This is a genomic window from Cryobacterium sp. M15 (assembly GCF_002929675.1).
In the GTDB taxonomy this organism is placed as follows: Bacteria; Actinomycetota; Actinomycetes; order Actinomycetales; family Microbacteriaceae; genus Cryobacterium; species Cryobacterium lyxosi.
Genome location: NZ_PJJW01000036.1, coordinates 1 through 56,590, shown reverse-complemented (window position 1 = coordinate 56,590; position 56,590 = coordinate 1). Strand labels below are relative to the sequence as shown.

The window sequence follows — 56,590 nt, the reverse complement described above, 5'->3', positions numbered from 1 at the left end:
GGGCAGTCGGTGCCCCAGGTCATCGCGACCCCGGAGCCGGAGGGATCAAGCAGTCGGACCGTCACGGTATCCGAACCATCCCGCACGAGAGCGGTGAAGGCGTGATCGATCGCCGTCCCGGCAATGGGTCGCGGCGTCCGAAAGTCGTAGGCCCCATTCGATTCAGTTTCAACGCGTCGGATGCCGGCGGGCGTGAGGCGATCTTCGGTGACGGTCATCACTTCGCCGGCGGGGAGCTGCAGGGTCCAGTCGTCGACGCGACCAGGGCCAGCGACCAGGTAGGGGTGCGGTCCGGTTCCTCAACCGGCGGATTCGCGCGGCGAATGGCGCACGACTGCACGATTGTGACTGTCACATCCGGCGGAGGTCGGGGCATAATGAGAGTGGATCACAATTGTGACCGCTCACATCTCAGCAGGGTCTTGTCGTGTCGATTGAAGTACCCAAGGCGCGCGCGCCGAGCATCCGTGATGTCGCGCGCGTCGCCGAGGTCTCCTACCAGACCGTGTCTCGGGTGCTCAACGACCACCCGAGCATTCGGGATTCCACCAGGGCTCGCGTCGTGCAGGCTATGAAGGACTTGAACTACCGCCCGAACAGGGCTGCCCGAGACCTCTCGCGGGGGCGTTCGCGCACCATCGGGGTGCTGTCAGCCTCGAGTGCCGAATACGGCCCGGCGAGCAGTATCGCGGCGATTCAGGACGCCGGCCGTGACGCCGGATACCTCGTGAATATTGCGAATATCGCCGGGGACAAACCCGAATCTATCCAGGGCGCCCTCGATCACCTGCTGAACCAGGGCGTTGAGGGCATTGTCGTGATCGCCCCGCAGGAACGCGTCTTCGCCGTTCTGCAGCGGTTGTCGATCGACGTGCCGTTTGTGACGCTGCAATCCGACGGCAACCGCGGCAACCGCGGGAACCGCACGCTTTTCGTCGACCAGATAGCCGGAGCACGGTTGGCCACCCGCCACCTCATCCAACTGGGTCACCGCCGCATCTTTCATCTGGCGGGCCCACAGAATTGGATCGAAGCCGAAGCCCGGATGCACGGGTTCCTGGTAGAAATGGGAGCCAGGGACGTTCCCACCACGGCTCCCATTCTCGGTGACTGGACCGCCAACTTCGGCTACCAGGTCGGTCGGGAACTGCTGCGAGTGCGTGACTTCACCGCGATATTCTCCTCCAACGATCAGATGGCGCTCGGGCTTATGCACGCTCTGCACGACGAGGGGTTGAGCATCCCGGGCGACGTGAGCATTGTGGGCTTCGACGACATCCCGGAAGCTGCACACTTCTGGCCGCCCCTGACGACGGTGCGGCAAGACTTCGCCGAGCTGGGACGACGGTGCATCGCCGTCTTGCTGTCCGAGATCGTGGGAGAAGGCGCAGTGCATCCCGACACGCTCGTTCCCGAGCTGATCGTTCGTTCGTCCACGGCGGCTCCGTCGTTCTGAGGCCAAGCTCGTGCCCTGGGCAGGTTTCGCGTTCACTTCCGGACGAATATCTCCGTTACGGAAACGTAACGTCGCGTACTTGACATGCGAATCCTGTCTACCGGTACTATAAAAACCTAGATGTGAACGGTCACATTTCCTGAGACAGCCTCAACCGGCACCGGCGACGAGTCGCCATCGTCGGAACATCAGAGCACACCGGGAACGGGATCGAACACTGCACGGCCATCGACAAGGGAGTCACATTCGTGAGTAGTGAGCAGGTGTCCGGCGAGCACGAATCGTACGTGATCGGCGTCGACTACGGCACCCTCTCGGGCAGGGCCGTTGTCGTTCGTGTATCGGATGGCGTCGAACTGGGCTCTGCTGTTCTTGATTACCCGCACGCCGTGATGGACACGACGCTCACAGCGACCGCGACCTCTTTGCCGCCCGAGTGGGCTCTGCAGGTACCCCAGGATTACGTCGCCGTGCTTCAGAGCGCCGTTCCCGCCGCTGTTCGTAACGCGGGAATTGACCCCACCCGCGTTATCGGCATCGGCACCGATTTCACGGCCTGCACGATGGTGCCGGTGATCAGTGATGGCACCCCTCTGTGCGAGTTGCCCGAATATACGGCCCGCCCGCACGCCTACGTGAAGCTGTGGAAGCACCACGCGGCCCAGTCGCAGGCTGACCGCATCAACGATCTCGCCTTCGAGCGCGGCGAGAAGTGGCTGCCGCGTTACGGGGGCCTCATCTCGAGCGAGTGGGAATTCGCGAAGGGTCTGCAGCTGCTGGAGGAAGACCCCGAGCTGTACGCCCGAATGGACCACTGGGTCGAAGCGGCGGACTGGATCGTCTGGCAGCTCACCGGCGAGTACGTGCGCAATGCCTGCACGGCCGGTTACAAAGGGATCCTGCAGGATGGTGCGTATCCGAGCGAAGAGTTTCTGGGCGCATTGAATCCTGCTTTTGCCCGGTTTGCCGTGGACAAGGTGGCGCACCGGATTGGCCAGCTCGGCGCATCCGCTGGCACCCTCACGGCCGTTGCCGCCGCGTGGACCGGTCTGCCGGAAGGTATTGCGGTGGCCGTGGGCAATGTGGACGCGCACGTGACTGCCCCGGCAGCGCAGGCCGTGAATCCCGGCCAGATGGTCGCCATCATGGGCACCAGTACCTGCCACGTCATGAACTCCGACCGCCTCGCCGAGGTTCCCGGCATGTGCGGCGTCGTTGACGGCGGCATTGTCAGCGGGCTCTATGGCTACGAGGCCGGCCAGAGTGGCGTGGGGGACATTTTCGCCTGGTACGTGCGTACCCAGGTTCCCGCGCGGTACCACGACGAGGCGGCAGCGGTCGGCCAGAGCGTGCACCAGTACCTGACCGACCTGGCCAAGGATCAGCCTGTCGGCGGGCACGGGCTCGTCGCACTCGACTGGCACAGCGGTAACCGCTCGGTACTGGTCGACCACGAACTGTCCGGCCTGGTCGTGGGTATGACGCTCACGACCCGCACGGAAGAGGTCTACCGTGCCCTCCTGGAGGCGACGGCCTTCGGCACCCGCACCATTGTCGAGACCTTCCAGGACTCCGGCGTGCCGGTCACCGAGTTCATCGTAGCGGGCGGACTGCTGCAGAACGCGTTCCTGATGCAGACCTACAGCGACATCCTGCGTTTGCCGATCTCGACCATCGCAAGCGACCAGGGCCCGGCTCTCGGCTCCGCAATCCACGCCGCCGTCGCGGCGGGGGCCTACCCCGACGTGCGCGCCGCTGGCGAGAAGATGGGCAAGCTCAATAAGAACGTGTACCTGCCGAACGAGGCGGCGGCATCCGCTTATGACCTGCTCTATGCGGAGTACACGCAGCTGCACGACTACTTCGGTCGCGGCGAGAACGATGTGATGCACCGGCTGAAGGCGTTGAAGCGTAACGCAGCTGCTACAGCTGCTACAGCTGCTGCAGCGGATGCCACGGCCCCCGCAAACCTGCCGGTGCTCTCATGAGCACCTTCGGGCCTCAGATCGAGGTCGCGATCGCCCGCGTGCGGGCCGACATCGCCCTGCTCCACGGCGAGCTCGTCAGGAACGCCCTCGTCGTCTGGACCGGCGGCAACGTCTCTGGTCGGGTGCCAGGAGCCGACCTGTTCGTGATCAAGCCCAGCGGTGTCGACTACGCCGACCTGGCGCCCGAGAACATGATCCTGTGCGACCTCGACGGACAGGTCATTCTCGGCACACCGGGAAGTGATCGTTCCCCCTCGAGCGACACCGCCGCCCACGCGTACGTGTACCGGCACATGCCGGACGTCGGCGGCGTCGTGCACACGCACTCCACCTACGCCACAGCGTGGGCCGCGCGAAGCGAAGCGATTCCGTGCGTGATCACGGCGATGGCCGACGAATTCGGTGGCCCGGTGCCGGTGGGCCCGTTCGCCATTATCGGTGACGACTCCATCGGGCGGGGCATCGTGGAGACCCTGACCGGGCATCGCTCCCGCGCGGTGCTGATGGCGAACCATGGCCCGTTCACGATTGGCAGCGATGCCCGCGACGCGGTGAAGGCCGCTGTCATGGTCGAAGATGTCGCTCGCACCGTGCACCTGGCCCGTACGGGTGGGCCGCTCGTCGCTATTCCGCAGTCGGTAGTTGATTCCCTGTTCGACCGGTACCAGAACGTCTACGGACAAGCGCCCCAAGGAGAACTTCAGTAATGGCTGCCCTCAACACCACCCTCGATCACGTCGAGGTCTGGTTCCTCACCGGAAGCCAGAACCTCTATGGTGAAGAAACCCTCCGCCAGGTAGCTGAGCAGAGCCAGGAAATCGCCCGGGCCCTCGGTGCGTCGAGTGATGTCCCGGTGAAGATCGTCTGGAAGCCCGTGCTGACGGGCTCCGAGTCCATCCGCCGCGCCGCCCTCGACGCGAACGCCGACGACTCCGTGATCGGCCTCATCGCCTGGATGCACACCTTCTCACCGGCGAAGATGTGGATTGCCGGCCTCGACGCGCTCACCAAGCCGCTGTTGCACCTGCACACACAGGCAAATGTGGAACTGCCCTGGGCTGAGATCGACTTCGACTTCATGAACCTCAACCAGGCAGCCCACGGTGACCGGGAGTTCGGCTATATTCAGACGCGCCTCGGTGTGACCCGTAAGACCGTTGTCGGTCACGTGTCGAACCCGGCCGTGTCGGGCAGTATCGGATGCTGGACCCGTGCAGCTGCGGGCTGGGCCGCGAGCCGCAGCATGAAACTTGCCCGGTTCGGCGACAACATGCGTTACGTGGCCGTGACCGAGGGTGATAAAACCGAGGCCGAGTTGCGCTTCGGAGTGCAGGTCAATACCTGGCCCGTCAACGAACTGGCCGAGGTCGTCGACTCCGTCTCCGACGCCGAGATCGATGCGCTCGTGGCTGAATATGCAGAGCTGTATGACGTGGCACCCGAGCTGCGCGTTGGCGGGGACCGCCATGCGTCGCTTCGCTATGGTGCCGCGCAGGAACTCGGCCTGCTGTCTTTTCTCGAAGAAGGCGGATTTGGCGCGTTCACGACGAGTTTCGAAGACCTGGGCGCGCTGCGACAACTGCCTGGGCTGGCCGTGCAGCGCCTGATGGCGCAGGGTTACGGTTTCGGAGCGGAGGGCGACTGGAAGACCGCCGTGCTGGTGCGTGTCGCCAATGTTATGGGTGCTGGCCTGCCCGGCGGTGCCAGCCTGATGGAGGACTACACCTACGACCTCACGCCGGGGGCGGAGCTCATTCTCGGGGCCCACATGCTCGAGGTGAACCCGGCACTCTCATCGGCCAGGGCGAGCCTGGAGATCCACCCGCTCGGCATCGGGGGCCGGGAAGACCCCGTGCGCCTGGTGTTCACGGCGGATGCCGGGCCTGCCGTGGTCGTAGCCATGAGCGACATGCGCGACCGCTTCCGTCTGGTCGCGAACGTCGTCCAGGTTGTCGAGCCGACTCAGGCCCTCCCGAAGCTGCCCGTGGGGCGCGCAGTCTGGCGCCCCGAACCCGACTTCGCCACCTCCGCGGCCGCCTGGCTGACCGCCGGCGCCGCCCACCACACCGTGATGTCGACATCCGTCGGTATCGAGGTGTTCCACGATTTCGCCGAGATCGCTCGCACCGAGCTGCTCGTGATCGATAAGACCACCACCCTGCGCGATTTTAGCCGCGAAGTGCGTTGGAATCAGTCCTACTACCGACTGGCGCAAGGCATGTAACCGTTTCACATTCTGCAATTCACATCAAAGACGATAAAGATCGAAAGGAAACACAGTGAAAAAGAACGTATTCTTCGCCGTCGTGGCCGCGGGTGCCCTCGTGGTATCGATGGCAGCCTGCTCCTCGGGTGGCGGCTCCGCCGGTACCGCCGGCAGCGGCGACAAGGGCCTGATCGGCGTGGCCATGCCGACAAAGAGTTCCGAACGTTGGATCGCGGACGGCAACGCCGTGAAGAGCCAGCTGGAAGAACAGGGATTCACCGTCGACCTGCAGTATGCCGAGGACGACATCCCCATGCAGGTTTCGCAAATTGAAAACATGATCACCAAGGGAGCGGAAGCCCTGATCGTGGCCTCGATCGACGGTACGACGCTCACCAGCGTGCTGCAGGATGCTGCTGATGCAGACATTCCGGTAATCGCCTACGACCGACTCATTCGCGACACCGAGAACGTCGACTACTACGCATCCTTCGACAACTTCAAGGTCGGACAGCAGCAGGCCTGGTCGGTTCTGAACGGCCTTGGCCTCGTCGAACTCGACGGCACTGCCATTGAGGGCGCGCCCGCTGGTCCGTTCAACCTGGAGCTGTTCGCCGGTTCGCTCGATGACAACAACGCTTTCTTCTTCTTCAACGGTGCCATGGATGTCTTTCAGCCGCTGATCGACGACGGCGTGCTCGTGGTCAAGAGCAACCAGACCGACATCGAGCAGGTTGCAACCCTGCGCTGGGCTGGAGAAGAAGCTCAGGCTCGGATGGAGGACCTTCTCACCGCTCAGTACTCGGACGGCACCGTGGTCAACGCCATCCTGTCCCCGTACGACGGTATCTCCCGTGGCATCATCTCGGCACTCGAGGGCTCGGGCTACACCGTGGGAGACGGCTGGCCCGTCATCTCCGGCCAGGACGCCGAGATCGACTCGGTGAAGGCGATCAACTCGGGTGAGCAGTACGGCACCATCTTCAAGGACACCCGCGAACTCGCAGCTGTGGCCGTGGACATGGCCGTCGCCCTGCTCAACGGCGAAGAACCAGAGATCAACAACACCAAGGACTACGACAACGGAGTGAAGGTCGTTCCGTCGTTCCTTCTCGAATCGGCGATCGTGGTCAAAGACAACATCCCGGCACTGCTTATCGACTCTGGCTACTGGACCGAAGCCGATATCAAGGGCTAATTTCCACCCCGTTCCACCCTGTTTCAAACTCTGCACAACGGTCGGTGGGGTAGTTCTAGCCCACCGACCGTTCTGCCAGACAGATTTTCTGCCGGCTGCCGAGATCGCGCTTTCTTGCGAGAACGCTTCCGGTATCGACCATTCACAAGAGGAATGAAGAAGGTGCTCACGTGACCACGAACATCCTTGAGATGCGCGGCATCACCAAGACGTTTCCCGGCGTAAAAGCACTCTCCGCGGTGACGCTCGACGTCGGTCGTGGCGAGGTGCACGCCATTTGCGGCGAAAACGGTGCCGGAAAATCAACCCTGATGAAGGTGCTCAGCGGCGTCTACCCACACGGTACCTACACGGGAGACATCGTCTTCGAGGACGAGATCGTTGAGTTTAAGAGCATCAGCGACTCCGAGGCCAAGGGGATCGTGATCATCCACCAGGAGCTCGCCCTCAGCCCCTACCTTTCCATTGCAGAGAATATATTTCTGAACAACGAGCAACGAGGCGCGTTGGGTCTTATCGACTGGAACGAAACCAACTCAGAGGCTGCGAAGCTTCTTGCACGCGTGGGGTTGAAAGAAAACCCGACGACCCGCATCATGGACATCGGTGTCGGCAAGCAGCAGCTCGTCGAAATCGCCAAAGCCCTCTCCAAACGGGTGAAACTGCTGATTCTGGACGAGCCAACGGCGGCGCTCAACGATGACGACTCCGACCACCTGCTCGACCTCATTCTGCACCTCAAGGGCCAGGGCATCACCTCGATCATTATTAGCCACAAGCTCAACGAGATCAAGAAAGTCTCCGACTCCGTCACGGTCATTCGAGACGGCCGGGCCATCGAGACCATCGCCAAGGACGATGTCACCGAAGAGCGCATCATCAAGGACATGGTTGGTCGGGACCTTGAACACCGCTACCCGGATCACACCCCCGACATCGGGGCAGAGATTCTCCGGGTGGAGGACTGGACCGCCTTCCACCCGCAAGACACGACCCGCATGATGGTCGATCACGTCAACCTCAACGTGCGCGCCGGGGAGATCGTGGGGATTGCCGGACTCATGGGAGCGGGCCGCACCGAATTCGCGATGAGTTTGTTTGGGCGCTCGTATGGCAGCCGGATCAGCGGCAAGGTTTTCAAGCACGGCGTGGAGATCAGGACCCGCACCGTCACCGAAGCCATCGACAACGGCCTGGCCTACGCGACCGAGGATCGCAAGACCTTCGGTCTCAACTTGATCGAGGACATCAAGCGCAACATTTCGATGGCGGCGCTCCACCGACTAGTGCGAAACGGCCTCGTGAACGACAACGAGGAGTATCAGGTCGCCAACGAATACCGCGCCAGCATGAACATCAAGGCTCCAAACGTGCTTGTGAAGACCGGCAAGCTCTCCGGTGGCAATCAGCAGAAGGTGGTGTTGTCGAAGTGGATCTATTCCAACCCCGACGTGCTGATTCTCGACGAGCCGACCCGCGGTATTGACGTCGGGGCGAAATATGAGATCTACACGATCATCAACAAACTCGCCGCGGCCGGCAAGGGCGTGATCGTCATCTCCTCGGAACTGCCGGAACTGCTCGGAATCTGCGACCGAATTTACACCCTGGCCGAGGGCGCCATCACCGGGGAATTCCCGATTGAGAGCGCCACCCCGGAGACTCTCATCAAGCACATGACCATGGAAAAGGCCCGCTAGCGCCGGCGCTAGCGGAAAAGGAGAAACCCAATGAGTGACCAAGAGACCACGCCGGCCACGGGAGGCGTGGTCAACCCGAGGGAGAACAAGACTGCTTCCTGGCTGAGCCACGTACTGGCCGACCTCGGAAAGAACGGTATTTTCATTGCCCTCGTTCTGGTGGTGGTGTTGTTCACTTTCCTGACCGATGGCATCCTCTTGCGCCCGCAGAATATCTCCAACTTGATCGTGCAGAACGGCTATATCCTCGTTCTCGCGATTGGGATGGTGATGGTGATCGTCGCGGGCCACATCGACCTGTCGGTCGGATCGGTGGCGGCCTTCGTCGGTGCGTGTTCCGGTGTCTTTGCCGTGCAGTGGGGCTTGCCGTGGTGGCTTGCCATCATCATGTCCCTCGGCATCGGCGCGCTCGTGGGCGTCTGGCAAGGCTTCTGGATCGCCTACGTGGGTATCCCGGCCTTCATCGTGACCCTGGCCGGAATGCTGATCTTCCGTGGCCTCGCACTCGTTGTGCTGGGAAACTCGAATATCGGCTCCTTCCCGGCAGAGTACCGCGCGCTCGGCAACGGCTTCCTCACTGACGTGTTCGGCGAGTTCGACCTCGACCCGCTCACCCTCGGGGTCGGCGTGATCGCCGTGATCGCCTTGATTGTGCAGCAGGTGCGTACCCGCCTCGGTCGGGCCAAGTACGGCCAGGAGGTCGAGCCCCTCGTTTGGTTCGTAGCCAAGCTCGTACTCATCACCGCGGCGCTCGGCTTCTTCGCGTACGCCCTGGCCAGCTACAAGGGCATCCCGGTGACACTGATCGTGCTCGCCGTGCTCGTGCTGATCTACGGCGTGGTCATGAACCGCACGGTATTCGGCCGTCACATCTACGCGATCGGTGGCAACCGCCACGCGGCGGAACTCTCGGGTATCAAGAACCGCAAGGTGGACTTTTACCTGTTCGTGAACATGGGAATTCTCGCCGCCCTCGCGGGCCTCATCTTCACCGCCCGCCTCAACCTGGCCGGACCGAAAGCCGGTGACGGTTTCGAACTCGAGGCCATCTCCGCTGCCTTCATTGGCGGTGCTGCCGTGCAGGGCGGTATCGGTACTGTCGGCGGCGCCATCATCGGCGGCTTGATCATCGGCGTGCTCAACAACGGCATGTCGATTCTCGGCATCGGCATCGAGTGGCAGCAGGCAGTGAAGGGCCTCGTATTGCTTCTCGCTGTGGCCTTCGACGTCTACAACAAGCGGCGCTCCGGCGGTCGCTGACCGCACTGCGCGAGCCGCGTCAGACGCAGAACAGGCCGGAACGCATGAGTGTTCCGGCCTGTTCTGGTCACAGCGGCAAGTCGCGAGAAAACGCCGCGGCTCGCTGGATCTGGTCGGGGGTCGGCCGGATACCCGTGTAGAGAACGAACTGCTCCTCTGCCTGTAGCGCCACGACTTCGGCGCCGGTGATGATGGGCTTGCCCGCCGCTCGAGCGACGCGAATGAGCTGCGTTTCCGAAGGGGAGGCGACGACATCGAAGACCACCAGCGCAGCCGCAATGGTTTCGGTGCGAAAGGACAAGCGCGCTTCATCGGGCGCCATTCCCCGCGGGGTGACGTTGACCAGGAGGTCAGCTGTCAGAGCACCGACCCGTGGTGCCCAGGCGTAGCCGTAGAGAGCGGCGAGAGCTTGCCCGGTCGCCTCGTTGCGCGCGACGATCGTGCCGTTTCGAAATCCCGCGTCGCGTAGTGCGGCTGCGACGGCCTTGGCCATGCCGCCGCTGCCGCGAACCAGAACCGAAAGCTCGGGGGAGATGTCGTGCTGGGCAAGTAACCGGCGAACAGCGGTGTAATCGGTGTTGTAGGCCCGCAGTCGACCGTTGTCGTTCACGATGGTGTTTACCGAGTCGATGGCCTGCGCCGAGGCATCCATCTCGTCGACGAGGGCAATCACGTCTTCCTTGTACGGCATCGACACCGCACAACCGCGGATACCCAGCCCGCGAACGCCCGCGATGGCATCGGCAAGATCGACAGGAGCGAACGCCTTGTAGATGTAGTTCAGACCGAGTTCCTCATAGAGATAATTGTGGAACCGAGTGCCGATATTGCTGGGCCGGGCCGAGAGCGAGATGCACAGGGTCATGTCTTTGTTGAGGATGGGCATGGCTCTAGTGTGGCGCGGTCCAATCCTTCATTTGACGTGACCGGCACTGACTTCCGGCTCTTGTTATTCAAGCGTTACTAAGAAATCTTGACAGTGGTAAGCAGCAAGGCCACCATTTAGTACGCTGTGAACGGTCACAATCTTGCGCTACCTGAGGAGCAACCAATGGCGGCTGAACACGTAATTCTCGAGATGCGCTCCATCACCAAGGAATTTCCCGGCGTCAAGGCGCTGTCCAACGTGTCACTGACGGTCAGGGCTGGAGAAATCCACGCGATCTGCGGTGAGAATGGCGCAGGCAAGTCCACGTTGATGAAAGTGCTCTCCGGTGTCTACCCGTACGGTTCCTACTCTGGGGACATTATCTTGCAGGGCGCCGAGATGCGGTTCAAAGACATTCGCTCAAGCGAAGCGGCTGGAGTCGCGATCATCCATCAGGAGCTCGCGCTTATTCCGGAGCTCTCGATCACCGAAAACATCTTTCTTGGCAATGAGCCCACCAAGTGGGGCGCCATCGATTGGATCGGCGCCAAGCGCACCGCCTACGAACTGCTTGCCCGGGTCGGCCTGCGTGACGATCCGGACACCCAAGTCAAGAACATCGGTGTCGGCAAGCAGCAGCTGGTTGAGATCGCCAAGGCGCTCAACAAATCGGTCAAGGTACTCATTCTCGACGAGCCGACCGCTGCACTCAACGAAGCCGACTCCCAGCACCTGCTCGACCTCATTCGCGGGCTCAAGGGCAAGGGCATCAGCTCGATCATGATCTCCCACAAGCTCAACGAGATCGAGCAGATCGCCGACACGATCACCATCATTCGTGACGGCCAGTCGATCGAGACCCTCGACATCGCCGCCGACGGCGTCAACGAGGACCGCATCATTCGTGGAATGGTCGGACGCAGCCTGGAGAGTCGGTTTCCCGATCGCACTCCAAAGATCGGCGAGGTCTTCTTCGAGGTGCGCGATTGGACCGTGCAACACCCGCAGGTGTCCGAGCGGATGGTCGCGAAAGGGTCGAACCTCACCGTGCGCACCGGCGAGATCGTCGGTATCGCCGGGCTGATGGGTGCCGGGCGCACCGAGCTGGCCATGAGCATCTTCGGCCGTTCCTACGGCAACTTCATCTCGGGCCGCATCTTCAAGGACGGCAAGGAGATTGTGCTTCGCAACGTGGGCGAGGCCATCGATCACGGCCTCGCCTACGTCAGTGAGGATCGCAAAGCGCTCGGGCTCAACCTGCTCGACGATATCAAGCGCTCCGTCGTCTCGGCCAAGCTCTCGAAGATCTCGGTTGGCTCGGTGGTTAACGACGCCAAGGAATACTCCATCGCCGAGGAGTACCGCAAAAACTTGCGCATCAAGACCCCCAACGTCGAGATGGGGGTGAGCAAGCTGTCGGGTGGCAACCAACAAAAGGTGGTGTTGGCCAAATGGATGTTCACCGACCCCGACATCCTGATTCTGGACGAACCCACCCGAGGCATCGATGTCGGCGCGAAATACGAGATCTACGGGATCATCCAGGCGCTCGCCGCCCAGGGCAAGGGCGTGATCCTGATCTCGTCCGAACTGCCGGAGCTGCTTGGCCTGGCCGACCGCATCTACACAATCTTCGAAGGCACCATCACCGACTGCATCGACGGTGCTGACGCCGACCCGGAAACCCTGATGAAAAGCATGACCTCTGCCAAAAAGAAGGTGCGCAGCATATGAGCGGCAACACAACCACGACCGAGAAACGCAAGTCGATCTTCGGCAGTAATATTCGTCAGTTCGGCATTCTCTTCAGCCTGATCGCCATCATTGCGCTGTTTCAGATTTTGACCGGCGGGCTCACGCTCTCTCCGGGCAACCTGATCAACCTGGTGAGCCAGTACTCCTACATTTTGATCCTGGCCATCGGCATGGTCATGGTGATCATCGCCGGTCACATCGACCTATCAGTTGGATCGGTCGCAGCGTTCGCCGGCATCGTGGTGGCCACGTCTATGTCGCAGTGGAACTTCCCCTGGCCGCTGGCGCTGCTCTTCGGCCTCCTGGTGGGCGCAGTGATCGGGGCCTGGCAAGGATTCTGGGTGGCCTACATCGGCGTACCAGCCTTCATCGTCACCCTGGCTGGCATGCTCATTTTCCGTGGCGGCAACCAATTCTTCGGTAACGCCAACACGGTGCCCGTCCCAGAGGCCTTCACCGTAATCGGTGCCGGATACCTTCCGGAGGTGGGTCCGACCACTGGATACAACAACCTCACTCTGCTGCTCGGATTCGCCATCGCCATCGCCATCGCCGTGCGGGAGTGGCGGGCCAGGCGGGTGCAGAAGACGATGCACTCGGATTCCTCCCCGCTCTGGGCCAGCTTGGTCAAGATCGGACTCCTCGATGCTGTTGTCATCTACGCGACATTCCTATTTGCTGGCGGCCGGGTGGGCACCAGCTTCCCGGTGTCGGGCATCATCCTCGGCGTGCTCGTGCTGTTCTACAGTTTCGTCACCCGCAACACCATCCTCGGCCGCCACATTTACGCGGTCGGCGGTAACAAACTCGCCGCGGAACTCTCCGGAGTGAACTCACGCCGAGTGGACTTCCTCGTCATGATGAACATGTCGATCCTGTCTGCCCTGGCCGGCATGATCTTCGTCGCTCGTGCCGGAGCATCCGGCCCGCAAGACGGACTCAGCTGGGAACTCGACGCGATTGCCGCGGTCTTCATCGGTGGCGCCGCAGTATCCGGCGGGATCGGCACCGTCATCGGTTCCATCGTCGGTGGTTTGGTGATGGCGGTGTTGAACAACGGGCTTCAGCTACTCGGCGTGGGCTCTGACCTGGTGCAGATCATCAAGGGCATGGTGCTGTTGGCGGCCGTCGGAGTGGACGTCTGGAACAAGAGCCAGGGGCGGCCCTCGATTATCGGGCTCCTCACCCGCAAGCGCAAGGTTACCGACCCGGCGACACCGCCGCCCGCGGTGCGCCCGAAGGCCGGCGCGTCCGAGACCTCGCGGCCAGCCGACCTGCCGTTCAACTAAGTCCCTGCGTTTCGTAACGCCACAGGTCTCATCAGCTTTTTCCTATTCCCTTCCGCCAAGTCCTGTACATCAATAAACAGAAAGTGATTGACATGCGAAAAATTCTCACGGTCACAGCGATGGCCGCAGTAGCGCTCATGGCGCTGTCCGGCTGCTCGAGCCGAGCGCCTGAGACGGCCGGCGACGGCAGTGCCGCGGTCGGGTTCCCGGCTGACTCCGTCATCGGCGTAGCCCTCCCCTCAAAGACCAGCGAGAACTGGGTTCTCGCTGGGGGGCTGTTCGAGGACGGTCTCAAAGAGGCAGGGTTCAAGGGCGACGTGCAATACGCCGGAGCGTCTACAACGGTGAAGGACCAGCAGGATCAGATGTCGGCCATGGTCACCAACGGAGCCAAGGTCATCATCGTCGGAGCCCAGGACGGCGGCCAGCTCGGCACGCAGGTCAAGGACGCCCATGACGCCGGTGCCATCGTCATCGCCTACGACCGTCTCATTCTGAACACCGACGACGTCGACTACTACGTGGCCTACGACAACTTCAAGGTAGGCGAGTTGCAGGGGCAGGCCCTGCTTGACGGTCTCGCGGCGAAAAAGCCCGAGGGTCCGTACAACATTGAACTGTTCTCCGGCAACTCCGCTGACGCCAACGCGCCGGTGTTCTTCAATGGGGCCATGAGCGTGCTGCAGCCGAAGATCGACGACGGAACGCTCGTTGTTGCCTCCGGGCAGACCGACATCAAGCAGACCGCAACCGCCGACTGGAAGCCGGAGAACGCGCAGAGCCGCATGGACTCGCTGCTGACCAGCACCTACGGCAGCCAGGAAGTCGACGGCGTGCTCTCGCCCAACGACACCCTGGCCCGCGCCATCATCACTTCGGTGAAGGCAGCTGGCAAGTCCATCCCGGTGGTCACCGGACAGGACTCCGAAGTAGAGTCGGTCAAGTCGATCATGGCCGGCGAGCAGTACTCGACCATCAACAAGGACACCCGTGTTCTCGTGAAGCAGGCCATCGACATGGTCAAGATGCTGCAGACCGGTGGAACTCCCGTGACCAACGACGACACCTACGACAACGGCAACAAGATCGTTCCAGCGTTCCTGCTGCCGCCGGTCATTGTGACCAAGGACAACGCGGCCGAGGCGTACGCCAACGACCCGAAGTTGTCGCCGCTGACCAAGTAGCGAGAAGCTTCCGCTGATCCGACGGGTCGGTCTCCACAGTCGTGGGGGCCGGCCCGTTTTGTCTGTGCCGGCATACGCGTATCTTCGTGGCTGGAGGGTGCCCGACACGCCAGATGCCATTTCACAGGCAAAATTATGCTGCGAGTGTTGCCTGTGGATAACTGCGTCGGATTCCGCGGGATTCGGGCGAATCGGAGTGGGGGGACTGTGAACAAAATGTGGAATGTCGGTGGATAACTACACAATTGTAATTACTGCATGTAGTGGCTATTGAGTGTGGCCATCACTAGATGTAGTATTGAAACTCTAGTCAGGCGCTACCGCCAGACAGTACACTTGCTCACTTTGCACGACGTTCCTTGACAGGTTTCTTGCCGGTGATCAAGGAGTTTTATCGAACATACTTGCGAAGTATGTCGAACAGAATTAGACTTTACCAGCCAAGAAGAAAGGCCATAACCATGGCAATCACCGTTTACACGAAGCCCTCCTGCGTACAGTGCGCGGCCACGTACCGTGCCCTCGACAACAAGGGCATCGAGTACGAGGTGCTCGACCTCTCGGTCGACGAAAACGCTCTGGAGGCCGTCAAGGCTTTGGGTTACCTGCAGGCTCCCGTCGTGATCACCGACGAAGAGCACTGGTCGGGCTTTCGCCCCGACAAGATCAACGCACTCGCTGCTCGCCTCGCGTAGTTCACCTCAACCAGCACGCCCCACCCACCCGAAAGTCTCGCCGATCGGAATCGCCACAACAGATGACTGACATCGTGTATTTCTCGAGCACCTCGGGTAACACGCGCCGGTTCGTCGAGAAACTCGGTCGGAAGGCAGCGCGCATACCTCTGCATACGCGTGAAGAGCCGCTCATAGCCACGGAGCCGTACGTGCTCTGCGTACCCACCTATGGAGGCGGCAGTGCGGGCGGGGCGGTGCCCAAGCAGGTCATCAAGTTTTTGAACAATAAGACCAATCGGTCGTTGATCCGCGGCGTCATCGGCGCCGGCAATATGAATTTCGGTACCGCCTATTGCCTGGCCGGCGACATCATCGCCGCGAAGTGCAAGGTGCCGTACCTCTATCGCTTTGAAGTATTTGGAACACCGGATGATGTGCGCATCGTTCATGACGGATTGGAAGAATTTTGGAAACAACAGCCGTGAAAGTCACGCCCATGGACGCACCGTCGGCCATGGACTATCACTCGCTCAACGCGATGCTCAACCTGTACGGCCCGAACGGGGAGATCCAGTTCGACAAGGACCGCGAGGCCGCCCGCGAGTTCTTCCTGCAGCACGTCAACCAGAACACGGTGTTCTTCCACTCGCTGCGCGAGCGCCTCGACTACCTGGTCGAGAAGGAATACTACGAGCAGGCCGTGCTCGACCAGTACTCCTTCGAGTTCATCACAAGCCTGAACGATTTGGCCTACTCGAAGAAGTTCCGCTTTCAGAGCTTCCTCGGCGCGTTCAAGTACTACACCTCGTACACGCTGAAGACCTTCGACGGTAAGCGGTACCTCGAGCGTTTCGAAGACCGGGTAGTCATGACCGCACTCGGTCTCGCATCCGGTGATGAGAAGCTTGCCGTCGCCCTGGTCGAAGAGATCATCGCCGGCCGCTTCCAGCCGGCAACCCCGACCTTTTTGAACTCCGGCAAGGCCCAGCGCGGCGAACTCGTCTCGTGCTTTTTGCTGCGCATCGAAGACAACATGGAATCGATCTCGCGTGGCATCAACTCCTCGCTGCAGCTCTCCAAGCGTGGCGGCGGCGTAGCCCTGCTGCTCTCCAACATTCGCGAAGCCGGCGCACCGATCAAGCAGATCGAGAACCAGTCCAGCGGCATCATTCCCGTGATGAAGCTGCTCGAAGACTCTTTCAGCTACGCCAACCAGCTCGGTGCCCGCCAGGGCGCCGGCGCTGTCTACCTGCACGCGCACCACCCCGACATCATGCGTTTTCTCGACACCAAGCGGGAGAACGCTGACGAGAAGATTCGCATCAAGACCCTCTCGCTCGGTGTCGTCATTCCCGACATCACCTTCGAGCTGGCCAAGAATGACGACTGGATGTATCTCTTCTCGCCCTACGACGTGGAACGCGTCTACGGCGTGCCCTTCGCCGATATCTCGGTGAGCGAGAAGTACCACGAGATGGTCGACAACCCCCGCATCAAGAAGTCCAAGATGAAGGCGCGCGAGTTCTTCCAGACCCTTGCCGAGATTCAGTTCGAGTCGGGCTACCCGTACATCATGTTTGAAGACACGGTGAACGCGGCGAACCCGATCGAGGGCCGCATCAACATGTCGAACCTGTGCTCCGAGATTTTGCAGGTGAACACCCCGACGACCTACAACGAGGACCTCTCCTACAACGAGATCGGTAAGGACATCTCCTGCAACCTGGGGTCGATGAACATTGCCTTGGCCATGGATTCCGGCGACCTCGGCCGCACCGTCGATGCTGCCATTCGCGGCCTCAACGCGGTATCGGAGCAGAGCCACATCAGCTCGGTTCGGTCGATTGAAGACGGAAATGACCGCTCGCACGCCATCGGCCTCGGCCAGATGAACATGCACGGCTACCTCGCCCGTGAGCGCGTCTACTACGGCAGTGAAGAGAGCATCGACTTCACCAACATCTACTTCTACACGGTGTTGTTCCACGCCCTGCGTGCCTCCAACGCCATCGCCATCGAGCGCGGCCGCGCTTTTGAGGGCTTCGAAAACTCCACCTATGCCTCCGGGGTGTTCTTCGACAAGTACACCGACCAGGTGTGGGAGCCGGCGACCGCTCGCGGCGCCGAACTCTTCTCCCAGGCCGGGGTGTCGATTCCGACGCAGGCCGACTGGGCCGAGCTGAAGGCATCCGTTGTCAAGCACGGTATCTACAACCAGAACCTGCAGGCCGTGCCGCCCACCGGGTCGATCTCGTACATCAACAACTCGACCGCGTCGATCCACCCGATCGCGGCGAAGATCGAGATTCGCAAGGAAGGCAAGTTGGGCCGCGTGTACTACCCGGCGCCGTTCATGACGAACGACAACACCGAGTACTACCAGGATGCTTACGAAATCGGCTACGAGAAGATCATCGACGTGTACGCGGCGGCGACGCAGCACGTAGACCAGGGCCTCTCGTTGACCCTGTTCTTCAAGGACACCGCGACCACCCGCGACATCAACCGCGCCCAGATCTATGCTTGGAAAAAGGGCATCAAGACGATCTACTACATCCGTCTGCGGCAGATGGCCCTCGAGGGTACGGAAATTGAGGGTTGCGTGTCCTGCGCACTCTGAGCACATCAAGCGCTCGAGTGAGCTCACTGTAAATTTCTGACTGACTGTAGTGGTACGGCTCCCGGAGGAACCCATGATTGACAAGCTCAAACTGGTGTCGCACGTTGATGCGATCAACTGGAACAAGATCGAAGACGAGAAAGACGTCGAGGTCTGGAACCGGCTGACCAACAACTTCTGGCTGCCGGAGAAGATTCCGCTCAGCAACGACATCCAGTCGTGGAACCAGCTCACGCCGGTCGAGCAGCAGCTCACCATGCGCGTGTTCGCCGGGCTGACCCTGCTCGACACGATCCAGGGCACCGTCGGCGCCGTGTCGTTGATTCCGGATGCCATCACCCCGCACGAAGAGGCTGTCTACACGAACATCGCGTTCATGGAGTCGGTGCACGCCAAGAGCTACTCGTCGATCTTCTCGACGCTCGCTTCCACCAAGGAGATCGACGAGGCGTTCCGCTGGTCGACCGAGAACGAGTACCTGCAGCGCAAGGCCTCGATCGTGATGGATTATTACCAGGGCGACGATCCGCTCAAGCGTAAGGTCGCCTCGGTTCTGCTCGAGTCGTTCCTGTTCTACTCGGGCTTCTACCTGCCGATGTACTTCTCCAGCCGGGCGCGCCTGACCAACACGGCCGACCTCATCCGTTTGATCATTCGGGATGAAGCGGTGCACGGCTACTACATCGGCTACAAGTTTCAGAAGGGTCTCGAAAACGCCACGCAGGAGCGTCGCGATGAGATCAAGGACTACGCCTTCAACCTCGTGTTCGAGCTGTACGAGAACGAGGTGCAGTACACGCAGGACCTGTACGACGAGGTCGGCCTGACCGAAGACGTCAAGAAGTTTCTGCACTACAACGCCAACAAGGCTCTGATGAACCTCGGCTACGAGGCGATCTTCCCGAAGGATGTCTGCGACGTGAACCCGGCGATTCTCTCCGCCCTCTCACCGAACGGCGACGAGAACCACGACTTCTTCTCGGGCTCGGGATCGTCGTATGTCATCGGCAAGGCTGTCGTTACGGAAGACGACGACTGGGACTTCTAGGCCTCGAATTTCGAGAAGGGCGGATGCTGTGGCATCCGCCCTTCTGTGAACAGGCCGGTTGGCACGACGCCTGGTCTTTCGTGAATCGGTGGTGGGTCAGGCAGCCTTCGCGCCGCGAGTAAGGATTGCCGCGGTTGTCACTCCAGCGGGCTCGAAGCATCCGTTGAAACTGCGGTGTTGCCAACACCGTGTGCCGCGATCAGGCGGGGTCCCAGGGCAGGGCCTGATCAGACGGAATCGGGGCGAGCGGAATCACCACCACCGGGCGATGCTGACGGTGCGCCAGTTGCGCTGCCACCGAACCGTTGATGAACTCCTGCAGGCTGGCCCGCAACGTCGCCTCCCTGGTTCCGACCACGATCATCGCCGCGTTGAGCGTGTTGGCCAGGTCGCCGAGGGCCCGGGCCGGATTGCCGGCCAAGGCCCGGGTGCTCCAGGGGAGACCGCGTCCGTCGAGGAGTACAGCCAGGCGTGCCGTGAGCTCCGGGTCGAATGTCTCCTCCGCACGTTCGGGCGAGTCGCCTGTGAGTGGCAAACTCGTCATCGTGCCGTAGCCCAGGTCGTAGACCTGGTGCTGGCCGGCGTCCACGGATGCGCACACCAGTTCCGCGTTGAAACGCGCCGCGAACGCGGCCGCCTGCTCTACGACGGTATCCGGCTGCCCTGGTACCACCCCAACAATCACGTACTGGCTCATGCTGCACTCCCTTGTCTCCGGCGCCCGGCAGACGGACGGGATCCCCTGTCGTACCTCGGGTCACGGCCAGCATGGCAGATTGCGCCCCGATTCGCCGTAAACCGAGGCGGAGATTTTCGTTCATCGGCGAAGAAATGTCGCGTTCAGGCGATCGGCAGGGCAGACGTCTTCGTTCGGTGTTCGAACAGGTCGACTAGGGCGAACACCAGGGCAACGGCGATGAGTACCAGCGCGACCAGGATTCCGTTGAGGAAGCCGTCACGAAACACCTGCACGCGGTCAGGCTGGCTCGCCTCCGCGTACAACGTTGCGTAGAAGGTCGAGATTATCGCCGCGACTCCGATGGCCGTTCCCACCCGCTGGCCTACCTGGGCCATCGACCCGGCGACGCCGCCCTGAGTGATGGGAACTTCGCTCAGGATGAGCGTCTGGTTCGGCGAAATGACGAGGCCACCACCGGCGCCGGTCATCGTCATGGCAGCGGCGATCAGCCACGGTGCGAGGCCGACCGAGGCGAATAATCCCGCCAAGAGAACGAGCACAAAGCCGATCATGACGGTGACCAGGCCGAGAGCGACGAGCTGGCGGCCCCAACGGAAGACCAGGCGACCGCCGATCCACGACGTCACAGCGGAGGTGAGGGCAAACGAGATGCTCACCATTCCGGCGAAGACGGGCTCAAGCCCAAGGCCCTGTTGCAAAAAAAGGGTGACCAGCAGAAAGTACGGCGGAATTGCCGCAAAATAGGCCGTAGTGATCAGTATCCCGTTGCGATAGGACGCCGTACGAAAGAGCCCGAAATTCACAACGGGTGACTTGCCCCTGTGCTGGTAGCGCCGTTCCCACCAGAAGAAGGCGGCGCTGGACAGACCGAACACGATCAGCCAGAACCAGCGGCGGGGGTCATCCGTTGGGGCGCCGGTCGTCAGCACGAACGGAAGCATGAGGCCGAGAGTGGCAATTCCCAGCAACAGGATGCCGACGAGGTCGAGTCCCGTGCGTTCTCGCTCATGGCTCTGGCGTTTCGGAATCACTCGCATCGCGAAGAAGAGTGCCAGAAGACCCAGCGGCACGTTCATCCAAAACGACAGGCGCCAGCCGTTATCGGGACCGCCGACGGCGATCAGAAGGCCACCGAGGGTCGGTCCGAAGGCCGTCGAAACTCCGATGACCGCTCCAAACAAGCCGAAGGCGCGTCCTCGTGCCGCGCCCTGGTACAGCTGTTGGATCAGCCCGAGTACCTGCGGCATCTGAATTCCCGCAGCAATTCCCTGCGCGATACGCGCCACTATCAAAAATTCGATCGTAGGCGCGAGCGCGCACAGGATGCTCGCGGCGGTGAAAGCGCAGAGACCGACAATGAACATGAGTCGCCGGGAATGGATGTCGCCCAGCCGACCGGACGGTACCAGCGCGAGCCCGAAGGCGAGTGCGTAACCAGCGACGATGAGCTGGAGTTCGGTGGTACCGCCGCCGAGCGACTGCTCCATGGCCGGCAAGCCGACATTGATCTTGGACAGGTCGAGGATTGTCAGCGAAGCAACTCCCACGCACACCCAGAAGGCTTGCCGCTTCGACCTGTCGGCATGCTCGGAGGCGGGAGGAGTGGTCTTCGGCATGGTCCATTGATTCTAGATCCCGGGTCACAGGCCAGTACGGTCTTCGGCACGCGGACTGCCGTGGCTGGCCCCTAGGTGCCACCGCGCAGGGCCGTGATCGGCTCGATGTTGGAGGCGCGCACGGCGGGATAGGCACCGGCGGCCAACCCCACGACGATTCCGAGCAGCGCGGCGCCGACGGCGACGAACGGGTCGAGTATGGGTGTCCAGCCCTGCAGCAGCGACACGACGACGACCGCGAGCACCCCGAGCGCCGAGCCGATCAGGCCGCCGAGCAGACCGATCACGGCCGACTCGACGATGAACTGCCGTGCGATGTCGCGCTTGGTCGCGCCGAGCGCCCGGCGCAGGCCGATCTCGCCGACCCGTTCCATCACCGAGAGCAGGGTGACGTTGGCGATGCCGAGACCGCCGGCGAGCAGGGCGAGAATGCCGAGCGTGAGAAAGACGATGTTGATGTCGGCCTGGATATTGTCTTGCAGCGACGAAGCGGCGGCGGGTGCCTGCACAGTGAAGTTCTCGGGTGAGTTCGGGTCGAGCGCAATCGGTGCCTGCCGGGCCACGAGCGTGCCGGCGCCGACATCGATCTTGACGTGCAGTTCGGTCGGGGCGGTGAGTCCGAAGTCGACGCGCGCGGTGCCGAGCGGCACAATGACGGCGTCGAGCAGGTTGGCGCGGCGCTCGACGCCGTCGATGATGCCGATGACCGTGTACGGAACCTCGCCGATGAAGATCGACGGCTGCGAGTCGACCCGGTTGATGCTGAGCGTTTCGGCGGCTCGAGCGCCGAGCACGACGACCCGGTCGGCGCGCTCGTCGTGGCCGACGTCGAAGTAGCGCCCGGTGACGACCTGCCCGCGCACTGCGGCGAGCAGGCCCGGCGAGGTGGCGATGACGGCGGGGCTCAGGGTTTGCGCGGCCGAGGGGTCGTTGACGGGAACGGATGTCACGAGCTGGCCGTCGACGTCGATCTCGGCCACGAGGCCCGCGCGTTCCACCCCGGCGAGGCGATTGACTCGCTCCGGGGCATCCCACGGTAGCCGCCCGGTGGCCTGTTCATTACCGCTCGAATTGCGGGTCGAGGCCGGTTCGATCATGACCTGGGTCGCCGAGACGGCGTCGAACTGGTTGGAAATCTGCCCGGCGGCGGTCTGCGCGAACCCAATGGTGACCACGAGTGAGGCGATGCCGAGCACGGTGCCGAGGGTCGTCATCACGAGTCGGCTTGGGCGGGCGCCCACGCCGTAGCTCGCCTCGACCATCAGGTCCTGCACCGAGAACCGGTCGGCGCGACGAACGACCGGAACGATGCTGGGCGTCAGTTCAGCGGATGCCGTCAGCTCAGCATCAGGGGCCGCTGCGGCGCGGGAACGGCGCAGCATCCGCTTGACGAAGACCTTCATGACAGCTCACTCAGGCGACCGTCGGTGATGCGCACGCGGCGTTCGGCCCGATCGCTCACGGCCTGGTCGTGGGTGATGACGATGAGGGTGAGGCCGTCGGCGTGCAGCTCTTCGAACAGGTCCATGACCTCACCGCCGGTGGCCTCGTCGAGGTTACCGGTCGGTTCGTCGGCGAGCAGCAGTTCGGGGGAAGCGACGACAGCGCGTGCTACGGCCACGCGCTGGCGTTCACCGCCGGAGAGGGTGCCAGGCAGAAAATCGAGGCGGTGATTGAGTTTCACGCGGTCGAGGGCGGCTCGGGCGCGGTCCTCGCGCTCGGCGCGCGGCACGCCGCTGTAGAGCGTGGCGAGCAGCACATTGTCGAGCACTGTGCGGTGCGGCAGCAGGTGGAACGCCTGAAAGACGAAGCCGATGGTGCCGCCGCGCACGATGGCGCGCTGCTTCTCATCGAGCAGGCTCGTCGAGGTGCCGTCGAGGTGATATTCGCCGACGCTCGGCCGGTCGAGGAGGCCGAGCAGGTTGAGCATCGTTGACTTGCCCGATCCGCTCGGGCCGACGATGGACAGGTAGTCGCCGCGTTCCACCCGCAGGTTGACCGATTTGAGCGCCTGCACCTCGGGTGGGCCGGGAAAAGACCGGGTGACGTTGACCAGTTCGACGACCGGGGCCGCGATCACCGGCCCACCACGACGAGATCTCCGACGCCCAACGAGCCGTCGACGGCGGTGATCTCCACGAAACCTTCGGCGGCAAGCCCGGTCGTGACCTCGACCAGCACCGTGTCGGCGGAGCCGCCGGGAGCGAATTCAACGCGGGATTCGCCGCCAGGCCCCGCGGTCAGTGCGGCGAGCGGAACGGCGAGTACGTCGCCCTCGGTTGAACTGACCGGCACGCGCACACGCACGTTGCTGCCCTGCACGGCCTGGATCTGCTCGTCAGTGAGAGCGTCGGGAGCGAACAATACGGTGAAGCGGCCGCTCGCGGTCTCACCAGTGGCCGGTTCGGCGGGGAGCACGGAGGTGATCGTTGCGGGCTGGTCACCATCGGGCATGGCGAGAGTGGCCGGGGCGCCGACTTCGAGCAGTGCTGCATCGCTCGCGGTCGCCGAGCCGGAGATCACGAGCGTCGCGCCGGAGACCCGCATGACGGGTCCGGTGATACTCGATCCGCGTTTGACGCTGATCTCGTCGACCCGGCGGGGGAGGCCGGGTAGGTAGAGTACTTCGCCGGCCGGCAGGTACGCGAGCGCGCCGTCACGGGCGTCGCTCAGGGTCTCGTTTGCACGGGTCAGTTCGGCCTTGGCCGCGGTGACGGCGGCTTGTTCAGCGCTCGCGTCGCGTGGCGCGAGAGCCTGGGCCCGGCGGGCGACGGCCAGGGTGACGGACTCCTCGGCATCCGCTATCTCGTTGGGGGTTCCCTCGGTCCTGGCCAGGGCAAGCGCCCGCTCTGCGCTCCGCACGAGGTTGCCCTGCTCGACCACGTCGACGTTCGACGCGGCGCCCTGCACCGTGGTGAGGGCGCCGTTGGCGCTGTCGACGGATGCCTGCGCGCTCGTGACTCCGGCTTCGGCGCCGCTCACCGCGATCGCGACGTCGCCGCCGCCGGAGGGCGCTGGGTAGCCGACCTTGGCGTAAAGCGCGGTGACCGCGTTCGCCGTTTGCGCATCGAACACGTCGGAGTCAAGCGCGCCGGCATCGATTCCGGCGGCGTTCAAGCCCTGCTTGAACTGCAGCACGTCGGGGCCGGAGACGCCGACGCGCAGGGTGCGGTAGACCGGCAGGTCGCCGGGCAATACGATCACCGGACGGCCGGTGACCTCGAGCGCGATCGAGGCGGTGTCGAAGATGGCGGCGACTTCGGGCACCTGCCCGGTGACGATGGGCGCCCCGGCGAGTTCGCCGGTTTCGATCGAGACCTCCACCGAATCGGCGTAGGTGGCGTCGCCGCGCATGGTGACGTCGTTGGCCAGTTGCCGGTTCTCGATGGGGACCGTGATGAGGCCGCCGGCGGGAGCATCGGCATCCGCTGCAGCCTGCCCGGGCGAGACGATCAGCTGGCCCAGCCCGAGGCCGACCACGAGCGCGACGATGGCGACGGTGGCCATGACCCAGATCACCCGATTGCCGGCGAACAGGCGGCGCCAGCCCTGACTGCCTGAGCGGGTGGGCGGCGCGACAGCGTCGAGGTCGATCACCTCGGTCGCATCTGGCTCTGTCGCTGCTCGTCGCCCGAACAGGCGTGACACCTACTTGCCTTGCTCGTAGTCCGCGATGAGCGCGTCGAGCTCGGACTTGTGGTCCGTGATGAATTGTTCTTCCAGCTCGAACTGCACCTTGGTTGTTGCTTCGGTGTAGTCCACATCTTCGGCGCAGGTGAAGTCGGCCATCGCCAGCGCAAGTTCCTGCTCGCGCAGATCCGCGAGGACCTTCTCGTCGGGGGTGGTGCCCGCCTCGTCTTCATAGAGCGCGTTTTGCGCGTCCATGATCGACTCCTGTGCGTCAGCCTTCTTCGCGAAGGTCCCATACCCGGTATCGGCCATGCAGGCCGCCCACTCAGCGTCGAGCTTCACGATCGCGGGGGACTTCTGCAGGTCTTGGTACAGGGTGCTCATCGCGTCGTAGACCGCAGCGTGATCTTCTGGTGACGGCTGGTCCCCGTTGATTTCCTGAAAGGCTGCGCCGTAGCAGCCCTTAGCTTCGTAGCTGTCCACGTAGGAACCGTCGGCGATCTCTTCTTCTGAGGGCTGTGGGCCGTTGAGTGCTTCGTTATATGCGGTTTGCTCGCCCGCGGAGAGTGACGCCAGGTAGTCCTGGTTCGGATCGACGTAGGCCTCGCTCTCCTCTTCCTGCGCGGCCAGCTGCTCCGGGGACTGGCTCATGCCGTATCCGTTTTCAGCCACCCACTTCTCGGTGCCGTACTCCTCGCCGCTGTCGCCCATCATGCCGCTGTACTGCGCAGCGTCGGCGGGCGTGTAGTCGAAGCCTTCGTCAGACATGCACGCAGCGACGAGTTCCTCTTGCTCGTTCTGCTGAGCGATCACCGAGTCTTCATCGAAACCCGCATAGATCCCCGACATGTACTTCGCCAGCGGGCCCTCGGCCGGATCGAGCTTCTCGGCCGCCTTCTCACCGCTGCACCCCGCGAGCGTCAGCGACAAAAGAGCGGCGGCGGCGATGGCCGTGAGCAGTGAGCGATGGCGCATGAAGTTCCCCTTTGAGCATTGTCTGGGCTGCGCCAATAACCGATCGCCGCCCCCGATCTCCCCAGACGCTAGCGCACCGCGAGAACGGCTGGGGTAGACGCCAAAATGCAGCGCCACAAAAACCATACTGCTTGGTCTGTTTTGTATGCAACTTGTCGGCTCGGGCCGGTGCTCGAGCGGAAGACGGCAGGGGAACTGTAAGGGCTGCGCGCATAACTCCTGCAATTTCTCACCCGTGATGATCAGATCCGCGTAATGACGGGAGAGTTAAATATCGTCGAGACAGATTGCAGGAGTTATGGCGTGGGACGGGGTGTGAGGTGCGGATAGGGTTCACTAAGGAGTCACCTCCCGGTTTCACGTGATTGGAAAATGCACCATGGCTCAAAACCCTAAACAGAGCAACAAGGTTGCCCGAACGGCCAGCTCGGGGATTAAAAATGCCCGGTTCAGCGCTGCAGCAGACACTGCCGGTGCCAGGGCCCGCGCCCTGGCGGCCCGCGCCCTGGAAAACAAGAAGCCCGGCAGGTAGCGTCGCGAGCTCGGTCAGCGCGCGGCGTGCAGGTAGGCCAGCTGCGCCCGAACGGATGCCTCGGCGGCGAACCGCACCGCGGCATCCGTTTGCGAGTAGACCAGATCGGTGACCTGGGCCACGGTCGCCGCCGAACCCAGGGCCTCGAGCGCGGCGCGCACCTGGTCGAGACGCTCGTGGCGGTGCGCGAGGTAGGCCGAGCAGATGGCCGCGAGGTCGGGCAGCACCGGGCCGTGCGCGGGCAGCACGATGGCCGGCCCGAGCACGCGCAGAGCCTCGAGCGAGGCTAAGTAGTCGGCGAGGGCGCCGTCTATGATCGACGTTCCGCGGCCGAGGATGGTGTCGCCGGTCAGGACGGAGCCGGTGGCGCCGTCGCCGGGCAGGTGCAGGCAGACTGAGTCGTCGGTGTGTCCCGGCATGGCCAGAATGCGGATGCTGGTGCCGGCGGCCGCAATCAGCTCCCCGTCGCCCAGCGGGTCGCCATTCACGCAGAAGGCCGGATCGAAGGCCCGCACCGGGGCACCCGTGAGCTCGGCGAATCGAACGCTTGCCGCCGTGTGATCGGCGTGCCGGTGTGTGATCAGTACGAGTTCGACCCGGCCGGAGGCGGCAAGGGTTGCGAGGTGTCCCTCATGCAGCGGCCCCGGGTCGACGACGACGATCGTGTGCGCGTCGGGCGCCTTGATGAGGTAGCTGTTGGTGCCGTCGAGCGTCATCGGACCGGCATTTGGCGCGAGCAGGCTGCGGGTGAGCGGACTCGTGCGCATGATGTCGTCGGGCATAGCTGGCAGCTTACTGCCGCAAGTGGCGGCGCCCCGAGGCTCGAGACGCCACCATTCGGCACTGGTCAGGGGTGAACGATGATCTTGACCGCGGTCTCGTTGTGATTGATGAGGGTGTCGAAGCCCTGCGTGATGAGGTCATCGAGTGCGATGCGACCGGTGATGAACGGCGCCAGCTTGACCCGGCCGTCTTGCACGAGCTTGATGGTCGCCGGGTGGTCGCGCACGTAGGCGATCGTTCCACGCAGGTCGATCTCTTTGAGCACGAGCTTCTGCATGTCGATGCTGGCCGGCTTACCCCAGATCGACACGTTGACGATGACGCCGGCGGGTCGAACAGCGTCGAACAGCTGGTCCAGGACAACGTTCACGCTCGTGCATTCGAAGCAGACGTCGGCGCCGTTGCCCCCGGTGAGTTCCCGCACCCGAGCGACGACGTCTTCCTTACTCGGATCGAGCACGTGATCGGCCACGCCGGTGCCCCGCGCCTTCTCCTTGCGTGCCTCGCTGAGTTCGGACATGATCACCGTCAGGCCCTTGGCCTTGAGTACGGCGGCGACGAGCAGGCCGATCGGGCCGGCGCCGCCGATGAGGGCAACATCGCCGGCTTTGGCCCCACTGCGCACGAAGGCGTGGTGTGCCACCGAGAGTGGTTCGATCAACGCGGCTTCGTCGAGGGGGATATCGCCGATGGCGTGTACCCAGCGGCGGTCGACGACGACCTGCTCGCTGAGTCCTCCACCTCCACCGGCCAGCCCGATGAAACCCATCTTCGTGCACAGGTGGTAGTTGCCAGCCAGGCAGGGAGCGCATTCATTGCAGACGAAGTAGGGTTCGACCACGACGTTGTCTCCGACTGCGAGGTCGGTCACTCCCTCGCCAAGCGCGCTGATGGTGCCGGAGAATTCGTGGCCGAGCGTGACTGGCTCCTCTTCGTGGGAGAGCGGGTGGGGATGTCCCTCGGCCGGAATGAAGATCGGCCCGTCGAGGTATTCGTGCAGGTCTGTTCCGCAGATTCCGCACCAGGCCACGTCGATGGTGACGGCTCCTGGTCGAAGTTCGGGTGCGGGGATGTCCTCGATGCGGATGTCTGCTGGGCCGTGAAAACGCGCTGCTTTCATGATGCCTCACTACTCCTTGCACCGAAACAGCGACAATACCCTCGTGGCACCGGCGATACTCTTCGGCGTGTTTGCAGCCTACTCGCCGGGTAGCGGTGAAGGCCCGGCGTTAGGGTGGAAAAAGCCTGCCCGACTCGACACCCGAAGGACCAGCGATGACGCGAGACACCGAGCCAGTGCCAGCACGTATCGGAGTCGCTGCCACGGTGGTCTTGCTGCGTGACAGTGCCACCGGGCCCGAGGTGCTGCTGCTCGAACGCCCCCGTCACCGAGGGTCTTTCGCCGGTGCGTGGGTGTTTCCCGGCGGCGGCGTCGACCCGGGCGACCGGCGGGCAGCGGATGAGGCGGCGCCGGCTGGCCCCGCCAGTGCGGGGGAGAAGGCGGTCGACCGCGGCTCGGTGGGGCTACCCGACGGGCTTGGCCCGGCTGCGAAGGCGGAGGCCTTCGAACAGCTCGCCGCCCGTCGGGCTGCCGTGCGTGAGGTGCGGGAAGAGACCGGGCTCGAAGTCGTGCCCGAGGCGCTGATCGCGACGGCGGTGTGGGTGCCTCCGCGCAGCGCCCCGAAGCGACTACGTACCTGGTTCTACCTCACGCCCGCGCCGCCCGGCACCATCGTGCTCGCCGAGGATGAGGTGATCGATTACACCTGGCTGCGGCCGGCCGAGGCGCTGGAGCGGCACGCATCCGCTCTAATGACCCTCGTGGCTCCGACCTGGGTCACCCTGCACGGGCTGCAAGGTGACGGGTCGGTGGCCGAGATCATGGCGCGTGCCCGAAGGCGCGCCCTGGCACACTACGAAACCCGGCTCGGTACGAGCGAGCGGGGGTCGGCGCTGTTCTGGGCGGGGGATGTCGCCTACGCCGATGACGCGCTCGCCGAGCAGGCCGGCGGTCGTCACCGCCTGGAAGTCGGCCAGGTACCGTGGGTGTACAGCGTGAGCTAGCCGGCAGCCTAGACGTCGGGCAGGAGCGACACGGGCGCACAGTCCTGGCCGCCGACGAAGTTGAGGCAGTCGTCGAACATCACCGAGAACGGTTCGAGGGTCGAATCCCCGAACCAGTCGTTATAGAACAGCCAGAAATTGAGGTTGCCGTAGGTCGAGCATCCGTCACCCTCGTCGCCGGCATTCGCGACGGCAACCGCGTTGGGCTGATAGGGCGTGTAGTTATACAGGTTGGCGGTGGCCTGGTTCTTGACGCCGACGGTGGAGGCCCCGCATTCGGCGTTGGGGTTGAAGCCCACGTCAACACTGCCGATTTTGAACGCCCGGTCGGGCTCCTGGGTGTACTGCCGAAACTGCCAGGCCGCGTTGTAGACCTGGTTGAAGAAACCGAAATATTGGGCGTCACAGTCTGCGGTATCCGGGCAGCCGTAGCCGGTGGCGCGCAGATAACCGGATGCGCTCGGTCGGGTCAGCAGGGATTGTTCCTTCTGCAGCAACACCAGCAAGACCTTGGGGCTGACCGTGCAGGCCGCCGCGATCTTCGCGATGATCCGGGCGGCCGTTTCGTTCTCGGCGCCGATGTAGGGCTGGCAGTGCCCATCGCCCTGGGCTGGCTGGCTGGTCGTCGTTTCGCGAAACTCCCAGAGGCAGGGCACGCTGTCGCTCGGCCGGCAGGAACGCTGTTCGAGAAAATCCTGGATGCCGCTCTGGGTGAGGGCGTCCGGGTTGAAGAAGTTGAAGTCGCTGATGATGAGACCGGGGTCGAACACAGCGGGGTCGGTGGTTACCGGGTCCGTCGGGTCAGCCGGGTCCGTCGGGTCAGCCGGGTCAGCCGGGTCCGTCGAGTCCGTCGGGTCAGCCGTGGCGGGCGACAGCGGTGCGGCGGCGACCGATGCCGGCGGCAGTGCGATGAGCGTCGCTGCAAGCCCGATGAGGGCCATGCCGGTCGCCAGAATGCGCAGGTGACGACGGGGCAGCGCGAAAGTGCTCATACCGAAACCCTAACCGGCCTCGGCCGGTTCGCAGCAGGCCTGCGAGATGTGAACGCTCGTTCGTCGCGGCACTCCGCCGAGAAGCGGGCACTTGTTGCTAGGGGTGCCACCGTCTTCAACGAGTGCCGCGAGCTCGCCCAGCGGCTTCGGTGGCCTCCGCCACCCGACCTGCGCGGGGCGCCTCCCAATCAGATGCGCGGAGCGGGAATGACCACCATGGGCGACTGGATGTTCAGCACAATCGAGTGGCTCACCGAACCGAGCAGTAGTTTCGAGATGCCCTTCTGCCCATGGTCGCCCACGACGAGCAGCGCGGCTCCACGGGAAGCGTCGAGCAGCGCCGATTGCGGGGCGCCGCGCACGAGTGAGGCCCGAATCGAGAGCGCCGGATAACGGCGGGCGACGGTGACCAGTGCTTCGTCGAGAATGCGCCGATGGGACTTCTCCAGCGTCTGTAGAAACCGAGCGTCGGGTTCGGTCGTGTCGCGCCAGACAAGCGGCTCCTGCCACGCGTGGATCGCGTGCAGTTCCTGGCCGGTGCGGTCGGCCTCCTTCGCGGCGAAGCCCACGGCGGCGTTCGAGGCCGCCGATCCGTCGACGCCGACCACGACGCCGGCATGGTGTGTGCTGTCGCCCTCCGGAATAATCGCGATCGGTCCCCGGGCCGAACCGGCCAGTCGGGCCCCCATCGACCACTCGTAACGCAGGGTCGATCCGCGACGACGGTGCGTTCCCACCACAACGATGGTGTCGGTTTCGCTCAACGCGCGCAGTTCGGTGACCGGGTCCCCGGAGCGTAGATCGGCGTGCACGGTGAGATCCGGGTATTTTGCGCTCACCCGGTCGGCGGCATCCTTGAGTACTTCGCGGGCGTGCACGGTGGTGGACTCCTCGGCGAAGTAATCCGCCGACGATACCGTTCGGTCGAGGATGCGCACCAGGGTGAGCTCGCCATCGTTGCAGCGGGCGAGTGACCAATCCAGGGCCGCCCGAGCGGGGTCCGACCCATCCCACGCGACCACCGTCTGGTTCCGTGTGAGCGTGTGCGTCATGAGCTCAATCCCTTCTACGGTGGCGGGCCACGAGCGGGAATGTCGTGTGAACGTCACCAACGAGTGATCTTCACGTTAGCTATCGCCGGTGCCCGCGAGTAGGGCCTTAAGTCACGTCTGGTGATGATTCACGCGGCAAACCTCGCCCGGCGCCAGGGCGATACTCCTGGTCACCAGAAAACTCACACGAGCGGCCCCCGCCTCGAGGCGGGGGCCGCCGGACATCGGTTCGCAGACGAGCAGAGTGCGCAGGAAGACCTCCCAGGAAAACCTCCGGGAATACCTGGTCAGCGAGAGATGACGACCTTGAGTGCCTTCGTTTCGGCCGCGCGGCTGAAGGTGTCGTAGGCCTCGAGGAACTGGTCGAAGTTGAAGTGATGCGTGGCCAGTTTCTCAGCCGGCAGCTTCTTGCTCGCGACGAGCTTGAGCAACATCTTGGTGGTGTTGGCGTTGACCAGCCCCATGCTGATGTTGATGTTTTGAATCCAGAGGGTTTCGAGGTGGAGGTCGACGGGTTGGCCGTGCACGCCGACGTTGGCGATGTTGCCGCCCGGGCGCACGATCTCGGTGGCCATGGTGAAGGTCGCCGGAATGCCGACGGCCTCGATCGCGACGTCGACGCCGGCGCCGTCGGTCAGTGCGAGCACCCGGTCTTTCCAATCGGCGGCGCCGGAGACGACGGTGTCGGTCGCGCCGAAGTCGCGGGCGCGCTCGAGCCGGTTCTCGTCCAGGTCGATCGCGATGATGCTCGCTGCGCCGTAGAGGCCGGCGGTGGCAATGGCGGCCAGGCCGACCGGGCCGGCGCCGATGACGGCGACGACATCGCCGGGCTTGACCCGGCCGTACTGCACGCCGATTTCAAAACCGGTCGGCAGAATGTCGCTGAGCATGACGCCCTGGTCGTCGCTGACGCCCTCCGGCAGCTTGTGGAGGGAGTTGTCGGCGTAGGGCACGCGCACGAACTCGGCCTGGGTGCCGTCGATCAGGTGGCCGAAGACCCAGCCGATGCCCGAGGCGCCCTCGTCGCCGAGGCAGTGGGAGTAGAGGCCGTTGCTGCAATTACTGCAGTGTCCGCAGCTCTTGATGCAGGAGATGATGACGCGGTCACCGACTTTCAGGTTGCTGACCGCTGAACCGACCTCGGTGATGGTTCCAACGCCCTCATGGCCGAGGATGCGCCCGACGGTGACAGCGGGAACGTCGCCCTTGAGAATGTGCAGGTCGGTGCCGCAGATCGTGGTCGTGTCCACGCGCACGATGGCATCGGTCGGGCTGTGCAGCGTCGGGTCGGGAACGTCGGTCCAGCTTTTTTGGCCGGGGCCACCATAAACGAGTGCCTTCACGAGCTTCTCCTCGATTCTTAAGAATATGAGCGGGCAAAAACCCCTCGAAGCCACGGTATGACCGAACGGTCACCGGCGACTAGGGCCGAAAGTCCTACCCCGACGGGGCTGCAGATTGGGCACCCAATCGGGACTTCCGGCCCTACGTGTTGGCCCGGGCGGCTGACAGAATAAAGACGAGGCGATGGGGCATCAGCTCCTCCTTCGTGGCGGGAGACTCCACTGCTGCGACCTGCGATCAAGAACGAGGTAGAGCAATGAACCGGATGATTGTGGTCGGCATCGATGATTCGGCTGCCGGCGAGACCGCCCTCGCGTGGGCTATGGCCCGAGCCGCCAACGTTAAAAGTCCGGTGATGCTCATGCACACCGTGTACGAAACCTGGCTGGCCGACGGTTACGGCTACTACGACAGCATTCTCGACGCCGAGAAGAAACTGCTCGCCGAGGCCGCTGCCCGCGCCGAGATCTTCGCGCCCGCGGTCACCACCCACACCGAACTGCGCACGGGCAGTGCGCCGCGCGTTCTCAGCGAGTTGTCGAAAGACGCCGCCCTCGTCGTCGTCGGCACCGATCAGAAGGGCCGGGTCGAAGGCGAATTGTTTGGCAGTGTGAGCCTGCAGATCGCGGCACTGTCAACCTGTCCGGTCGCCGTCATCCCCTCGCTGCCCGAAACCGAACGCTCCGGCGTCTACGTCGGCGTCGACGGCTCCGCTGATTCGATCGCCGCCGTGGCGTTCGCCGCCGCCGAGGCCGATCGTACCGGTCAGGAACTATATGCCCTCTACGCGGTGCACCTGCCGAATCGCCGCGTGCTGCGCAGCATTCCCGCCGACGCTGTGACCGAGCGCATGGAAGAGGAACGTGTGGTGCTCGCTGAGTCCGTGGCGGGTCTGACAACTCACTACCCCGACTTGGTGGTGCACCAGGTTCTCGAGACCGACGAATCGCCAGCCAGGGCGCTCGTTGCGGCCGCCCGCACGGCCCAGCTGCTCGTCGTGGGCAGCCGGGGCCGGGGCTCACTGCAGCGCTTGCTGATGGGGTCGGTCAGCCACGAGGTGCTGTTGCACATCACCTGCCCGACAATTGTCACCAGAACCACCCATAAATAGCTTCACCGCCCTGAAGTCGTGCCACAGTTAGACGACCAAGCGGCACAAGGGTGGGGGCGACTATGACGGATCAGACCGCCGCCGAGCTCGCCCTCACCCAGGACCGTATGCGCGGTCTGCTCGACGCCGTCGTTTCGGTGGCCGAAGACCTCAGTCTGGAGGCCGTGCTGGAACGTGTCACCGTCGCGGCCTGCGAGCTCGTGCAGGCGCGGTACGGTGCCCTGGGCGTAATCGGCACGGGTCAGGCCCTGAGTCATTTCATCACCGTGGGCTTCGACGAGGAGACCGTTCGGCAGATCGGAGCGCTTCCGGTCGGCCATGGCGTGCTCGGGTTGCTCATTCGGGAACCGCACCCCCTTCGTCTGCATGACCTGCACGACCACCCGGATTCTTTCGGTTTTCCCGCCCATCATCCGCCGATGAAATCGTTCCTCGGCGTTCCGGTGCGGGTGCGCGACACCGTCTTCGGCAACCTGTATCTCACTGAGAAGGAGGGCGGTGGCGACTTCACCGACGAAGACCAGACCCTGGCCGTCGCGCTCGCCGCGGCCGCCGGTGTCACGATCGAGAACGCGCGTCTCTACGATGAGTCCCGCGCCCGCTCACGTTGGCTCGAGGCGGTCGCTGCGATGGGCCGCGACCTGCTGCGACCCGTTGACGGCGAAGACAACGGCCTCGACCTTGTCGTTCAGCGGGCACTCGCGGCGTCCGGTGCCGACCTGGCCGTGATCGGGTTTCCTACCGACGACAGCCTGTACTGCGCAGCCGCAGCTGGCACGACGCAAACCGGTGCTGTCGCGTCAGCACTGGTCGGTACGACCGTGCTGCTGCAGGCCGGCGTGCTGCGCGAACTGCAGGCCACCGGCCGGTCTGCCACGCTCGTCACGCCGCCCCTGCAGGATGCGGATGCCGCGCCCGGCTCGGTTACAGCGTGGTCGCATCTGGGGTCAACGCTCATTGCAGCCCTGGGGCCAGCCGGGGAAGGACAGGGCGTGATTCTGCTGTCGCGGGCACCGGCATCCGCTGCATACAGTCTTACCGATGTCGAGATGAGCGCGGTTTTTGGCACCCAGCTGTCGCTCGCCCTCGAACTGGCCTCGGTGCATCGCATGCGTGAAGAGCAGGCCGTGCTGGGGGACCGTGACCGTATTGCCCGCGACCTGCACGACCTGGTCATCCAGCGGCTTTTCGCCGCCGGGCTGAGCATGCAGAGTCTGCGGCGGTTCACCAACGATCCGATCGCGCTGGATCGCATCAACGCGGTTACGACGGAGCTCGATGACACCATTCGGGAGCTGCGCGACACGATCTATTCACTGCGCGGAATGGCGCAGGACGCCGACACGCTGAGCAGTCGCATTCTGGCTGTGATCAAAGAGGGGGCGGCGAGCCTGCCGTTCGCGCCGCGCATCCGCTTATCGGGGCCGATCGATGCGCCGGTGTCCGATGACCTCAGCAGCAGCCTGCTTGCCGTGATCTCGGAGGGGCTCAGCAACGCGGCGCGGCATTCCCAGGCGAGCACGATCGACATTTCGGTTGATGCTCAGGGCGATCGTTTCAAGCTGGTCATCGCCGATAACGGCTGTGGTTTCAGTAAGCTCACCCGCCGCAGCGGCCTGGACAACCTCAAGGAGCGCGCGACGCTGCTCGGCGGAAAGTTCTCTGTGCGCAGCATTTTAGGCGAGGGGACGCGGCTGCGTTGGTCGGCACCGGTTCCGGAAGTTACCGTTGGTGTTCGTCTCCACGTTTCGCAACGTACACGGCAGCCTGGGTTCGGCGCTGAAAATCCAGTTTCGCCAGCATCGAAGACACGTAGTTCTTGACGGTCTTTTCGGCCAGAAACATGGTTTGACCGATCTCACGGTTGGTCAAACCCTCGCCGATCAGGTCGAGCACCTTGCGCTCCTGCGCGGTGAGCGACGCAAGGCGGACGTCTTGTGGATCGGCCAGCCCGGCGATGATGCCCGCCTTGACCGCGGGATCGAACAGGGATTCACCGTCGGCAGCGCGGCGGATCTTGCCGAGCAGGTCGGTGCTGCGAATCTCTTTCAGTACGTAGCCGGCCGCGCCTGCCAGCACCGCACCGCGCAAGGCCTGCTCGTCGTCGTAGCTCGTGAGAATGAGGCACTGCAATGCCGGATCGACCGAGCGCACGTCGCGACAGACCTCGATACCGGTGCCGTCGGGCAGGCGGGCGTCGAGAATGGCCACGTCGGGGCGCAGCTTCGGGATCAGGACGGTGGCTTCCGCTGCCAGGCCGGTGTCGGCGACGACGTCGAAACCCTCACCCTCGAGCAATTCACGCAGGCCACGACGCACCAGCTCGTGGTCGTCGAGGATGAAAACGCGGATGGGAACGGCGGGCGTTGCCCCGGCCGTCGTCTGGGGCGCGCTGTGCGGCAGGTTCATAATGGTCCTTCCCGAATGAGCACGCTGGCTCCATGCGTATCATCAGTGTCGCGCGCCGCTCGGCCCGGCGACTAGGGCCAAAGGTCCGGTCCTCTAAGAACGCACCAACCGCGCGATGGCCGCCGAGGCCTCCTGCAGCTTGGCCTCCGCTTCGGCGCCACCGGCCATGGCCGCGTGCAACACGCAGTGGGTGAGGTGATCATCGAGGAGGCCCAGAGCGACTGATTCGAGGGCGCTCGTCATGGCGGAAATCTGGGTGAGAATGTCGATGCAGTATTTGTCGTCGGTAACCATGCCCTGCAAGCCGCGGGCCTGGCCCTCGATGCGGCGCAGGCGCTTGAGGTAAGCATCCTTGTTCGAGATGTAGCCGTGCGGACCGTCGTGGGTCTCGGAATCGCTCATGGCCCTATCCTCTGCGTTGCTCGTGAACCCCAGCCTCAACTGTACCCCCTCGGGGTATAGTTGGAGTAACGGTACCCCCAAGGGGTATGCTCGAATGAATACCCATTCGAGGTACAAGACAGTGAGGAATCACCATGAGCATCACGACCGCGTACGGCGTTGACGGAATGACCTGCGGCCACTGCGTCGCGAGCGTGACCGAGGAGATCGGGCTTGTTGCGGGCGCCGAAAACGTCACCGTAGAACTCGTCAAGGGCGGCACTTCACAGGTCACCGTTACGAGCACGTCGGAACTCGACCGAACCCTGGTCGCCGCGGCCGTTGAGGAGGCGGGCTACCAGCTGGTAGCCGCTGCCTGATGGCCGCTGGCCAACAGGTTGACCTGCTCGTTGGGGGCATGACCTGCACCTCGTGCGCTGCCCGCATTGAGAAGAAGCTCAACCGCATGCCCGGGGTCGCCGCCACGGTGAACTACGCCACGGAGAAAGCGAGCGTTTTCGTGCCCGCTGGTACGAGCGTCGACGATGCCATCAAGACCATTGAAGCCACCGGTTACACGGCCGCGTTGCCGGCCGTTGTCATCGAAAAAGACGCCGCCTCCCTCGAGGTCGCTTCCCTGCGCCAGCGCCTGCTGATCTCAGCCGCACTGACCCTGCCGGTCATCATCCTGTCGATGATTCCCGCGCTGCAATTCACGAACTGGCAGTGGCTGGCCCTGACCCTGGCGGCTCCCGTCGCCACCTGGGGTGCCTGGCCATTCCACCGCGCCGCCTGGGTGAACGCCCGCCACGGCGCCGCAACCATGGACACCCTAGTCAGCGTCGGCGTGCTGGCCGCCCTCGGTTGGTCGCTCTACGCCCTGTTTTTCGGCATGGCCGGGATGGCCGGAATGACCATGAGCTTCACGTTCTCGGCCACCCCGGGTAGTGGCGCCGACGAGATCTATCTCGAGGTGGCATCCGCTGTCACCGTGTTTATTCTGGCCGGTCGCTACGCGGAGGCACGGGCCAAGCGCAACTCCGGCGCGGCCCTGCGGGCATTGCTGGAGCTCGGCGCGAAGGAGACCACCCTGCTGCGCGACGGCGTCGAGAGCCGCATCAGTACCGCCCTGCTCGTGGTGGGTGACCAGTTTGTCGTGCGGCCGGGCGAGAAGATCGCGACCGACGGGGTGATCGTCGACGGCTCGAGCGCTATCGATGCGAGCCTGCTCACCGGCGAATCGGTGCCGCTCGAGGTGGGGCCCGGCGACAGCGTTGTGGGTGCCACGCTGAACTCCGGCGGACGGCTCGTGGTGCGGGCGACGCAGGTCGGCGCCAATACCGAGCTAGCCCAGATCGGTCGACTGGTCGAGCAGGCGCAAACCGGCAAGGCCGAGGTGCAGCGCCTGGCCGACCGGGTTTCCGGCATCTTCGTGCCGATCGTGATCGGGCTCGCCCTGGCCACGCTGGCCGGCTGGCTGCTGGTCGGCGCCGGGCCGGCGATGGCATTCACCGCGGCCGTGGCGACGCTCATCATCGCCTGCCCGTGCGCGCTCGGGCTCGCCACGCCGACCGCTCTGCTGGTGGGCACCGGGCGCGGCGCGCAGCTGGGCATTCTGATCAAGGGGCCGCAGGTACTCGAGTCCACGCGCCGTGTCGACACGATCGTTCTCGACAAGACCGGAACGATCACCACCGGGCGCATGACGCTCGCGACCGTGAACGCGTACGAATGTGGTTCTGAAGACGAGTTGCTGCGTTTGGCGGGAGCTGCGGAAAGTGGGTCGGAGCATCCGATTGCGCGGGCTATCACGGCGGGTGCGCTGTCGCGGCTTGGGTCATTGCCAGCTTCGTCGGCGTTTGCGTCGGAACAAGGGCTCGGGGTGCAGGCCACGGTTGACGGCCGGCAGATTCTGGTCGGGCGTCCGGTGTGGCTGCTGAACCGGTGGGGGTTGAACGTGCCGATCGAGATGCAGGCCGTGATGGGTACGGCCGAAGGGGACGGCAAGACGGCCGTCCTGGTGGCCTGGGAGGGACGGGTGCGCGGCGTGCTCACCGTCTCCGACACGGTGAAGCCCACGAGCGTCGCTGCCGTCGCGCGCTTTCGCGCTCTCGGGCTGACGCCCCTGCTCGTGACCGGTGACAATCTCGCAGTCGCGCAGAGTGTTGCGGCTGAGGTTGGCATCATCGACGTGACCGCCGGGGTGCTGCCCGCCGACAAGGCGCGGGTGATCCGTGAGTTGCAGGCGAAGGGGCACGTGGTCGCCATGGTGGGGGATGGGGTGAATGATGCCGTCGCCCTGGCTACAGCTGACCTCGGCATTGCGATGGGGTCTGGCACCGACGTTGCCATTGAGGCGAGCGACCTCACCCTCATGCGCAGCGACCTGCTGGCCGCAGCCGACGCCATCCGCTTGTCTCGGCGTACCCTCGCGACGATCAAAGCCAACCTGTTCTGGGCCTTCGCCTACAACGTTGCGGCGATTCCGCTCGCGATGGCCGGTTTGCTCAACCCCCTGATCGCCGGCGCTGCGATGGCCCTGTCGTCGGTCTTCGTGGTGACCAACAGCCTGCGCCTGCGCGGGTTTCGGGCGCTGCCGACCGCCTGAACCGTGCCCGGGGAGTGTGTGTGGGTTCTTTTGGGACGGGGCCCGGGCCCGGAACGTGGGCCCAGTTTATAGACCGGGCCCACGTTCATAAGGTGGGCCCGTCGCGAGCGGATGCCGCGCCCGTGGCTCCTTCGTCACCTTGTGCCTGGATACCCTATGGGGTATATTTGCACTGGAGGCACACATATGAAAATCATCATCGTAGGCGGAGTTGCGGGCGGAATGTCGGCAGCTACCAGGTTGCGCCGGCTCGACGAGAGCGCCGAGATCATCGTATTCGAGCGTGGACACTACGTCTCGTTCGCTAACTGCGGCCTGCCGTATTTCGTGGGGGGAGTCATCCGTAATCGCGATGAACTGCTGCTGCAGACCCCGGAATCCCTCGAGGCTCGCTTCGCGCTCGACGTGCGTATCGATACCGAGGTCGTTCAGATCGACCGAGCAGCCCAGACCGTCTCTGTGCGCAACCTGGTCACCGGTGAACACAGCGTCGAGGGCTACGACCGCCTCGTGCTCGCCGCCGGTGCCTCGGCCCGCTCCGCCGCGATTGACGACACGGCCATCCCCACCCACACCCTCCGCACCGTCGACGACGTCGACCACATCACCGCGGTGCTCGCCGAAACGAGCGGGGCATGCGCTGTGGTGGTCGGCGGCGGCTTCATTGGTCTCGAAGCCGTTGAAAACCTCGTGCACCGTGGCGTGCACGTGACCCTCGTGCAGCGCGGGCCGCAGATCTTCACCCCGCTCGACCCCGAAATGGCCGCGCCCGTGCTTGATCGCCTGCGTGAACGAGGCGTCGACGTGCGACTCGGAACCACCGTGGTCGGTTCCGCCGCGCCAGGCACTGTCGCCCTGAGCGACGGCACGACCGTACCGGCCGACCTCGTGATCGACGCGAGCGGCGTGCGGCCCGACGTCACCCTCGCCGAGCAGGCGGGCCTTAGAATCGGCCGGAGCGGCGGTGTCTGGGTCGACGGCACCCAGGCCACCAGCGACCCGCACATCTTCGCCGTCGGCGACGGTGTCGAGAAAGCGGATGCCGTCAACGGCTCCGGCACGCTCGTCACCATGGCCGGACTCGCGAACCGCCACGGCCGTTCCGTCGCCGACAGCATCGCCGGCACCGCCGAGCAGGCAGCCCCGGCCGTCGGCGCCGGAATCCTCGGGATTTTCGGCCTCACCGTAGCCCTGGTCGGCTGGAGTGAGAAGCGCCTGGTCGAGGCGGGACGCGCCCACCGTATCGTGCACACCCATCCGGCCAACCACGCCGGCTACTACCCCGGGGCCGAGGGCATGTCGATCAAACTTCTGATCGACGCCGAGTCCGATGCAATTCTGGGAGCGCAGATCGTGGGCGGCGTGGGGGTGGACAAGCGCATCGACGTGATTGCGGTCGCGATGGCGGCCGGGCTGAGCGCATCCGCTTTGACCCGACTCGAACTCGCCTACGCACCGCAGTATGCCTCGGCGAAAGACCCGATCAACCAGCTCGGCTATGTCGCCGACAACCTCGCGCGGGGCACGAGCATGAACCTCCAGTGGCATGAGCTGGCGGCGGCGCGCGCGGCGGGCGCCGTGCTCGTTGACGTTCGCTCCGCCGGCGAATTTGCCACGGGCAGCATTCCGGGCGCGATCAACCTCTCGCTCGAGGACCTGCGCGAGCGACTCGTCGAGTTGCCACGGGTGCCGCTGATCGTGCACTGTCAGGTCGGCCAGCGCGGCCACACCGCCGCGCGCATTCTCACCCAGCACGGATTCGACGTGCAGAACCTCGACGGCGGCTACCGCACCTGGCTTGCCGGAACGTCTAATCTTGTTGTTTCCCCCACTGTTGAAAGGGTCCCCGTATGAAAGAGATCACCGTCACCGAACTCTCGGTGCTCGACGCGCCAGTCGTCATCGACGTGCGCGAACCGGGGGAGTACGAAGCCGCCCACGTACCCGGCGTGATGCACATTCCGATGGCTGAGATCGTCGAGCGCATGGGTGAGATTCCAGCGGATGTTCCGGTGCACGTCATCTGCGCCGTCGGCGGTCGCAGCGCGCAGGTGGTCGAGTACCTCGCGGCCCACGGTCACGACGCTGTGAACATTGCCGGGGGCACGAAGGCCTGGCAGCAGGCCGGGCTCCCGACCGAGCAGGGAGCCTGAGATGACGATCTCACACGATGCCCGGGCCACCGAGCAGAAAAAGATCCTGAACCGGCTACGCCGGGCGCAGGGGCAGCTGACCGCCGTCATTGCCGCGGTCGAGGGCGGTGGCAATTGCCGCGACGTCGTCACCCAGCTCGCTGCCGTGTCCAGTGCGCTCGACAAAGCGGGTTTCGTCATCGTATCGACCGCGATGCGCGACTGCATCGCGAACCCCGATGACGAGAACTCTCTCACGGTCGCCGAGCTCGAGAAGTTGTTCCTGACGCTCGCCTAGGGAGCGGGGTGCGGGGTGCGGGGTGCGGGGTATCCGCTCGCCGGGCCCACCTTGTAGCCCCGGGCCCAGTTTATAAACTGGGCCCGGGGACGGGGCCCGGGCCCCGTCCGCAGAAGTGACCCGCGCTCCCCGGGGCTGGAACAGGCGGGACTCAGACCGCGGGGGATACTCCGAGACCGGCAAGCATCTCGATGACATTGGCCTTGACCTGGTCACGGATGCGCCGTACCTCGTCGATCGGCTGGCCCGCCGGGTCGACGAGTTCCCAGTCCACGTAGCGTTTGCCGGGATAGATCGGGCAGGCGTCGCCGCAGCCCATGGTGATCACGACGTCGGCCGCCTGCACGACGTCGTCGGTGAGGGGCTTCGGGAACGACTCGTCGAGCGACAAGCCGAGCTCGGTCATGACCGCGACCATCGTGGGGTCCAGCTCCGACGACGGCATCGATCCCGCCGAGCGCACGTGCACGGCCCCACCGGACAGCACGTTGGTGAACACCGCGGCCATCTGCGACCGGCCGGCATTCTGCTCGCAGACGAACAGTACCTCGGGCACCGCACGCTCGATGGCGCCCTTGGCCTGGGCGAGTGCGGTGAGGCGCTCACGCGAAAACCGCGCCGTGCGGGTGGTGAGGTGTGCCTTCACGCTCGAGGTGCGCAGCAGCCCGGTGTAGGACTCGAGTACGTACCGTTCGACGGTTTCGGTAGCGAAAACGCCGTGAAAGCGCTCGGCCAGGTCACCGGCGAGTCGTTTGAGGGACTCTTCGGGATAGCTGAGGCCGGGAAGCATGGTTAAGCCTTGACCGGCAGAATCTCGGCGAGGAGCGCCTCGACGCGCGCCTTAATCTCATCGCGAATGGTGCGCACGCTCTCGATGCCCTGGCCGGCCGGGTCATCCAGCAGCCAGTCCTCGTAGCGCTTGCCGGGAAAGATCGGGCAGGCGTCGCCGCAGCCCATGGTGATGACCACGTCGGACTGCCTGACGGCTTCGGTCGTGAGAATCTTCGGCACGTTACCGGCGATATCGATGCCCTCTTCGGCCATCGCGGCGATCGCTACCGGGTTGATCTGATCCTTCGGTTCGGAGCCAGCCGAAAACACGTCGACTCGCCCCTGCGCCAGAGCGGTCAGATAGCCGGCGGCCATCTGCGAGCGGCCGGCGTTGTGCACGCAGACGAACAGTACGGAGGGTTTCATAGAACGCTTCTTCCTTGAGTGTGGTCTAAACGAGAGAGGATGCCGCGGGCGTCGTCGGCGCGTCGGCCGCGGGCATCCGCTCGGGAAACAGGCGAGGCTTGAGCCAGAGCGCGACGTAGACGAGGGCGACGAGGGCTGGGACCTCGATGAGCGGACCGACGATGCCGGCGAGGGCCTGGCCGCTGAGGGCGCCGAAGGTTCCGATCGCAACGGCGATGGCGAGCTCGAAGTTGTTGCCGGCGGCCGTGAAGGCGAGGGTCGTGGTGCGCTCGTAGGTCATGCGCAGCAGGCGACCGGTGAAAAACCCGACCAAGAACATCACCGCGAAGTAGACCAGCATCGGCAGGGCGATGCGTGCCACGTCACCCGGATGATCGATGACCTGCTGGCCCTGCAGTGCGAAGAGCATCACGATCGTGAACAGCAAGCCCCAGAGGGCGAACGGGCCGACCCGGGGGAGGAACGTGGCCTCGTACCAGTCGCGGCCACGCCGAGCCTCGCCAATGCGACGGGACAGATAACCGGCCAGGAGCGGTATGCCCAGGAATACCAGAACGCTCGCGGTGATAGCCCAGATCGAGAACTCGGCGCTCGTGGTGGGCAGACCGAGCCAGCCCGGCAGTATTTGCAGGTAGAACCAGCCGAGGACGCCGAACGCGACGACCTGGAAGACCGAGTTCACGGCGACGAGGAAGGCTGCGGCTTCGCGGTCACCGCAGGCAAGGTCGTTCCAGATCAGCACCATGGCGATGCAGCGGGCGAGGCCGACGATGATGAGCCCGGTGCGGTATTCCGGCAGGTCGGGCAGAAAAATCCAGGCCAGGGCGAACATGAGGGCTGGGCCGACCAGCCAGTTCAGCAGCAGGGAGGAGACCAGGAGGCGTTTGTCGGCGGCGACGGCACGGGCATCCGTGTAGCGCACCTTGGCGAGCACCGGGTACATCATGATGAGCAGTCCGATGGCGATCGGCACGCTGATCGACCCGATGGTGAAGGCGTGGAGCACGTCACCGACGGCTGGAACGAACACGGCGAGCAGCAGGCCGAGGCCCATGGCAGCGAGGATCCAGACCGGCAGCAGCCGGTCCATTGCGCCGAGCCGGGTGGGTGCTATTGCTGTGTTGCTCACGAATCTCCAAGTATTGACGACAGCGATTCGCGCTAACATTGATCGTTGTCGATCCTTACGCTAGAGCAATACATCGACCAATGTCAATCTAAGGAGAGTGTGTTCACGTGACGTTTACCCAGATCCTGCCCCTGACTGACATTTCGCGAGCGGATGCCTGCTCCACTCCGCAGGCGCGCGCGGCCACCTCCCCTGAGCACGCCGAGACCCTCGCCCATTCGCTCAAAGCCCTCGCCGATCCGGCCCGGCTGCGCATCATCTCGATCGTCTCAGCCCATGCCAACCAGGAAGCCTGCGTCTGCGACCTGACCGACCAGCTCACCCTGAGCCAGCCCACCATCTCGCACCACCTCAAGGTGCTCGTGGAGGCAGGGTTTCTCAGCCGCGCCAAACGTGGAACCTGGTCGTACTACAGCCTGGTGCCCGGCTCGCTGGGCGCTGTCGCCCGGGTGCTCTCCGCTATCTGACTCGCGGCTGTCCAACCTGCGGCCTCCGTTCGACCGAACCGCTGCCGTGCTGCCGTGCCGCGCTGCCGTGCCGCGCTGCCGTGCCGCGCTGCCGTGCCGCGCTGCCGTGCCGCGCTGCCGTGCCGCCGTGAAAACGTGCCGAAAAGGGCATGTATTCTGGCCACGGCGCCCGATCTCGTCGGAGCATCCGCTCGACTCGGCCGGGGCCAATGGTTCCCGCTGATTGTGACGGAACCAGCAACGATGAGACAGGTGAACCATCGACACGATCACGCCGGGCGCCATGCACCGGCGTTGGGGTTACGTCGGCCTCGTCTTTCTCGGCGGAACTGTGGGCACCGCCCTCCGCGAGGCACTCACACTCGCGCTGCCCCCGGTTGATCTCGCCGCCGGGGCTCGACTGCCGCTGACCACCCTCGGCATCAACCTGCTCGGTGCCCTACTGCTCGGGCTACTCCTCGAGGCCCTCGCGCGTCGCGGAACCGACGCTGGCCGCCGCCGCACCGCGCGCCTGCTGCTCGGCACCGGACTGCTCGGCGGATTCACGACCTACAGCGCCCTCGCAACCGACAGCGTTTTTTTGCTGCAGGATGGTGCGACCGGAGTGGCCATTGCCTATGGTCTTGGTTCGGTTCTGTTCGGTGGCGTCGCCACCTGGCTCGGCATCCTGATCGGTGCGGCGCTGCACCGGCGCACGCACGACGGGCCCGCAGTCGCTGGGGAGGAGACGGCATGACCCCCCTCCTGTTCCTGGCCATCGCCGCGGCCGGCGGCGCGGGCGCGGCCGCCCGGTTCCTTCTCGACGGCCTCGTGCGCTCCCGGCTGGGTGACGCGTTCCCGTTCGGAACGATGATCATCAACGTGGGCGGCTCGCTGCTGCTCGGGCTCGTTACCGGCCTGGCAATGAACCACCTGCTCGCTCCTGAGTGGAGCCTCGTGCTCGGTGCCGGTCTGCTGGGCGGCTACACGACGTTCAGCACGGCCAGCTTCGAAACCGTGCGGCTGATCCAGGCGCGCCGTTACCGGGCGGCGTTACTGCATGGAATCGGCATGCTCGGGGTGTCCGTGGCCGCTGCCGCGCTCGGCCTCTGGCTTGGGCTCGGGCTCGCGCCGGGCTAACCCGGCGGGGCCAACGCTCAGGCCCTGGAACGTGAAGCGACGGTGAGTGCTCATTGGGGCTCGTCGAAGTATAGGTGGGCGTGCAGCCGGCAGCCGGGATTGAATTCGGCGCTGCAGTGCGGGCAGCGATCGACTCGGTGATACTCGACGATGCTGAGCTGGCGCTGGCATGCACCGCACAAGATTGCGAGCTCTGACCACTGGACGTGCGGCCACCGCCGGGTCGTGTGCGGCGTGGGTTCGCGCCGCACGGCCTCGTCGTGGCACTGGAAGCACGGGTAATACCGTCGGCAGCAGGCAAATTTGATCGCCACGATGTCGCGCTCCGAGTGAAAGTGGATGCACCGGGTCGCCGCATCGAGAACCGCCCCGTACACGGTCGGCACGCCCAGTCCCGGCACGCCCAGTCCCGGCACGCCCAGTCCCGTTGGGGCCGTCTCGTCAGAATCGCTCATCATAACGCGCGGCTACTTACCGGGCGCAGCGGTCAGCTGTGCGGTGACGAATGCTTCGAAGGCGGCGGGGTCGGCAAACGAGCCGGTGTAGCTCACGCCGTTCACCAGCACTGTGGGCGTTCCTTTGACATTTTCAATGTCGGAGTTGGGGATCGGCCCCGCGAGCGCACGCTGCGTCGACGCTTCGACCCAGCCGGCATAGGTTTGGTCGGTGATGCAGCTGGCGACACCGCTGGACGTCACCCCGGCTCCCCGGGCGAGACTGGCAAGTTCGGCATTCGTCCGGCCGCTGGAATTCTCGGAGGGCTGATCGGCGAACATTGCCGTATTGAACGCCAGGAAGTTGTCGGGGTCATCGTCGGCCACGCAGGCGGCCGCATTCGCGGCCCGCGTGGCGTACTTGGTGCCCGACGAGAGATGGTCGAGAATCGAGATCGGGTGGATTTCGACCGTGGCATTGCCGGCGGTCACCCAGTCGGTGATCTGCTTGCCGTTGGTGGCCTCGAAGTTGCCGCAGATCGGGCACAGGTAGTCGAGGTACAGCACGATGTTGGCCGTGTCGGTCAGGGCGGTCTGGTCGGTCGCGATGGGATCGGCGTCGGCGGCGAGGGCGACCGTCGTGGCGGCGGAGACCGTGGCGCCGTCGCTGCCGAGCAGGATGCCATCGCTGGCCATGTTGGCCGGGCCCGATGCTGCAGGGGCATTCACGTTGTTCACGATGACGAGGGTCACGATGGTGACGACGGCGAGCAGGCCGATACCGATGCCGCCGCGCAGGACGAGGCGACGGCGCTGAGTCCGTTTGGCCTGCTCGACGCGCAGCAGTCGAGCATGTTCGCGGGCTTCGTCGCGGCGGTCTTTCTTCGGTGGACGGGCCTGACCGGAAGTGCTCATGCGGGAGTTCACCATTCGTTCGATGCAATGCCGCCGGAGCAGCCGTTGCCTACGACGTTAGCGGCCCCGACTAACGGTCCGGTTCAGACTGGCTGAAAGCTGGCTGGGGGCTGTGCTCTGCCCGTTCGGATGCGGGCAGAGAACAGCAGAAGGTAGGCCAGCGCGCAGCAACGGATTCGGCTGTTCAGCGGCGCGTGCTGAACGCCGCATCGAAGGCATCCGTCGGCGCGTCGAAAGCGAACGCCCGCACGAAGGCGAGCGCTTCGGGTGCGCCGACCAGCCGATCCATGCCGGCGTCCTCCCACTCCACTGAGAGCGGACCGTCGTAGCCGATGGTGTTGAGCATGCGGAAGCTGTCTTCCCACGGCACGTCGCCGTGGCCGGTCGAGATGAAATCCCAGCCGCGGCGAGGGTCGGCCCAGGCCAGCAGCGAGCCGAGGCGGCCGTTTCGACCATTGTTCAGGCGCTTCTTCGTGTCTTTGCAGTCGACGTGGTAGATGCGGTCTTGAAAATCCCAGAGAAAGCTGACCGGGTCGAGGTCTTGCCAGACGAAGTGGCTCGGGTCCCAGTTCAGGCCGAATGCGGGTCGGTGCCCGATGGCTTCGAGGGTGCGCACCGTCGTCCAATAGTCGAAGGCGATCTCACTCGGGTGTACCTCATGGGCGAAGCGCACGCCGACCTCGTCGAACACGTCGAGGATCGGGTTCCACCGGTCGGCGAAGTCCTGGTAGCCGGCATCGATGAGCTCTTGCGACACCGGCGGGAACATGGCCACATACTTCCAGATCGACGAGCCGGTGAACCCGATGACCGTCTTCACGCCGAGCTTCGCGGCGAGCCGGGCGGTGTTCTTCATCTCCTCGGCGGCGCGCTGGCGCACGCCCTCCGCGTCGCCGTCGCCCCAGATCGAGTCGGGCAGGATATCGCGGTGCCGCTGGTCGATCGGGTCGTCGCAGACGGCCTGGCCTTTGAGGTGGTTGGAGATGGCCCACACCTTCAGGTCGTACTTCTCGAGCACGGCCAGCTTGCCGGCGACATAGTCGGCGTCGTTCCACCGATCCGGGTCGAGATGGTCGCCCCAACACGCGATCTCCAGCCCGTCGTAGCCCCAGCCGGCAGCGAGCCGCGCTACTTCTTCGAAGGGAAGGTCGGCCCACTGGCCGGTGAACAGGGTGATGGGGCGGGGCATGAGTTCTCCTATTTCTGTGAGGCGAGTACGCGGGCGAGGGTGGGCGTCCAGGCGCTTCCATTGTCGGAGCTGGCCTCCACGGCAGCGAGCACCTGCTGTACCTGCAGGCCGTCAGCGAACGACGGGGTCGGCTGCACGCCGGCCGCGACGGCCTCGACGAAGTCCCTGGCCTGATGGGTGAAACCGTGCTCGTAGCCGAGCGTGTGCCCGGGGGGCCACCAGGCGGCCAGATACGGATGCTGCGGCTCGGTGACCAGAATTTTGGTGAACCCCTGCTGGCCGTTCGCGGTGGTGCCGTCGAAGAAGCTCAGGGCGTTGAGGTCTTCCAGGTCGAACGAGATCGCGCCCAAGGAGCCGGCCACCTCGATGCGGAAGGAATTCTTGCGGCCGGTACTGAAACGCGTGGCCTCGAAGCTGCCCAGCGCGCCGCCCTCGAACCGACCCGTGAACAGGGCCAGATCGTCGACCGTCACGGGGCCATGCTCGGTGGTGCCCGTACCCGAGAGTCCCTGCCGGGAGCCAAGAAGTGGGCGTTCGGCCACGATCGTCTCGATGATGCCCGAAACGCTCACGAGTCGTTGCCCGGTGATGAACTGGGCGAGGTCGATGGCGTGGGCGCCGATATCGCCGAGCGCCCCGGAGCCGGCGAGCTCCTTCTGCAGGCGCCAGGTGAGCGGGGACTGCGGGTCGACGAGCCAATCCTGCAGGTAGTTCACCCGCACCTGGCGAATATCGCCGATCTTGCCGGCCGCGACAAAATCGCGGGCGAGTGTGGCTGCCGGGATTCGCCGATAGGTGAACCCGACCATGGCATACACGCCCAGGTCGAAGGCGCGAGCGGCGGCATCCGTCATCGCCTCGGCCTCGGCAACCGTGTTCGCGAGTGGTTTTTCGCACAACACATGTTTGCCGGCGTCGAGGGCGGCGATCGCGATCTCGGCGTGCGAGGTGCCCGGGGTGACGATGTCGATCACGTCGATATCCGGCCGGTCGATCACGGCCCGCCAGTCGGTGGAGGATTCGGCCCAGCCCCAGCGTTGGGCGGCCTCGTTGGCGCGAGCGGCGTCGCGCCCCACGAGAACACTCATCTCGGGCTGCGCTGCCAGGTCGAAGAAGCGGGGGGCGACGCGCCAGCCTTGGGAGTGCGCGGCGCCCATGAACCCGTGGCCGATCAGTGCGACGCGAAGCGGTGCGCTCATGTGAACTCTCTTCCTGTTGATGGTCACGGGGAGCACGACTCGCGTGCTCCCCGTGAGACGCGCCTGTGGTGCTTAGGACTCGAAGGCGGTCGGCAGGTACTTCTCCACGTTCTCACTGGTCACCACGGGGGCGTTCAGCACGATCCGGTTGGGAATCTCCACCTCGACGAGGTCACTCATGGCTTTCTCCTGCACGAGCAGGCGGGCCAGGCGGATGCCGTCGGCCGCCTGGGTGGACGGATACACCACGGTGGCCTTCATCACGCTGTCGCCGGCCTGGATCAGGCGCATGGCGTTAGCGGATCCGGCGCCGCCGACCATGATGAACTCGTCGCGCCCGGCGGCGTCGATGGCCGCGAGCACCCCGATCCCCTGGTCATCGTCGTGGTTCCAGAGCGCGTCGATCTGCGGGGCGGCGGCGAGCAACTGCGAGGTGGTGGCCTCGCCGCCCGCTACGGTGAAGTCGGCGGAGACGCGGTTGGTGACGGACAGTCCGCAGTCGGAGAGCGCCTTGGCGAAGCCGGCGCTGCGCTCCTGGGTGAGGGGGAGGGAATCGATGCCGGCGATCTCGGCGACCACGGCGTCGGGGTTATCGCCGAGTTCCTCGCAGATGTAGGTGCCGGCGCTGACGCCCATTCCGTAGTTGTCACCGAGGATGGTGGCGCGGGCGGCGAAGGTGCTCGAGAACTCGCGGTCCACATTGATCACCGGGATGCCGGCCTCCATGGCGCGGATGGCCACCTGCGTCAGGGCGGCGCCGTCGGTGGGCAGCAGCACGATGGCATCGACTTTATCGTTGATGAAGGTTTCGACCTGGCTGATCTGCAGGTTGGCATCGTTGGTACCCTCGGCAATCCTCAGGTCAACGTCGTCGTACTTGTCAGCCTCAGCGATGGCGGCGTTGTTGATGGCGCCAAGCCAGCCGTGGTCGGCCGCGGGACCGGAGTAGCCGATGGTGATGGTGTCGCCCTGGGCTTCGTTGCCCTCGACGCTCGCGTTCGTGGGCTGGGTGTTCGTGGTTGCACCGCCCGCGGTGCAACCGGTGATGAGGCCGACGACGGCCAGCGAGGTGCCGGCGGCGAAAAGAATTCTGCGACGGACAGTGCGTGGTGCAAGCATGTGTTTCCCTCTGGCTCGGTCATTGCTGCGGGTAATAGGAATGGCGCTGTGATGGCGGCCAGCGACGGATGCGGGGCAATTGTCGATCAGTTGAGATGTCGTCGACGCTGACGAGTTGAACGATAGCAGATGATGACGGTTTGCATGCAACTTATTGCTGTTCATCGACGTAAGTGCCATCGTTGTGTTAGATTTTCCGCATGATCACTGCCGACCATTCCGCACCATTACTCGAAGTGCGCGGGCTGAGAAAGAGTTTCGCCGGCGTTAAGGCCCTCCAGGGCGTCGATCTCGTCGTGCGACCCGGCGAGGTGCACTGCGTGCTCGGCCAGAACGGCGCGGGAAAATCCACCCTCATCAAGACGCTGTCCGGTGCCTACCAGCCCGACTCCGGTGAGATCTTCTGGCAGGGTGAGCCGATCACCATCGGTGGCCCGGTCGCCGCCCTCGAACTCGGCATCGCCACCATGTACCAGGAACTCGACGTGGTCGACGGCCTCACGATCGCGGAGAACGTCTTTCTCGGCCACGAGCAGGCCACGGGCGGGCTGCTTCACGTGGCTTCGGCCAATGCCCGAACCGAGCAAATCCTCTCCCGCCTCGGTCACGGCGAAATCTCGCCGCGCATGGAGGTCGGCCAGCTCTCGGCCGCGAACAAGCAGATCGTGAGCATGGCCCGGGCCTTGAGCCGGGACACACGGCTGATCATCATGGATGAACCCAGTGCGGTGCTCGATTCCCAGGAAGTGGAGAATCTGTTCCGTGTCGTCGCCGAGCTCACTGCCCAGGGCATCGCCGTGGTCTACATCTCCCATCGACTGGCCGAAATTCGTCGCATCGGCGACCGCATCACCGTGATCAAGGACGGTAAGAGCATGGCCAACGGCTTGAGCGTGTCCGACACGTCCACTCCCGAACTCATCCGTCTGATGACGGGCCGCGACGTGGCCAACGTTTTTCCTGCCGCCACGCCGATCGCAGCGGATGCGCCGGTGGTGCTGGCCTGCCACCGGCTCGGAGTGCGCGGCGTGTTCAGCAATGTCTCCCTCGAGGTGCGGGCTGGGGAGGTCGTGGGGCTGGCCGGCCTCGTGGGATCGGGCCGCTCCGAAATTCTGGAAGCGATTTACGGCGCTCGCCGGAGCACGAGCGGTACCGTGACCGTGAACGGCACCGTACTGCGCGCCGGCTCGGTTGAGGCCGCGGTGAGTGCGGGCATCGGGCTGTCTCCCGAGGAACGCAAGAGCCAGGGACTGATCCTCGACGAACCTATCTTCAAGAACGTCACGCTGTCGTCGTTCGGGCGCTTCGCCCGCGGCGGGTTTCTGAACGAGCGGCGCGAGCGCCAGGCCGCGCGGGAGCAGATCGAGGCGCTCGAGCTGCGGCCGGCTGATCCCGACCTGGTCACCCGCACGCTGTCCGGCGGAAACCAGCAGAAAATCCTGCTCGCGCGTTGGCTCGTGCACGGCACTGCAGTACTCCTGCTCGACGAACCGACCAGAGGGGTGGACGTCGGTGCCCGCGCCGAGATCTACGGTCTCATTCGGCGTCTCGCCGAAGCCGGCACCGCCATCATCGTGGTCTCGAGCGAGATCGACGAGGTACTCGGCCTGGCCGACCGCGTGCTGGTCATCAGCGACGGCGCGGTTCTCACCACTACCAATTCCAACGAAATCGACGAGCCCGGTGTGCTCGATCTGGTCATGAGAGGAAGTGCCGCATGAGCGAGCAAATCACCCAGGCGGCCCCGCCGATCCCGCAGGCACACGTCTCCCCGCCCGGACGCCTGAAACGGACGCTGGGCGGCTCGGTGGGCCGCAACCTCGGGCTGGTCATCGCCTTCGCGCTGCTGATCCTGGTAGGAACCCTCACGGCGGGCGACCGATTCGCCAGCGTCGACAACTTCGTCACCATCATCCGCTTCGCCTCGATCGTCGGCGTGGTCTGCGTCGGAATGACCTTCGTGATCACGGCCGGGGGCATCGACCTATCGGTGGGTTCGGTGGTGGGCCTGTCGAGCGTGGTGGCGAGCCTCACCGCGGTGCAGCTCGCCTCCGCGCAGTCGTCCTGGCTGCTGATCGTCGTGGTCGCGCTGGCCGTTGGCACCCTGGCCGGCTTCGTGAACGGCGTGGTGATAGCGTACGGCGGCGTCGTGGCGTTCATGGCAACGCTCGCCATGCTCGTGGGCGCGCGCGGCCTTGCCGAACTCATCTCGAACCGGTCGACCCAGATCGTGAACAACCAAGAATTTCTGAGCTTCTTTCGCGCCGACCTGCTCGGCGTGCCCATCCTGATCTGGATCTTTTTGATCGTGGCGGTAGCAGGCTGGGTGCTGCTCAACCGCACCACCTTCGGTCGACGTACAGTGGCCGTCGGCGGCAATGCCGAGGCGAGCCGCCTCGCCGGCATCAAAGTGAAGCGCCACATGGTGTACGTCTATATGCTCTCGGGCCTCACCGCCGGCATCGCCGGGGTGATGTTCCTCGGCCGCACCACGGTTGGTACGTCGACGCACGGCACGCTCCTTGAGCTCGACGTGATCGCGGCCGTCGTGGTGGGCGGCACTCTGTTGATCGGCGGGCGCGGGACCATCGTGGGATCCGTGCTCGGGATTCTCATTTTCAGCACGCTCACCAACGTCTTCACCCAGAACAACCTTTCGACCTCGGTGCAGAACGTGGCGAAGGGCGTCATCATCGTGGTCGCCGTGCTGTTGCAACAGCGTTTCGCCTCCCGCGGCAGCCGCAGCAAGTGACCGTACCGGGCAGCAGGGCGCCGGTCGTCTTCGATGATGGGATTGCCGAGACGGCCCTGCCGCACGGCGCTCAGGTCGAGACGGAGGTGCTGATCGTCGGGTCGGGTCCGGCCGGATCTGCCGCGGCACTGTTCCTCTCCACTCTCGGCGTCGCCAACATGATGATCACCAAGTACCGGTGGACGGCGAACACGCCGCGCGCCCACATCACCAACCAGCGCACGATGGAGATCTTTCGCGACGTCGGCATTGACGACGCGGTGCGGGCCGAGTCGACACCGAACGAGCTGATGGGTGACACGGTGTTCTGCACATCGATCGCCGGCGAAGAACTCGGTCGCATCCTCACCTTCGGTACGCACCCAGCCCGCCACGCGGACTACGAACTGGCCTCACCGGCCAGCACCTGTGACATTCCACAGACTTACCTCGAGCCGATCCTGGTGAAGAACGCCACGACGCGGGGAACCCAAACCAGGTTCTCGACGGAGTACCTCTCCCACGTGCAGGACGCGGAGGGGGTGAGCGTGCGCGTACTGGACCGGCTCACGGGAGCCGAGTTCAGCATCCGTGCAAAGTATCTGATCGGCGCCGACGGAGCACGCTCCCAGGTCGCTGCCGATATCGACCTGCCGATGGAGGGGGAGATGGATATCGCCGGATCGATGAACATCACCTTCACCGCCGACATCACGCCCTTCGTCGAGCATCGCCCCTCGGTGCTCTATTGGGTGGTGCAACCCGGGTCCAACATCGGCGGTATCGGCACGGGCCTGGTGCGCATGATCCGGCCGTGGAACCAGTGGCTTGTGGTGTGGGGTTACGACATCTCGCAAGAAGCGCCCGTGATTGATGAGGCCGCCGCTACGCAGATCGTGCGGAACCTGCTCGGCCTCCCCGACCTCGAGGTGGAGATCACCGGAACGTCGCTGTGGGGCAACAACGCCCAGTACGCCACGAGGCTGCAGCGGGGGAGGGTGTTCTGCGTGGGAGACGCGGTGCACAAGCATCCGCCGAGCAATGGGTTGGGGTCGAACACCTCTATTCAGGATTCGTACAACCTGACCTGGAAGCTTGCCGCCGTGCTCGCTGGTACAGCGGGCCCCGACCTGCTGGAAACTTATTCCACGGAGCGCGCCCCGGTGGCCAGGCAGATCGTACTGCGCGCGAACAAGTCGGCCCGCGAGTTCGGCCAACTCTTCGACGCGCTCGGCGTGACCACAGCGCGCACCGAATCGGAGATGATCGAGATGATCGAAGAGCGCAAGGCGAACACCCCGGCGGGCGCAGCCAAACGGCAGGCCATCCAGGCCGCTATGGAGGTCAAGGACTACGAGTTCAACGCCCACGGCGTTGAGGTCGGGCAGTTCTATGAATCGACCGCCATCGTCGGCGACGGCTCGCGACGCCCGGAACCCGAGCGCGATCCCGAACTGTACTACCAGGCCTCGACCGTGCCGGGCTCGCGCCTGCCGCACGCCTGGGTAGGAGACAGCGTGCACAAGATCTCGACCCACGATCTCGCCCCCTTCTCGCAGTTCACGCTCATCACCGGCATCACCGGATCAGCCTGGGCGGAGGCCGCGGCGCGCGTCGGTGAGCGGCTCGGCGTCAAGCTTGAAACCGTGATCATCGGCCCTGGCCAGCCCGTCACCGACCTGTACTTCGACTGGGCCAGGCTGCGCGAGGTGGCCGAGGACGGTGTCGTGCTCGTGCGCCCCGACAAACACATCGGCTGGCGGTCGTACCGGCTCGCCGAACATCCGGAAGAGGCCGTGTTCACCGCGATGACCGCGATGCTCAGCCGCGCCGACAGCCGCGCCGACAGCCGCGCCGACAGCCGCGTCTTTGCCGGGCAGTCGGCATGAGCCGCGCATGATGACCCCGGATGCCTTCGCCCGTCTCGTGCGCCTCCCCGCCGCGCTCACCGCGCCCGGCGATACCCTGGCAGGGGCCGCTGCCTCCGGCCGCTCCCTCGGCCCGCACACCGTTCTGCTTCCACTGTGCTCGACCCTCATCTACTGGGCGGGCATGGCACTAAACGATTACGCCGACCGGGCACTTGACGCGGTGGAGCGCCCGGAACGACCGATTCCGGCCGGCGATGTGACACCCACCGAGGCCCTCGCTGTGGCGATCGTTCTCACCACGGCCGGCGTCGGCATTGCCGCGCTGAGCGGCGGACGGCGGGCCCTCGCGGTCGCGCTCCCACTGGCCGCAAGCGTCTGGGCTTACGACCTGGTGTTCAAATCCACCCCGTTCGGCCCGGTCTCGATGGCGGCCACCCGATTGCTCGACGTGCTGCTCGGCGCCGGTTCGGTACCGGCAGCACTGCCGGCGGCGCTCACCGTGTTCACCCACACCCTCGGCACCACCACCCTCAGTCTCGACGAAGTGCACGGATCCAAGAACGGCGTGGTGGGTACTCTGGCCGTCGCGGGCACGACCGGCGCCGCCGTGATGGCCGCTTTCGGCCGAGTTCGGCAGCCTGCTAACAAATGGCTGCCCCGGGTCGTCGGGGCCGCCCTCGCGACCGTCTACCTCGGCACCGTTGCCCCTGCCCAGCTACGCGCTCGGAACACACGCGCCGCCGCCGACGTGCGCCGAGCGGTCGGAGCCTCGGTCATCGGCACGATCGGCCTGCAGGCGGCGCTGATCGCGCGGTCCGGCGCAGTGGGCACCGGCCTGGCCGTCGCAGCCCTGCTGCCGCTTGGCCGGCGCCTCACCCGGAGGGTGTCCGCCACATGAGCGTCGCAACGCCCCAGACCACGGGGGCGCACCAGTGAGAGGCACCGCCTTGCACGACCACCTGACCGACGCCGGTTCGCTCTGGCTGGAATCTGCCCGGGTCGACATTGAGCATCATCCGGCAGCGATCACTCGGTACTTCCCAGCGGTGTCCCGGCGCTGTGGGCGCGCCCCACTCGTGCACGATGATGTGCAGGGCCTGCGCTACGGCACCGTCGACGATGCGGCTCGCGGCGTACTTCTGGGCGCACTCGCCGGTGCGGCCCGCGTCGATCTTCTGGATGACCTGTATCGTCACGGCGATGCCGGCGAGAAACGCGGAGTGCTGCGCGGGCTGCACCTGCTCGATGATCCTGACGCTTCGCCTGGCACTGGCACTGGCACTGGCACTGGCACTGGCACTGGCACTGGCACTGGCACTGGCACTGGCACTGGCACTGGCACTG

Annotated in this window: 52 protein-coding genes and 1 pseudogene (1 of these 53 cut by a window edge); 29 read left to right on the top strand and 24 right to left on the bottom strand. The window is 64.6% G+C overall.

Annotated features, from left to right (window positions below; translation table 11 throughout):
• Positions 1-281, bottom strand: a pseudogene (locus CXY83_RS07780) (galactose mutarotase); its annotated part reaches 169 nt to the left of the window's first position; the annotation flags it as partial.
• Positions 282-427: 146 nt separating this feature from the next.
• Here CXY83_RS07780 and CXY83_RS07775 point away from each other — a divergent pair.
• The 7 genes from CXY83_RS07775 (at position 428) to mmsB (CXY83_RS07745) (ending at position 9,808) form a co-directional block, all read left to right on the top strand.
• Positions 428-1,456 carry a LacI family DNA-binding transcriptional regulator gene (locus CXY83_RS07775; protein WP_104196806.1) on the top strand — a complete coding sequence of 343 codons (1,029 nt, stop codon included), beginning with the start codon at positions 428-430 and terminating at the stop codon, positions 1,454-1,456.
• A 248-nt stretch (positions 1,457-1,704) separates the two neighbouring features.
• Entirely contained in the window at positions 1,705-3,444 is a 1,740-nt protein-coding gene (araB, locus tag CXY83_RS07770) for a ribulokinase (protein WP_233200690.1), read from the top strand.
• Positions 3,441-4,151 carry an L-ribulose-5-phosphate 4-epimerase gene (locus CXY83_RS07765; protein WP_104196804.1) on the top strand — a complete coding sequence of 237 codons (711 nt, stop codon included), beginning with the start codon at positions 3,441-3,443 and terminating at the stop codon, positions 4,149-4,151. The genes araB and CXY83_RS07765 overlap by 4 nt, the downstream gene beginning before the upstream one ends.
• Positions 4,151-5,668, top strand: a complete 1,518-nt coding sequence (gene araA / locus CXY83_RS07760; RefSeq protein WP_104196803.1) for an L-arabinose isomerase — start codon at positions 4,151-4,153, stop codon at positions 5,666-5,668. Before CXY83_RS07765 ends, araA begins: the two co-directional genes overlap by 1 nt.
• A 55-nt stretch (positions 5,669-5,723) precedes the next feature.
• Positions 5,724-6,848 (top strand): multiple monosaccharide ABC transporter substrate-binding protein, encoded by a 1,125-nt coding sequence (gene chvE, locus CXY83_RS07755; RefSeq protein WP_277612394.1) that lies wholly within the window; start codon positions 5,724-5,726, stop codon positions 6,846-6,848.
• Positions 6,849-7,018: 170 nt separating this feature from the next.
• Positions 7,019-8,548 (top strand): multiple monosaccharide ABC transporter ATP-binding protein, encoded by a 1,530-nt coding sequence (gene mmsA, locus CXY83_RS07750; RefSeq protein WP_104196802.1) that lies wholly within the window; start codon positions 7,019-7,021, stop codon positions 8,546-8,548.
• A 30-nt stretch (positions 8,549-8,578) separates the two neighbouring features.
• Positions 8,579-9,808, top strand: a complete 1,230-nt coding sequence (gene mmsB, locus CXY83_RS07745) for a multiple monosaccharide ABC transporter permease (RefSeq protein ID WP_104196801.1) — start codon at positions 8,579-8,581, stop codon at positions 9,806-9,808.
• A 67-nt stretch (positions 9,809-9,875) separates the two neighbouring features.
• On the opposite strand, the gene CXY83_RS07740 is transcribed toward mmsB (CXY83_RS07745), so the two are convergent.
• A complete protein-coding gene (locus CXY83_RS07740) occupies positions 9,876-10,694 on the bottom strand; it encodes a shikimate 5-dehydrogenase (protein WP_104196800.1) in 819 nt (272 codons plus the stop codon).
• A gap of 165 nt (positions 10,695-10,859) precedes the next feature.
• On the opposite strand from CXY83_RS07740, the gene mmsA (CXY83_RS07735) reads away from it, so the two are divergent.
• The 7 genes from mmsA (CXY83_RS07735) to nrdF all read left to right on the top strand — a co-directional run bounded on the left by mmsA (CXY83_RS07735) (position 10,860) and on the right by nrdF (position 19,249).
• Positions 10,860-12,410 (top strand): multiple monosaccharide ABC transporter ATP-binding protein, encoded by a 1,551-nt coding sequence (mmsA, locus tag CXY83_RS07735; protein WP_104196799.1) that lies wholly within the window; start codon positions 10,860-10,862, stop codon positions 12,408-12,410.
• Positions 12,407-13,720 (top strand): multiple monosaccharide ABC transporter permease, encoded by a 1,314-nt coding sequence (mmsB, locus tag CXY83_RS07730; RefSeq protein ID WP_104196798.1) that lies wholly within the window; start codon positions 12,407-12,409, stop codon positions 13,718-13,720. Before mmsA (CXY83_RS07735) ends, mmsB (CXY83_RS07730) begins: the two co-directional genes overlap by 4 nt.
• Before the next feature lie 92 nt (positions 13,721-13,812).
• Complete coding sequence (locus CXY83_RS07725; protein ID WP_104196797.1) at positions 13,813-14,904, top strand: sugar-binding protein; 1,092 nt, start codon at positions 13,813-13,815, stop codon at positions 14,902-14,904.
• 461 nt (positions 14,905-15,365) lie between these two features.
• Positions 15,366-15,599, top strand: coding sequence for a glutaredoxin-like protein NrdH (gene nrdH, locus CXY83_RS07720; protein ID WP_104127791.1), 234 nt, complete (start codon positions 15,366-15,368; stop codon positions 15,597-15,599).
• Positions 15,600-15,661: 62 nt separating this feature from the next.
• Positions 15,662-16,066, top strand: a complete 405-nt coding sequence (gene nrdI / locus CXY83_RS07715) for a class Ib ribonucleoside-diphosphate reductase assembly flavoprotein NrdI (RefSeq protein ID WP_104127790.1) — start codon at positions 15,662-15,664, stop codon at positions 16,064-16,066.
• 11 nt (positions 16,067-16,077) lie between these two features.
• Positions 16,078-18,201 (top strand): class 1b ribonucleoside-diphosphate reductase subunit alpha, encoded by a 2,124-nt coding sequence (nrdE, locus tag CXY83_RS07710; protein WP_104196796.1) that lies wholly within the window; start codon positions 16,078-16,080, stop codon positions 18,199-18,201.
• A gap of 73 nt (positions 18,202-18,274) precedes the next feature.
• Positions 18,275-19,249 carry a class 1b ribonucleoside-diphosphate reductase subunit beta gene (gene nrdF, locus CXY83_RS07705; RefSeq protein WP_104196795.1) on the top strand — a complete coding sequence of 325 codons (975 nt, stop codon included), beginning with the start codon at positions 18,275-18,277 and terminating at the stop codon, positions 19,247-19,249.
• A gap of 199 nt (positions 19,250-19,448) precedes the next feature.
• Here the strand turns inward: nrdF and CXY83_RS07700 are convergent, their stop codons facing one another.
• From CXY83_RS07700 to CXY83_RS07665, 8 genes are all read right to left on the bottom strand, one after another.
• A complete protein-coding gene (locus CXY83_RS07700) occupies positions 19,449-19,946 on the bottom strand; it encodes a universal stress protein (RefSeq protein WP_104196794.1) in 498 nt (165 codons plus the stop codon).
• A gap of 143 nt (positions 19,947-20,089) precedes the next feature.
• Positions 20,090-21,565 carry an MFS transporter gene (locus CXY83_RS07695; protein WP_104196793.1) on the bottom strand — a complete coding sequence of 492 codons (1,476 nt, stop codon included), beginning with the start codon at positions 21,563-21,565 and terminating at the stop codon, positions 20,090-20,092.
• Between the two features lie 71 nt (positions 21,566-21,636).
• Positions 21,637-22,968, bottom strand: a complete 1,332-nt coding sequence (locus tag CXY83_RS07690; protein ID WP_104196792.1) for an ABC transporter permease — start codon at positions 22,966-22,968, stop codon at positions 21,637-21,639.
• The gene (locus CXY83_RS07685) at positions 22,965-23,645 is read right to left on the bottom strand and encodes an ABC transporter ATP-binding protein (protein ID WP_104196791.1); all 681 of its coding nucleotides are present in this window, start codon (positions 23,643-23,645) and stop codon (positions 22,965-22,967) included. Before CXY83_RS07685 ends, CXY83_RS07690 begins: the two co-directional genes overlap by 4 nt.
• Positions 23,642-25,213, bottom strand: a complete 1,572-nt coding sequence (locus CXY83_RS07680) for a hypothetical protein (protein ID WP_233200688.1) — start codon at positions 25,211-25,213, stop codon at positions 23,642-23,644. The genes CXY83_RS07685 and CXY83_RS07680 overlap by 4 nt, the downstream gene beginning before the upstream one ends.
• Complete coding sequence (locus CXY83_RS07675) at positions 25,214-26,170, bottom strand: hypothetical protein (RefSeq protein WP_104196790.1); 957 nt, start codon at positions 26,168-26,170, stop codon at positions 25,214-25,216.
• Positions 26,171-26,716: 546 nt separating this feature from the next.
• A complete protein-coding gene (locus tag CXY83_RS07670) occupies positions 26,717-27,484 on the bottom strand; it encodes an MBL fold metallo-hydrolase (protein ID WP_104196789.1) in 768 nt (255 codons plus the stop codon).
• Between the two features lie 65 nt (positions 27,485-27,549).
• Positions 27,550-28,605 carry a 2,3-butanediol dehydrogenase gene (locus CXY83_RS07665; RefSeq protein WP_104196788.1) on the bottom strand — a complete coding sequence of 352 codons (1,056 nt, stop codon included), beginning with the start codon at positions 28,603-28,605 and terminating at the stop codon, positions 27,550-27,552.
• A gap of 155 nt (positions 28,606-28,760) precedes the next feature.
• Between CXY83_RS07665 and CXY83_RS07660 the strand changes: the two genes are divergently transcribed.
• Positions 28,761-29,549, top strand: a complete 789-nt coding sequence (locus CXY83_RS07660; RefSeq protein ID WP_104196787.1) for an NUDIX hydrolase — start codon at positions 28,761-28,763, stop codon at positions 29,547-29,549.
• An 8-nt stretch (positions 29,550-29,557) separates the two neighbouring features.
• Here the strand turns inward: CXY83_RS07660 and CXY83_RS07655 are convergent, their stop codons facing one another.
• The 3 genes from CXY83_RS07655 to CXY83_RS07640 all read right to left on the bottom strand — a co-directional run bounded on the left by CXY83_RS07655 (position 29,558) and on the right by CXY83_RS07640 (position 32,936).
• Positions 29,558-30,541, bottom strand: a complete 984-nt coding sequence (locus CXY83_RS07655) for a hypothetical protein (RefSeq protein ID WP_158251859.1) — start codon at positions 30,539-30,541, stop codon at positions 29,558-29,560.
• Positions 30,542-30,729: 188 nt separating this feature from the next.
• Complete coding sequence (locus tag CXY83_RS07645) at positions 30,730-31,593, bottom strand: universal stress protein (protein ID WP_104196784.1); 864 nt, start codon at positions 31,591-31,593, stop codon at positions 30,730-30,732.
• A gap of 287 nt (positions 31,594-31,880) precedes the next feature.
• Entirely contained in the window at positions 31,881-32,936 is a 1,056-nt protein-coding gene (locus CXY83_RS07640) for a zinc-dependent alcohol dehydrogenase family protein (protein ID WP_104196783.1), read from the bottom strand.
• 257 nt (positions 32,937-33,193) lie between these two features.
• Here CXY83_RS07640 and CXY83_RS07635 point away from each other — a divergent pair, with 257 nt between their 5' ends.
• Together CXY83_RS07635 and CXY83_RS07630 are read left to right on the top strand one after the other, a co-directional pair.
• Positions 33,194-34,048 (top strand): universal stress protein, encoded by an 855-nt coding sequence (locus CXY83_RS07635; RefSeq protein ID WP_104196782.1) that lies wholly within the window; start codon positions 33,194-33,196, stop codon positions 34,046-34,048.
• A gap of 62 nt (positions 34,049-34,110) precedes the next feature.
• Positions 34,111-35,871, top strand: a complete 1,761-nt coding sequence (locus CXY83_RS07630; RefSeq protein ID WP_104196781.1) for a GAF domain-containing sensor histidine kinase — start codon at positions 34,111-34,113, stop codon at positions 35,869-35,871.
• On the opposite strand, the gene CXY83_RS07625 is transcribed toward CXY83_RS07630, so the two are convergent.
• Positions 35,771-36,457, bottom strand: a complete 687-nt coding sequence (locus CXY83_RS07625; protein WP_104196780.1) for a response regulator transcription factor — start codon at positions 36,455-36,457, stop codon at positions 35,771-35,773. The two genes, CXY83_RS07630 and CXY83_RS07625, sit on opposite strands and share 101 nt — an antisense overlap.
• Before the next feature lie 93 nt (positions 36,458-36,550).
• Positions 36,551-36,859 carry a metal-sensitive transcriptional regulator gene (locus tag CXY83_RS07620; protein WP_104127771.1) on the bottom strand — a complete coding sequence of 103 codons (309 nt, stop codon included), beginning with the start codon at positions 36,857-36,859 and terminating at the stop codon, positions 36,551-36,553.
• A gap of 134 nt (positions 36,860-36,993) precedes the next feature.
• Here CXY83_RS07620 and CXY83_RS07615 point away from each other — a divergent pair, with 134 nt between their 5' ends.
• The 5 genes from CXY83_RS07615 (at position 36,994) to CXY83_RS07595 (ending at position 41,876) form a co-directional block, all read left to right on the top strand.
• Entirely contained in the window at positions 36,994-37,218 is a 225-nt protein-coding gene (locus CXY83_RS07615) for a heavy-metal-associated domain-containing protein (RefSeq protein WP_104196779.1), read from the top strand.
• Complete coding sequence (locus tag CXY83_RS07610; protein ID WP_104196778.1) at positions 37,218-39,446, top strand: cation-translocating P-type ATPase; 2,229 nt, start codon at positions 37,218-37,220, stop codon at positions 39,444-39,446. The genes CXY83_RS07615 and CXY83_RS07610 overlap by 1 nt, the downstream gene beginning before the upstream one ends.
• Before the next feature lie 186 nt (positions 39,447-39,632).
• Positions 39,633-41,300 carry an FAD-dependent oxidoreductase gene (locus CXY83_RS07605; RefSeq protein ID WP_104196777.1) on the top strand — a complete coding sequence of 556 codons (1,668 nt, stop codon included), beginning with the start codon at positions 39,633-39,635 and terminating at the stop codon, positions 41,298-41,300.
• Positions 41,297-41,599 (top strand): rhodanese-like domain-containing protein, encoded by a 303-nt coding sequence (locus CXY83_RS07600; RefSeq protein ID WP_104196776.1) that lies wholly within the window; start codon positions 41,297-41,299, stop codon positions 41,597-41,599. The genes CXY83_RS07605 and CXY83_RS07600 overlap by 4 nt, the downstream gene beginning before the upstream one ends.
• A 1-nt stretch (position 41,600) precedes the next feature.
• Positions 41,601-41,876 carry a metal-sensitive transcriptional regulator gene (locus CXY83_RS07595; RefSeq protein WP_104196775.1) on the top strand — a complete coding sequence of 92 codons (276 nt, stop codon included), beginning with the start codon at positions 41,601-41,603 and terminating at the stop codon, positions 41,874-41,876.
• A gap of 151 nt (positions 41,877-42,027) precedes the next feature.
• Here CXY83_RS07595 and CXY83_RS07590 read toward each other — a convergent pair whose 3' ends face one another.
• The 3 genes from CXY83_RS07590 to arsB are packed head-to-tail and all read right to left on the bottom strand — an operon-like array spanning position 42,028 to position 44,163.
• Positions 42,028-42,666 (bottom strand): arsenate reductase ArsC, encoded by a 639-nt coding sequence (locus tag CXY83_RS07590; protein WP_104196774.1) that lies wholly within the window; start codon positions 42,664-42,666, stop codon positions 42,028-42,030.
• A gap of 2 nt (positions 42,667-42,668) precedes the next feature.
• Positions 42,669-43,073: an arsenate reductase ArsC gene (locus CXY83_RS07585; protein WP_104196773.1), complete on the bottom strand. Its 405-nt coding sequence runs from the start codon at positions 43,071-43,073 to the stop codon at positions 42,669-42,671.
• Between the two features lie 25 nt (positions 43,074-43,098).
• Positions 43,099-44,163 (bottom strand): ACR3 family arsenite efflux transporter, encoded by a 1,065-nt coding sequence (gene arsB, locus CXY83_RS07580; RefSeq protein ID WP_233200704.1) that lies wholly within the window; start codon positions 44,161-44,163, stop codon positions 43,099-43,101.
• Positions 44,164-44,309: 146 nt separating this feature from the next.
• Between arsB and CXY83_RS07575 the strand changes: the two genes are divergently transcribed.
• The 3 genes from CXY83_RS07575 (at position 44,310) to crcB (ending at position 45,788) form a co-directional block, all read left to right on the top strand.
• The gene (locus tag CXY83_RS07575) at positions 44,310-44,669 is read left to right on the top strand and encodes a helix-turn-helix transcriptional regulator (protein ID WP_233200686.1); all 360 of its coding nucleotides are present in this window, start codon (positions 44,310-44,312) and stop codon (positions 44,667-44,669) included.
• Positions 44,670-44,952: 283 nt separating this feature from the next.
• Complete coding sequence (locus CXY83_RS07570) at positions 44,953-45,405, top strand: CrcB family protein (protein WP_104196771.1); 453 nt, start codon at positions 44,953-44,955, stop codon at positions 45,403-45,405.
• On the top strand, positions 45,402-45,788 hold the full coding sequence (gene crcB, locus CXY83_RS07565) for a fluoride efflux transporter CrcB (RefSeq protein ID WP_104196770.1): 387 nt from the start codon (positions 45,402-45,404) through the stop codon (positions 45,786-45,788). The genes CXY83_RS07570 and crcB overlap by 4 nt, the downstream gene beginning before the upstream one ends.
• 50 nt (positions 45,789-45,838) lie before the next feature.
• Here crcB and CXY83_RS07560 read toward each other — a convergent pair whose 3' ends face one another.
• The 5 genes from CXY83_RS07560 to CXY83_RS07540 all read right to left on the bottom strand — a co-directional run bounded on the left by CXY83_RS07560 (position 45,839) and on the right by CXY83_RS07540 (position 50,644).
• Positions 45,839-46,246 (bottom strand): CHY zinc finger protein, encoded by a 408-nt coding sequence (locus CXY83_RS07560; RefSeq protein ID WP_233200684.1) that lies wholly within the window; start codon positions 46,244-46,246, stop codon positions 45,839-45,841.
• A gap of 9 nt (positions 46,247-46,255) precedes the next feature.
• On the bottom strand, positions 46,256-47,137 hold the full coding sequence (locus tag CXY83_RS07555) for a thioredoxin domain-containing protein (RefSeq protein WP_158251858.1): 882 nt from the start codon (positions 47,135-47,137) through the stop codon (positions 46,256-46,258).
• Between the two features lie 184 nt (positions 47,138-47,321).
• A complete protein-coding gene (locus CXY83_RS07550) occupies positions 47,322-48,326 on the bottom strand; it encodes a sugar phosphate isomerase/epimerase (protein ID WP_104196768.1) in 1,005 nt (334 codons plus the stop codon).
• Positions 48,327-48,334: 8 nt separating this feature from the next.
• Positions 48,335-49,525 carry a Gfo/Idh/MocA family protein gene (locus CXY83_RS07545; RefSeq protein WP_199184924.1) on the bottom strand — a complete coding sequence of 397 codons (1,191 nt, stop codon included), beginning with the start codon at positions 49,523-49,525 and terminating at the stop codon, positions 48,335-48,337.
• A gap of 72 nt (positions 49,526-49,597) precedes the next feature.
• Positions 49,598-50,644 carry a substrate-binding domain-containing protein gene (locus CXY83_RS07540; RefSeq protein ID WP_104196767.1) on the bottom strand — a complete coding sequence of 349 codons (1,047 nt, stop codon included), beginning with the start codon at positions 50,642-50,644 and terminating at the stop codon, positions 49,598-49,600.
• Positions 50,645-50,844: 200 nt separating this feature from the next.
• On the opposite strand from CXY83_RS07540, the gene CXY83_RS07535 reads away from it, so the two are divergent.
• Genes CXY83_RS07535 through CXY83_RS07520 form a run of 4 tightly spaced genes read left to right on the top strand, consistent with a single transcriptional unit; the run spans position 50,845 to position 56,144 of the window.
• Positions 50,845-52,365: a sugar ABC transporter ATP-binding protein gene (locus tag CXY83_RS07535; RefSeq protein WP_199184923.1), complete on the top strand. Its 1,521-nt coding sequence runs from the start codon at positions 50,845-50,847 to the stop codon at positions 52,363-52,365.
• On the top strand, positions 52,362-53,396 hold the full coding sequence (locus CXY83_RS07530) for an ABC transporter permease (RefSeq protein WP_104196766.1): 1,035 nt from the start codon (positions 52,362-52,364) through the stop codon (positions 53,394-53,396). The genes CXY83_RS07535 and CXY83_RS07530 overlap by 4 nt, the downstream gene beginning before the upstream one ends.
• Positions 53,393-55,264, top strand: coding sequence for an FAD-dependent monooxygenase (locus CXY83_RS07525; RefSeq protein WP_104196765.1), 1,872 nt, complete (start codon positions 53,393-53,395; stop codon positions 55,262-55,264). The genes CXY83_RS07530 and CXY83_RS07525 overlap by 4 nt, the downstream gene beginning before the upstream one ends.
• 7 nt (positions 55,265-55,271) lie before the next feature.
• Positions 55,272-56,144, top strand: a complete 873-nt coding sequence (locus CXY83_RS07520; protein ID WP_233200682.1) for an SCO3242 family prenyltransferase — start codon at positions 55,272-55,274, stop codon at positions 56,142-56,144.
• Here the strand turns inward: CXY83_RS07520 and CXY83_RS07515 are convergent.
• The coding region (locus CXY83_RS07515; protein ID WP_199184922.1) for a hypothetical protein at positions 56,119-56,590 on the bottom strand (472 nt) is incomplete at its 5' end. The two genes, CXY83_RS07520 and CXY83_RS07515, sit on opposite strands and share 26 nt — an antisense overlap.

What these genes read in the sequence shown, in the direction of transcription:
- CXY83_RS07655 (WP_158251859.1), bottom strand. Translation starts at nt 30,541, where the DNA reads ATGAGCACTTTCGCGCTGCCCCGTCGTCACCTGCGCATTCTGGCGACC.
- nrdH (WP_104127791.1), top strand. Translation starts at nt 15,366, where the DNA reads ATGGCAATCACCGTTTACACGAAGCCCTCCTGCGTACAGTGCGCGGCC.
- CXY83_RS07540 (WP_104196767.1), bottom strand. Translation starts at nt 50,644, where the DNA reads ATGCTTGCACCACGCACTGTCCGTCGCAGAATTCTTTTCGCCGCCGGC.
- CXY83_RS07635 (WP_104196782.1), top strand. Translation starts at nt 33,194, where the DNA reads ATGAACCGGATGATTGTGGTCGGCATCGATGATTCGGCTGCCGGCGAG.
- crcB (WP_104196770.1), top strand. Translation starts at nt 45,402, where the DNA reads ATGACCCCCCTCCTGTTCCTGGCCATCGCCGCGGCCGGCGGCGCGGGC.
- CXY83_RS07560 (WP_233200684.1), bottom strand. Translation starts at nt 46,246, where the DNA reads ATGATGAGCGATTCTGACGAGACGGCCCCAACGGGACTGGGCGTGCCG.
- nrdE (WP_104196796.1), top strand. Translation starts at nt 16,078, where the DNA reads ATGGACGCACCGTCGGCCATGGACTATCACTCGCTCAACGCGATGCTC.
- CXY83_RS07595 (WP_104196775.1), top strand. Translation starts at nt 41,601, where the DNA reads ATGACGATCTCACACGATGCCCGGGCCACCGAGCAGAAAAAGATCCTG.
- CXY83_RS07725 (WP_104196797.1), top strand. Translation starts at nt 13,813, where the DNA reads ATGCGAAAAATTCTCACGGTCACAGCGATGGCCGCAGTAGCGCTCATG.
- CXY83_RS07530 (WP_104196766.1), top strand. Translation starts at nt 52,362, where the DNA reads ATGAGCGAGCAAATCACCCAGGCGGCCCCGCCGATCCCGCAGGCACAC.
- CXY83_RS07700 (WP_104196794.1), bottom strand. Translation starts at nt 19,946, where the DNA reads ATGAGCCAGTACGTGATTGTTGGGGTGGTACCAGGGCAGCCGGATACC.
- araA (WP_104196803.1), top strand. Translation starts at nt 4,151, where the DNA reads ATGGCTGCCCTCAACACCACCCTCGATCACGTCGAGGTCTGGTTCCTC.
- CXY83_RS07535 (WP_199184923.1), top strand. Translation starts at nt 50,845, where the DNA reads ATGATCACTGCCGACCATTCCGCACCATTACTCGAAGTGCGCGGGCTG.
- CXY83_RS07545 (WP_199184924.1), bottom strand. Translation starts at nt 49,525, where the DNA reads ATGAGCGCACCGCTTCGCGTCGCACTGATCGGCCACGGGTTCATGGGC.
- CXY83_RS07520 (WP_233200682.1), top strand. Translation starts at nt 55,272, where the DNA reads ATGATGACCCCGGATGCCTTCGCCCGTCTCGTGCGCCTCCCCGCCGCG.
- CXY83_RS07605 (WP_104196777.1), top strand. Translation starts at nt 39,633, where the DNA reads ATGAAAATCATCATCGTAGGCGGAGTTGCGGGCGGAATGTCGGCAGCT.
- CXY83_RS07615 (WP_104196779.1), top strand. Translation starts at nt 36,994, where the DNA reads ATGAGCATCACGACCGCGTACGGCGTTGACGGAATGACCTGCGGCCAC.
- CXY83_RS07665 (WP_104196788.1), bottom strand. Translation starts at nt 28,605, where the DNA reads ATGAAAGCAGCGCGTTTTCACGGCCCAGCAGACATCCGCATCGAGGAC.
- mmsB (WP_104196798.1), top strand. Translation starts at nt 12,407, where the DNA reads ATGAGCGGCAACACAACCACGACCGAGAAACGCAAGTCGATCTTCGGC.
- CXY83_RS07660 (WP_104196787.1), top strand. Translation starts at nt 28,761, where the DNA reads ATGACGCGAGACACCGAGCCAGTGCCAGCACGTATCGGAGTCGCTGCC.
- CXY83_RS07630 (WP_104196781.1), top strand. Translation starts at nt 34,111, where the DNA reads ATGACGGATCAGACCGCCGCCGAGCTCGCCCTCACCCAGGACCGTATG.
- CXY83_RS07600 (WP_104196776.1), top strand. Translation starts at nt 41,297, where the DNA reads ATGAAAGAGATCACCGTCACCGAACTCTCGGTGCTCGACGCGCCAGTC.
- CXY83_RS07675 (WP_104196790.1), bottom strand. Translation starts at nt 26,170, where the DNA reads ATGCGCCATCGCTCACTGCTCACGGCCATCGCCGCCGCCGCTCTTTTG.
- CXY83_RS07620 (WP_104127771.1), bottom strand. Translation starts at nt 36,859, where the DNA reads ATGAGCGATTCCGAGACCCACGACGGTCCGCACGGCTACATCTCGAAC.
- mmsA (WP_104196799.1), top strand. Translation starts at nt 10,860, where the DNA reads ATGGCGGCTGAACACGTAATTCTCGAGATGCGCTCCATCACCAAGGAA.
- CXY83_RS07585 (WP_104196773.1), bottom strand. Translation starts at nt 43,073, where the DNA reads ATGAAACCCTCCGTACTGTTCGTCTGCGTGCACAACGCCGGCCGCTCG.
- CXY83_RS07765 (WP_104196804.1), top strand. Translation starts at nt 3,441, where the DNA reads ATGAGCACCTTCGGGCCTCAGATCGAGGTCGCGATCGCCCGCGTGCGG.
- CXY83_RS07590 (WP_104196774.1), bottom strand. Translation starts at nt 42,666, where the DNA reads ATGCTTCCCGGCCTCAGCTATCCCGAAGAGTCCCTCAAACGACTCGCC.
- CXY83_RS07625 (WP_104196780.1), bottom strand. Translation starts at nt 36,457, where the DNA reads ATGAACCTGCCGCACAGCGCGCCCCAGACGACGGCCGGGGCAACGCCC.
- CXY83_RS07555 (WP_158251858.1), bottom strand. Translation starts at nt 47,137, where the DNA reads ATGAGCACTTCCGGTCAGGCCCGTCCACCGAAGAAAGACCGCCGCGAC.
- CXY83_RS07610 (WP_104196778.1), top strand. Translation starts at nt 37,218, where the DNA reads ATGGCCGCTGGCCAACAGGTTGACCTGCTCGTTGGGGGCATGACCTGC.
- CXY83_RS07695 (WP_104196793.1), bottom strand. Translation starts at nt 21,565, where the DNA reads ATGCCGAAGACCACTCCTCCCGCCTCCGAGCATGCCGACAGGTCGAAG.
- CXY83_RS07740 (WP_104196800.1), bottom strand. Translation starts at nt 10,694, where the DNA reads ATGCCCATCCTCAACAAAGACATGACCCTGTGCATCTCGCTCTCGGCC.
- nrdF (WP_104196795.1), top strand. Translation starts at nt 18,275, where the DNA reads ATGATTGACAAGCTCAAACTGGTGTCGCACGTTGATGCGATCAACTGG.
- CXY83_RS07670 (WP_104196789.1), bottom strand. Translation starts at nt 27,484, where the DNA reads ATGCCCGACGACATCATGCGCACGAGTCCGCTCACCCGCAGCCTGCTC.
- CXY83_RS07570 (WP_104196771.1), top strand. Translation starts at nt 44,953, where the DNA reads ATGCACCGGCGTTGGGGTTACGTCGGCCTCGTCTTTCTCGGCGGAACT.
- mmsB (WP_104196801.1), top strand. Translation starts at nt 8,579, where the DNA reads ATGAGTGACCAAGAGACCACGCCGGCCACGGGAGGCGTGGTCAACCCG.
- CXY83_RS07690 (WP_104196792.1), bottom strand. Translation starts at nt 22,968, where the DNA reads ATGAAGGTCTTCGTCAAGCGGATGCTGCGCCGTTCCCGCGCCGCAGCG.
- CXY83_RS07550 (WP_104196768.1), bottom strand. Translation starts at nt 48,326, where the DNA reads ATGCCCCGCCCCATCACCCTGTTCACCGGCCAGTGGGCCGACCTTCCC.
- CXY83_RS07645 (WP_104196784.1), bottom strand. Translation starts at nt 31,593, where the DNA reads ATGACGCACACGCTCACACGGAACCAGACGGTGGTCGCGTGGGATGGG.
- arsB (WP_233200704.1), bottom strand. Translation starts at nt 44,163, where the DNA reads ATGGACCGGCTGCTGCCGGTCTGGATCCTCGCTGCCATGGGCCTCGGC.
- nrdI (WP_104127790.1), top strand. Translation starts at nt 15,662, where the DNA reads ATGACTGACATCGTGTATTTCTCGAGCACCTCGGGTAACACGCGCCGG.